At 69.7% G+C, this 54,942-nt stretch carries 55 protein-coding genes and 1 riboswitch (2 of these 56 running past the window's edge); of the genes, 35 read left to right on the top strand and 20 right to left on the bottom strand.

Features of this window, described 5'->3' with window-relative positions; translation table 11 throughout:
* Positions 1-336, top strand: partial view of a hypothetical protein gene (locus tag KOF26_RS04480; protein ID WP_216320772.1) — the 3' end only. It extends 588 nt beyond the left edge of the window; only the last 336 of its 924 coding nucleotides appear in the window; its start codon lies beyond the left edge, outside the window; the stop codon is at positions 334-336.
* On the opposite strand, the gene KOF26_RS17275 is transcribed toward KOF26_RS04480, so the two are convergent.
* Positions 293-2,314: an ATP-binding protein gene (locus tag KOF26_RS17275; RefSeq protein ID WP_216320768.1), complete on the bottom strand. Its 2,022-nt coding sequence runs from the start codon at positions 2,312-2,314 to the stop codon at positions 293-295. The genes KOF26_RS04480 and KOF26_RS17275 overlap by 44 nt on opposite strands.
* A gap of 155 nt (positions 2,315-2,469) precedes the next feature.
* Here KOF26_RS17275 and parC point away from each other — a divergent pair, with 155 nt between their 5' ends.
* Positions 2,470-4,716 (top strand): DNA topoisomerase IV subunit A, encoded by a 2,247-nt coding sequence (parC, locus tag KOF26_RS04470; protein WP_216320765.1) that lies wholly within the window; start codon positions 2,470-2,472, stop codon positions 4,714-4,716.
* 104 nt (positions 4,717-4,820) lie between these two features.
* A complete protein-coding gene (locus KOF26_RS04465; protein ID WP_363181798.1) occupies positions 4,821-6,551 on the top strand; it encodes a putative bifunctional diguanylate cyclase/phosphodiesterase in 1,731 nt (576 codons plus the stop codon).
* Positions 6,552-6,611: 60 nt separating this feature from the next.
* Here the strand turns inward: KOF26_RS04465 and KOF26_RS04460 are convergent, their stop codons facing one another.
* From KOF26_RS04460 to KOF26_RS04445, 4 genes are read right to left on the bottom strand one after another with little or no spacing between them, the layout of a single operon-like run.
* Positions 6,612-7,811 carry a CCA tRNA nucleotidyltransferase gene (locus tag KOF26_RS04460; RefSeq protein ID WP_216320762.1) on the bottom strand — a complete coding sequence of 400 codons (1,200 nt, stop codon included), beginning with the start codon at positions 7,809-7,811 and terminating at the stop codon, positions 6,612-6,614.
* Complete coding sequence (locus tag KOF26_RS04455; protein WP_216320759.1) at positions 7,804-8,391, bottom strand: CoA pyrophosphatase; 588 nt, start codon at positions 8,389-8,391, stop codon at positions 7,804-7,806. The genes KOF26_RS04460 and KOF26_RS04455 overlap by 8 nt, the downstream gene beginning before the upstream one ends.
* Positions 8,388-8,954, bottom strand: a complete 567-nt coding sequence (locus KOF26_RS04450; RefSeq protein WP_216320756.1) for a DUF1285 domain-containing protein — start codon at positions 8,952-8,954, stop codon at positions 8,388-8,390. Before KOF26_RS04450 ends, KOF26_RS04455 begins: the two co-directional genes overlap by 4 nt.
* Positions 8,955-8,968: 14 nt before the next feature.
* Positions 8,969-9,550, bottom strand: coding sequence for a GNAT family N-acetyltransferase (locus KOF26_RS04445; RefSeq protein ID WP_301183108.1), 582 nt, complete (start codon positions 9,548-9,550; stop codon positions 8,969-8,971).
* A gap of 55 nt (positions 9,551-9,605) precedes the next feature.
* Here KOF26_RS04445 and KOF26_RS04440 point away from each other — a divergent pair, with 55 nt between their 5' ends.
* From KOF26_RS04440 to KOF26_RS04425, 4 genes are read left to right on the top strand one after another with little or no spacing between them, the layout of a single operon-like run.
* A complete protein-coding gene (locus KOF26_RS04440) occupies positions 9,606-9,977 on the top strand; it encodes a dihydroneopterin aldolase (RefSeq protein ID WP_216320751.1) in 372 nt (123 codons plus the stop codon).
* Entirely contained in the window at positions 9,974-10,741 is a 768-nt protein-coding gene (locus tag KOF26_RS04435; RefSeq protein WP_216320747.1) for an SDR family oxidoreductase, read from the top strand. Before KOF26_RS04440 ends, KOF26_RS04435 begins: the two co-directional genes overlap by 4 nt.
* On the top strand, positions 10,738-11,772 hold the full coding sequence (gene tsaD / locus KOF26_RS04430) for a tRNA (adenosine(37)-N6)-threonylcarbamoyltransferase complex transferase subunit TsaD (RefSeq protein ID WP_216320744.1): 1,035 nt from the start codon (positions 10,738-10,740) through the stop codon (positions 11,770-11,772). The genes KOF26_RS04435 and tsaD overlap by 4 nt, the downstream gene beginning before the upstream one ends.
* Positions 11,769-12,740 (top strand): NAD(P)H-dependent glycerol-3-phosphate dehydrogenase, encoded by a 972-nt coding sequence (locus tag KOF26_RS04425; RefSeq protein WP_216320739.1) that lies wholly within the window; start codon positions 11,769-11,771, stop codon positions 12,738-12,740. Before tsaD ends, KOF26_RS04425 begins: the two co-directional genes overlap by 4 nt.
* On the opposite strand, the gene KOF26_RS16985 is transcribed toward KOF26_RS04425, so the two are convergent.
* The gene (locus tag KOF26_RS16985; protein ID WP_253201092.1) at positions 12,727-13,509 is read right to left on the bottom strand and encodes a PEPxxWA-CTERM sorting domain-containing protein; all 783 of its coding nucleotides are present in this window, start codon (positions 13,507-13,509) and stop codon (positions 12,727-12,729) included. The two genes, KOF26_RS04425 and KOF26_RS16985, sit on opposite strands and share 14 nt — an antisense overlap.
* A gap of 41 nt (positions 13,510-13,550) precedes the next feature.
* Complete coding sequence (locus KOF26_RS04415) at positions 13,551-13,727, bottom strand: DUF1674 domain-containing protein (RefSeq protein WP_216320736.1); 177 nt, start codon at positions 13,725-13,727, stop codon at positions 13,551-13,553.
* Between the two features lie 38 nt (positions 13,728-13,765).
* Here KOF26_RS04415 and KOF26_RS04410 point away from each other — a divergent pair, with 38 nt between their 5' ends.
* The 4 genes from KOF26_RS04410 (at position 13,766) to purH (ending at position 19,117) form a co-directional block, all read left to right on the top strand.
* Entirely contained in the window at positions 13,766-15,040 is a 1,275-nt protein-coding gene (locus KOF26_RS04410) for an RsmB/NOP family class I SAM-dependent RNA methyltransferase (protein ID WP_216320733.1), read from the top strand.
* A gap of 76 nt (positions 15,041-15,116) precedes the next feature.
* A complete protein-coding gene (gene rpe / locus KOF26_RS04405; RefSeq protein ID WP_216320730.1) occupies positions 15,117-15,776 on the top strand; it encodes a ribulose-phosphate 3-epimerase in 660 nt (219 codons plus the stop codon).
* A 1-nt stretch (position 15,777) separates the two neighbouring features.
* Positions 15,778-17,484 (top strand): heparinase II/III family protein, encoded by a 1,707-nt coding sequence (locus tag KOF26_RS04400; protein WP_253201091.1) that lies wholly within the window; start codon positions 15,778-15,780, stop codon positions 17,482-17,484.
* Positions 17,485-17,524: 40 nt separating this feature from the next.
* Entirely contained in the window at positions 17,525-19,117 is a 1,593-nt protein-coding gene (gene purH, locus KOF26_RS04395; protein ID WP_216320725.1) for a bifunctional phosphoribosylaminoimidazolecarboxamide formyltransferase/IMP cyclohydrolase, read from the top strand.
* A 55-nt stretch (positions 19,118-19,172) separates the two neighbouring features.
* Here the strand turns inward: purH and KOF26_RS04390 are convergent, their stop codons facing one another.
* Positions 19,173-20,675, bottom strand: coding sequence for a lipopolysaccharide biosynthesis protein (locus KOF26_RS04390; RefSeq protein ID WP_216320721.1), 1,503 nt, complete (start codon positions 20,673-20,675; stop codon positions 19,173-19,175).
* Positions 20,672-23,440, bottom strand: a complete 2,769-nt coding sequence (gene polA, locus KOF26_RS04385) for a DNA polymerase I (RefSeq protein ID WP_216320718.1) — start codon at positions 23,438-23,440, stop codon at positions 20,672-20,674. The genes KOF26_RS04390 and polA overlap by 4 nt, the downstream gene beginning before the upstream one ends.
* Before the next feature lie 116 nt (positions 23,441-23,556).
* On the opposite strand from polA, the gene KOF26_RS04380 reads away from it, so the two are divergent.
* Entirely contained in the window at positions 23,557-23,859 is a 303-nt protein-coding gene (locus KOF26_RS04380) for a DUF2946 family protein (protein WP_216320715.1), read from the top strand.
* 52 nt (positions 23,860-23,911) lie between these two features.
* Positions 23,912-25,225 (top strand): hypothetical protein, encoded by a 1,314-nt coding sequence (locus tag KOF26_RS04375; RefSeq protein ID WP_253201090.1) that lies wholly within the window; start codon positions 23,912-23,914, stop codon positions 25,223-25,225.
* A gap of 107 nt (positions 25,226-25,332) precedes the next feature.
* Here KOF26_RS04375 and nadB read toward each other — a convergent pair whose 3' ends face one another.
* A complete protein-coding gene (nadB, locus tag KOF26_RS04370) occupies positions 25,333-26,925 on the bottom strand; it encodes an L-aspartate oxidase (RefSeq protein WP_216320713.1) in 1,593 nt (530 codons plus the stop codon).
* Positions 26,925-27,845: an ABC transporter ATP-binding protein gene (locus tag KOF26_RS04365; protein ID WP_216320711.1), complete on the bottom strand. Its 921-nt coding sequence runs from the start codon at positions 27,843-27,845 to the stop codon at positions 26,925-26,927. The genes nadB and KOF26_RS04365 overlap by 1 nt, the downstream gene beginning before the upstream one ends.
* A gap of 104 nt (positions 27,846-27,949) precedes the next feature.
* On the opposite strand from KOF26_RS04365, the gene KOF26_RS04360 reads away from it, so the two are divergent.
* The 6 genes from KOF26_RS04360 to KOF26_RS04335 all read left to right on the top strand — a co-directional run bounded on the left by KOF26_RS04360 (position 27,950) and on the right by KOF26_RS04335 (position 32,257).
* On the top strand, positions 27,950-28,093 hold the full coding sequence (locus KOF26_RS04360) for a hypothetical protein (protein WP_216320709.1): 144 nt from the start codon (positions 27,950-27,952) through the stop codon (positions 28,091-28,093).
* A gap of 87 nt (positions 28,094-28,180) precedes the next feature.
* On the top strand, positions 28,181-28,681 hold the full coding sequence (locus KOF26_RS04355) for a hypothetical protein (protein ID WP_216320707.1): 501 nt from the start codon (positions 28,181-28,183) through the stop codon (positions 28,679-28,681).
* A 63-nt stretch (positions 28,682-28,744) separates the two neighbouring features.
* Positions 28,745-28,933 (top strand): zinc-finger domain-containing protein, encoded by a 189-nt coding sequence (locus KOF26_RS04350; RefSeq protein WP_216320706.1) that lies wholly within the window; start codon positions 28,745-28,747, stop codon positions 28,931-28,933.
* A gap of 32 nt (positions 28,934-28,965) precedes the next feature.
* Positions 28,966-30,384, top strand: a complete 1,419-nt coding sequence (tldD, locus tag KOF26_RS04345) for a metalloprotease TldD (RefSeq protein WP_216320704.1) — start codon at positions 28,966-28,968, stop codon at positions 30,382-30,384.
* Between the two features lie 187 nt (positions 30,385-30,571).
* Positions 30,572-30,910, top strand: a complete 339-nt coding sequence (locus tag KOF26_RS04340) for a P-II family nitrogen regulator (RefSeq protein WP_216320702.1) — start codon at positions 30,572-30,574, stop codon at positions 30,908-30,910.
* Positions 30,911-30,931: 21 nt separating this feature from the next.
* On the top strand, positions 30,932-32,257 hold the full coding sequence (locus KOF26_RS04335; protein ID WP_216320700.1) for an ammonium transporter: 1,326 nt from the start codon (positions 30,932-30,934) through the stop codon (positions 32,255-32,257).
* A gap of 281 nt (positions 32,258-32,538) precedes the next feature.
* Here the strand turns inward: KOF26_RS04335 and KOF26_RS04330 are convergent, their stop codons facing one another.
* The 3 genes from KOF26_RS04330 to KOF26_RS04320 form a co-directional block, all read right to left on the bottom strand.
* A complete protein-coding gene (locus tag KOF26_RS04330; RefSeq protein WP_216320697.1) occupies positions 32,539-32,958 on the bottom strand; it encodes a protein tyrosine phosphatase family protein in 420 nt (139 codons plus the stop codon).
* Positions 32,955-34,730: a DNA helicase RecQ gene (recQ, locus tag KOF26_RS04325; protein WP_363181788.1), complete on the bottom strand. Its 1,776-nt coding sequence runs from the start codon at positions 34,728-34,730 to the stop codon at positions 32,955-32,957. The genes KOF26_RS04330 and recQ overlap by 4 nt, the downstream gene beginning before the upstream one ends.
* Before the next feature lie 121 nt (positions 34,731-34,851).
* Positions 34,852-36,681 carry an ABCB family ABC transporter ATP-binding protein/permease gene (locus tag KOF26_RS04320; protein WP_216320690.1) on the bottom strand — a complete coding sequence of 610 codons (1,830 nt, stop codon included), beginning with the start codon at positions 36,679-36,681 and terminating at the stop codon, positions 34,852-34,854.
* A 141-nt stretch (positions 36,682-36,822) separates the two neighbouring features.
* On the opposite strand from KOF26_RS04320, the gene KOF26_RS04315 reads away from it, so the two are divergent.
* The 8 genes from KOF26_RS04315 (at position 36,823) to KOF26_RS04280 (ending at position 42,027) form a co-directional block, all read left to right on the top strand.
* Positions 36,823-37,056 carry a hypothetical protein gene (locus KOF26_RS04315; RefSeq protein ID WP_216320676.1) on the top strand — a complete coding sequence of 78 codons (234 nt, stop codon included), beginning with the start codon at positions 36,823-36,825 and terminating at the stop codon, positions 37,054-37,056.
* 63 nt (positions 37,057-37,119) lie between these two features.
* A complete protein-coding gene (locus tag KOF26_RS04310; protein ID WP_216320673.1) occupies positions 37,120-37,971 on the top strand; it encodes an SDR family oxidoreductase in 852 nt (283 codons plus the stop codon).
* A gap of 158 nt (positions 37,972-38,129) precedes the next feature.
* A complete protein-coding gene (locus KOF26_RS04305) occupies positions 38,130-38,267 on the top strand; it encodes a hypothetical protein (protein WP_216320660.1) in 138 nt (45 codons plus the stop codon).
* Between the two features lie 23 nt (positions 38,268-38,290).
* Positions 38,291-38,479, top strand: coding sequence for a PspC domain-containing protein (locus KOF26_RS04300; RefSeq protein ID WP_216320657.1), 189 nt, complete (start codon positions 38,291-38,293; stop codon positions 38,477-38,479).
* A gap of 56 nt (positions 38,480-38,535) precedes the next feature.
* Positions 38,536-38,964 (top strand): cupin domain-containing protein, encoded by a 429-nt coding sequence (locus KOF26_RS04295; protein ID WP_216320655.1) that lies wholly within the window; start codon positions 38,536-38,538, stop codon positions 38,962-38,964.
* Between the two features lie 43 nt (positions 38,965-39,007).
* Positions 39,008-40,729: a methyltransferase domain-containing protein gene (locus KOF26_RS04290; protein ID WP_216320653.1), complete on the top strand. Its 1,722-nt coding sequence runs from the start codon at positions 39,008-39,010 to the stop codon at positions 40,727-40,729.
* 6 nt (positions 40,730-40,735) lie between these two features.
* Positions 40,736-41,449, top strand: coding sequence for a uracil-DNA glycosylase (gene ung, locus KOF26_RS04285; protein WP_216320651.1), 714 nt, complete (start codon positions 40,736-40,738; stop codon positions 41,447-41,449).
* A 122-nt stretch (positions 41,450-41,571) separates the two neighbouring features.
* Positions 41,572-42,027, top strand: a complete 456-nt coding sequence (locus KOF26_RS04280) for a pyridoxamine 5'-phosphate oxidase family protein (protein WP_216320649.1) — start codon at positions 41,572-41,574, stop codon at positions 42,025-42,027.
* A gap of 25 nt (positions 42,028-42,052) precedes the next feature.
* Here KOF26_RS04280 and thiC read toward each other — a convergent pair whose 3' ends face one another.
* The 3 genes from thiC to KOF26_RS17270 all read right to left on the bottom strand — a co-directional run bounded on the left by thiC (position 42,053) and on the right by KOF26_RS17270 (position 45,187).
* Positions 42,053-43,891: a phosphomethylpyrimidine synthase ThiC gene (thiC, locus tag KOF26_RS04275; protein ID WP_216320646.1), complete on the bottom strand. Its 1,839-nt coding sequence runs from the start codon at positions 43,889-43,891 to the stop codon at positions 42,053-42,055.
* 33 nt (positions 43,892-43,924) lie between these two features.
* Positions 43,925-44,032: riboswitch (TPP riboswitch) on the bottom strand.
* Between the two features lie 36 nt (positions 44,033-44,068).
* The gene (locus KOF26_RS04270; RefSeq protein WP_216320642.1) at positions 44,069-44,974 is read right to left on the bottom strand and encodes a hypothetical protein; all 906 of its coding nucleotides are present in this window, start codon (positions 44,972-44,974) and stop codon (positions 44,069-44,071) included.
* Positions 44,975-45,061: 87 nt separating this feature from the next.
* Entirely contained in the window at positions 45,062-45,187 is a 126-nt protein-coding gene (locus KOF26_RS17270) for a hypothetical protein (RefSeq protein ID WP_301183107.1), read from the bottom strand.
* A gap of 239 nt (positions 45,188-45,426) precedes the next feature.
* Between KOF26_RS17270 and crtI the strand changes: the two genes are divergently transcribed.
* The 8 genes from crtI (at position 45,427) to KOF26_RS04230 (ending at position 53,005) form a co-directional block, all read left to right on the top strand.
* Positions 45,427-46,908 (top strand): phytoene desaturase family protein, encoded by a 1,482-nt coding sequence (crtI, locus tag KOF26_RS04265; RefSeq protein WP_435876838.1) that lies wholly within the window; start codon positions 45,427-45,429, stop codon positions 46,906-46,908.
* Positions 46,905-47,486: an LOG family protein gene (locus KOF26_RS04260; RefSeq protein WP_216320636.1), complete on the top strand. Its 582-nt coding sequence runs from the start codon at positions 46,905-46,907 to the stop codon at positions 47,484-47,486. The genes crtI and KOF26_RS04260 overlap by 4 nt, the downstream gene beginning before the upstream one ends.
* Positions 47,487-47,567: 81 nt before the next feature.
* A complete protein-coding gene (locus tag KOF26_RS04255) occupies positions 47,568-48,266 on the top strand; it encodes a DUF2490 domain-containing protein (protein WP_216320625.1) in 699 nt (232 codons plus the stop codon).
* 73 nt (positions 48,267-48,339) lie between these two features.
* Positions 48,340-49,539 (top strand): ADP-forming succinate--CoA ligase subunit beta, encoded by a 1,200-nt coding sequence (gene sucC / locus KOF26_RS04250; protein ID WP_216320622.1) that lies wholly within the window; start codon positions 48,340-48,342, stop codon positions 49,537-49,539.
* A gap of 127 nt (positions 49,540-49,666) precedes the next feature.
* Entirely contained in the window at positions 49,667-50,416 is a 750-nt protein-coding gene (locus KOF26_RS04245; protein ID WP_216320621.1) for an electron transfer flavoprotein subunit beta/FixA family protein, read from the top strand.
* A complete protein-coding gene (locus KOF26_RS04240) occupies positions 50,413-51,342 on the top strand; it encodes an electron transfer flavoprotein subunit alpha/FixB family protein (protein WP_216320619.1) in 930 nt (309 codons plus the stop codon). The genes KOF26_RS04245 and KOF26_RS04240 overlap by 4 nt, the downstream gene beginning before the upstream one ends.
* A gap of 116 nt (positions 51,343-51,458) precedes the next feature.
* On the top strand, positions 51,459-52,478 hold the full coding sequence (locus KOF26_RS04235; protein ID WP_216320617.1) for a GGDEF domain-containing protein: 1,020 nt from the start codon (positions 51,459-51,461) through the stop codon (positions 52,476-52,478).
* Positions 52,475-53,005, top strand: coding sequence for a GAF domain-containing protein (locus KOF26_RS04230; protein WP_216320615.1), 531 nt, complete (start codon positions 52,475-52,477; stop codon positions 53,003-53,005). Before KOF26_RS04235 ends, KOF26_RS04230 begins: the two co-directional genes overlap by 4 nt.
* A gap of 31 nt (positions 53,006-53,036) precedes the next feature.
* On the opposite strand, the gene nhaA is transcribed toward KOF26_RS04230, so the two are convergent.
* The 3 genes in view from nhaA to KOF26_RS04215 are tightly spaced (at most 32 nt apart) and all read right to left on the bottom strand, a layout consistent with a single transcriptional unit that may run on beyond the window.
* The gene (gene nhaA / locus KOF26_RS04225; protein WP_216320613.1) at positions 53,037-54,185 is read right to left on the bottom strand and encodes a Na+/H+ antiporter NhaA; all 1,149 of its coding nucleotides are present in this window, start codon (positions 54,183-54,185) and stop codon (positions 53,037-53,039) included.
* 32 nt (positions 54,186-54,217) lie between these two features.
* A complete protein-coding gene (locus KOF26_RS04220; protein ID WP_253201088.1) occupies positions 54,218-54,760 on the bottom strand; it encodes a YceD family protein in 543 nt (180 codons plus the stop codon).
* Positions 54,757-54,942: the 3' end of a ubiquinol-cytochrome C chaperone family protein gene (locus tag KOF26_RS04215; protein ID WP_253201087.1), read on the bottom strand. Its footprint extends 327 nt past the window's final position; only the last 186 of its 513 coding nucleotides appear in the window; its start codon lies off the right edge, out of view; the stop codon is at positions 54,757-54,759. The genes KOF26_RS04220 and KOF26_RS04215 overlap by 4 nt, the downstream gene beginning before the upstream one ends.

Genomic DNA, 54,942 nt, shown 5'->3' with positions numbered 1-54,942 from the left:
CGCTATCTGCGCTTCACCCTGCCGGCGCTCGCCGCCGCCGGTCTTGCTGGCGAAGTCGATGGCGAGGCGATCCGTTTCGCCCAGCCGGTGTCGCCGGCGGAACGCGCGGCGGCGCGGCGGCTATGGGCGCGGCGGCGGCGCGAGGGCAAGCTCCTCACCCTGGCGCGCCTCGCCAAGGCCAGCGCCACCTTCGCCGGCGGCATCGATTACCTTGCCTGGAAGATCAACCGCCACGCCGGCGCCAATGTCGTCATCCGCCCGTGGCAGCGGCGTCACCCGATCCTCGGCGCGATCACTCTGCTGCCGCGGCTGATCCGGGGAGGTGCGATACGCTGACCGGCGGCAGCGCGGCGGCGAGCGCGCGGTCCAGCCCGGCGATGGTGAAGGGCTTGCGCAATATCTCGTGCCCCGCAAGGTCCGCCGCCTCGCCGGCATCGCCGACATAGCCGGTGACGAACAGCACGCCGAGCTCCGGATAAAGCGCGCTCGCCCGGCGGACCAGCTCCGGCCCGGTCATGCCCGGCATCACCACATCGGTGATGAGCAGGCGGATGCCCGGCGTCTCCGCCAGCAACGCCAGCGCCTCGTCGCCGCTCGCGCAGGCGACGGCGCGATGGCCGAGCTCGCCCAGCCCGTCCATCGTCGAGCGCAGCACGCGCGGATCGTCCTCCACCACCAGGATCGCCGGATCGGGCATCGCCACCGCCTGGACCGGCGGCGCGTTGATGCCGCGCGCGGCGGGCGCCGCGGACAGCGGCTCGGCGGCAACCGCGCCGGTGTGGCGCGGCAGATAGAGCGAGACGATCGTGCCGGCGCGCTCCACCGAATCGATGGCGATCTCGCCTCCCGACTGGCGCACGAAGCCGAAGATCTGGGACAGGCCGAGGCCGGTCCCCTTGCCCACCGGCTTGGTGGTGAAGAAGGGCTCGAACACCCGGTCCATGACGTCGCGGCTCATGCCACAGCCATCGTCGACCACCGAGATGCAGACATAGTCGCCCGCCTTGGCCTCCCCGATCTCGCCGTCGCTCAACGAGACATTGGCCGCGGTGATCAGCAGCCGCCCCTCGCCGTCCATCGCGTCGCGGGCGTTGACGGCGAGGTTGAGGATCGCATTTTCCAGCTGGTGGCCGTCCACCCATACCCGCCACAGGCCGGCGAGCCCGCGCGAGACGACGGTGATCCGCTCGCCCAGCGTGCGATCCATGAGGTCGGACATGCCGGCGACGAGCTGGCCCGGGTCGACCGCCTGCGGCAGCAGCGGCTCGGCGCGCGCAAAGGACATCAGCCGCCGGGTCAGCGCGGCGGCGCGATTGGCGCCCTCCATGGCGTGATCGATATGGCGGGAGACCTCCTCCGCCTCCTGGCGCATGCGCCGACGGGCGAGGTCCAGCCCGCCGATCACCACCGCCAGCATATTGTTGAAATCATGTGCAATGCCGCCGGTAAGCTGGCCCACCGCCTCCATCTTCTGCACCTGCCGCAGCTGCAACTCGGCCGCCTCGCGCTCGGCCATCTCGGCCTGGAGGCGGAGATTGGCGGCGGAAAGCTCGGCGGTGCGCTCCGCCACCGCCACCTGCAGCCAGCCGGCGCGATCGGAGGCATTGTCGGCGTCGTCGCGGGCGCGGCGATGCTCGCCCCAGGCCGACACCGTCATCCAGCCGAGCGCCAGCGCCACCCCAACCACCGCCATGCCGAGCCCCGACAACACCCAGGCGAGCAGGTTGGCGCGGCCGGCAGTAAGGCGGGACTGGATCTGGCGTGACGCCAGCACCGCGCGCTCATTGGCCTCGATCCGGCCGAGGGTCAGCGCCAGATCGGAGACGGTCTGTTTCTTGCCGGCTTCGTTGAAGGTGGTCAGCGCGGGCAGATATTGCTTGTAGTTGGCGTGGCCGGCAGGCGCGTTGAGTTCCTTGCCGCGCTGGTCGAACAATTGCTGCAGCCGTTCCACTTCGGCGCGCTGGGCGGGATCGCGGGCGGTCACGCGGCGCAGCCGCTCGAGCTGGCGGCCGGCGGCGATCCACTCGTTGTAATAGACCGTGCCCACGCCCCTGTCGGCGGAGATGACGAAGCGGCCCAGCGCCGCCTCGGCGCGGCCGATCGAACCCGAAATGCCCGAGGTGAGCAGCATCACGTCATAGCTGTGCCGCTCGCGCACGACGGCGTGCTCGCGCTTGACGTTGGATTGGCCGACCAGCACGATGACGAGGATCAGCAGCGCAGCCAGCGCCACGCCTGCGACGCTGGCGACGACGCGAAGCCTGATTTCGCCCGCCGAGCCTTCCTCGACGGCGTCGATTTCGGACATGGCCATTAACGCCATTTTAGGATCATTTCGGAGGCGAGCAAAGGCTTTCGCGTCCGATCCACATCCTTCGCTCGCCCCTGTGGCCCCGAAACCCGCAAAAATCGGGGCCTCTTGAATCAACAGCGGTTCCTCAGACGCGAAATCCGCTCTACTCGCGTGCCATGTCCGATCCAGCCGCATCCACCGATCCGTTCGATCAGGTCGTCGAGGCGCCGTTCGACGACGCGCTGTCCAGCCGCTACCTGGTCTATGCGCTCTCCACGATCACCGCCCGCTCGCTGCCCGATGTCCGCGACGGGCTGAAGCCCGTGCATCGCCGGCTGCTCTGGGCGATGCGCCTGCTCAGGCTGGACCCGACGGCCGGCTACAAGAAATGCGCCCGCGTCGTCGGCGACGTCATCGGCAAATATCACCCGCACGGCGACCAGTCCGTCTACGACGCGATGGTCCGCCTCGCCCAGACCTTCTCGCTGCGCTACCCGCTGGTCGACGGGCAGGGTAATTTCGGCAATGTCGACGGCGATAACGCGGCCGCGATGCGGTACACGGAGGCGCGGCTGACGGCGGCGGCCGGCGAACTGATGGCCGGCCTCGACGAAGGCACCGTCGATTTCCGCCCGACCTATAATGGCGAGGAGGAAGAGCCGGAAGTTTTCCCCGGCCTGTTTCCCAACCTCCTTGCCAACGGCGCCGCCGGCATCGCCGTCGGCATGGCCACGTCGATCCCGCCGCACAATCTCGCCGAGCTGATCGACGCGGCCTCGGCATTGATCGACGACGCCGCCGCCGATCCCAGCCAATATGTCGCGGGGCCGGATTTCCCGACCGGCGGCATCCTCGCCGATTCCGCGACGTCGATCGCGGATGCCTATGCCACCGGGCGTGGCGCCTTCCGGGTGCGCGCGCGCCACGAGGTCGAGAAGCTCGCCCGCGGCGAATGGGCCATCGTCATCACCGAAATCCCGTTCGGGGTCGCCAAGGGCAAGCTGATCGAGCAGATCGCCAGCCTGGTCTCCGACCGCAAGCTGCCGATCCTCGCCGACATCCGCGACGAGAGCGACGAGCACATCCGCATCGTGCTCGAGCCGCGCGCCCGCACCGTCGATCCGCAGATGCTGATCGACAGCCTGTTCCGCCTCACCGACCTCGAAATCCGCGTGCCCCTCAACCTCAACGTGCTCGACAAGGATCGCACGCCAAGGGTGATGAGCCTGCGCGAGGCGCTGCTGGCGTGGCTGGAACACCAGATCGAAGTGCTGGTCCGCCGCTCGCAGCACCGGCTGCAGAAGATCGACGACCGCAGCGAGCTGCTCGACGGCTATCTCATCGCCTATCTCAATCTCGACCGCGTGATCGAGATCATCCGCACCGAGGACGAGCCGCGCCCGGTGCTGATGGCCGAGTTCGGCCTCACCGAGCGGCAGGCCGAGGCGATCCTCAACATGCGGCTGCGCTCGCTGCGCCGGCTGGAGGAGATGGAGATCAAGAACGAGCGCGCCAAGCTCGCCAGGGAGCGCGAGGGGCTCGCCGCCCTCATCGAAAGCCCGGCCAGGCAGCGCACCCGGCTGAAGAAGGATCTCGCCGCGCTGCGCGCCCGCTACGGCCCCGACACCGAACTCGGCCGCAGGCGGACCCTCGTCGAGGAGGCCGGGCCGGCGCGCGACATCCCGCTCGAGGCGATGATCGAGCGCGAGCCGATCACCGTGATCCTCTCCCAGCGCGGCTGGATCCGGGCGATGAGCGGCCATCGCGAGCTCGGCGCCGCGGACACGCTGAAGTTCAAGGAAGGCGACGGCCCGCTGTTCGCCTTCCACGCCCAGACGACCGACAAGCTGCTGCTCGCCACCGCCAATGGCCGCTTCTACACGCTGGCCGCCGACAAGCTGCCCGGCGGGCGCGGCTTCGGAGACCCGGTGCGGCTGATGGTCGAGATCGAGGGCGAGCAGCCGATCGTCGCCCTGATGCCGGTATCGCGCGCCGAGCGGCTGCTGCTCGCCGGATCGGACGGGCGCGGCTTCGTCGCCCGCTCCGCCGAACTGGTCGCCGAGACGCGGAAAGGGCGGCAGGTGGTCAATCTCCGGCCCGGCGCCCGGCTGCAGGTGGTGCGGCCGATCCCGGCCAATGCCGATTATCTGGCGGCGATCGGCGACAACCGGAAGCTCGTCGTCTTCCCGCTCGACGAACTGCCCGAGATGACGCGCGGCGCCGGTGTGCAGCTCCAGCGCTATCGCGATGGCGGGCTTTCCGACGCCGTCGCCTTCCGCTTCGAGGAGGGGTTGAGCTGGCCGATGGGCGGCGAGAGCGGCCGCATGCGCACCGAGACCGACCTCAGCCAGTGGCGCACCGCGCGGGGCGCCGGCGGGCGCATGCCGCCGGTGGGCTTCCCCCGCGACAACCGCTTCGCCTAGGGCCCGTTCACCGCGAATCCGGCTCCGGGCAAGCAAAGAATTAACCCTCCCCGCTTAATCCGGGCAGCATGCAGAGGGTGTCGGCGAGACGGAAAACCGAGCGCGTGTCGGCGGGCGCCATCCTCGGCGCGCCCGCGGCCCGCCAGCCCGAGCCGGTCCAGCCGGGCATGGAGATCGTGCTGCGCGCCCGCCAGACCTATCTGGACGCGCTGCCCATCGCCGCCGCCGTCGTCGTGCAGGATGATCTCGGCCGGCTGCGCGTCGTCGCCGCCAACGCCGCCTTCGATCGCATCGAGGCGCTCACCGGCAAGCCGGGCAAGCTGTTGCATCGCGCCCCGTTCGACAATGCCTTCGCCGACTTCCTCGACGGCGATCAGGCGGCGATCCAGTTCAACTGGACGACCGACAGCACCGCCAGCGCCCGCCATTTCATCGTTCGCCTCGCCACGCTGGAGCCGCTGCCGGGCATGCCGTGGCGGTGCATGGTGTCGCTGGTCGATCGCACCGCCGAGGTCGAGTCGGAGCGTTCGCTGCGTGCCGAGATGCTGCATGACAGCCTCACCGGCCTGCCCAATCGCGTCGCCTTCGACGAGGCGCTGGAGGAAGCGGCCGCGTGCGATCGCGCCGGCGGCGCGACGTCCCACCACGCCGTTCTGGTCGTCGATCTCGCCCGCTTCAGCCGGGTTAACGAGTGTATGGGCTCGATGGCCGGCGATGAGCTGATCATCACCGTCGCGCGCCGCCTGCTGTTCACGCTGCGCGCCGGCGACGTGCTGGCGCGCATCGGCGGCGACGAGTTCGGCATCCTCATGCGCATCAATGCCAGCGTCGAGGAGGCGCGCGAGGCCGCCCGACGCATCGTCACCACCTTGTCCACGCCGTTCCGCCTGTCCGATCTCGAAATCCGCATCGATTGCGCGGTCGGCTGCGCGATGACCCGCGAGGGCGCCGGCTTCGCCGAGGATGTGGTGCGCAACGCCCAGTTTGCCTGCAAGCGCGCCAAGTCCACCGGCAGCGTCGAAATCTATCAGTCCGGCGAGGCGACCGCCGTGCGCCGCCGCTTCTCGATCGAGACGGAGCTGCGCCGCGCGCTGGAGAATGCCCGGCTGGAGCTGGCCTATCAGCCGCTCGTCGATCTCGCTTCGAACCGCGTCACCGGCTTCGAGGCGCTGGCCCGCTGGTCCCATCCCGAAGAAGGGATGATCAGCCCGGCCGAGTTCATCCCCGTCGCCGAGGAAAGCGGCCTGATCGTGCCGCTCGGCCGCTGGGCGATGGAGACGGCGGTCCGCCAGCTCGCCGAATGGGACGAAGCGGCCGGCTCCGCGCTGCCGCTCTCTATGGCGGTCAATCTGTCGGCGATCCAGCTCACCCGCGACGATGTCCCGACGATGGTCGCCGAGACGCTCGCCCGCCATGGCGTCGCCGGGCGGCGGCTGGTGGTGGAGCTGACGGAAAGCGCCATCGTCCACGACCCGGAGCGCGCGGCGCGCGTGCTCGGCCAGCTGAAGGCGCTCGATTGCGCCATCGCCATGGACGATTTCGGCACCGGCCACTCCAACCTCGCCTATCTGCAAAAGCTGCCGATCGACGTGCTCAAGATCGACCGCAGCTTCATCACCGGCATGCTCACCGATCGCGACAAGGTGGCGATCGTGCGCGCCGTGCTCGGCCTCGCCAATGCGCTGGGCATGCGCACCACTGCCGAGGGCATCGAGGCGGTGGAGCTCGCCCACACCCTCTCGGCGCTCGGCTGCAGCCACGGCCAGGGCTATTATTTCGGCAGGCCGATGTCGGCCGACGAGGCGATGGCCTGCTTCCGCGCCTTCAACGGCTGAGCGCGCGCCAGACGCCGGACGGGCTCTTCGCGACCCCGCCCTGTCCGCCCGGTCGCGGTTTCAGGAGGCGTCGGACAAAAGCCGCCCCGCCTCCTCTGCCGCCAGCACCCGCACGCGAGCCGCATCGGGAAAGCCCTCGGCGATCCAGCGCCGCTCCACCGCCTGCAGCGCCGTCGCCACCACCGGGCCGGCGCGCAGGCCGAGCGCGATGAGGTCGCCGCCGCTGACCGGCAGGCGCGGGCGCTGCCAGCCGGCGAGCCGGGCAAGATCCGCGGCACCGCCCTCGTCGAGAAGCAACCGGTCGATCGCCCCCTCCAGTCCGCGGCGATAGGCGAGCGCATCCGGCGTCATCGGCTCGGCCACGGTTGCCGCTGTCACCAGCCGATCGCGCTGGGCCCGCGACAGGCGCAGCCGCCCGGCCACCTCCGCCGCCACCGCCGGATCGGGCGGCAACAGCGCCGCCAGCCGGCGCAGGGCAGCTGCCGCCACCCCCAGCGCCCGTTCGCGCGCCGCCAGCCGGGTGAGCCGCGCCACGCCTTCGGGCCCGATCTCGGGCAGCACCGGCGCCCAGATGCCGCGCCCCTGCATCAGCGCCACCGTCGGCGTTGGATCGGGAAGGCCGAGCAGTTTCAGCGTCTCGTCCGCGATGCGCTCGCGAGACAACGCCATCAGGTCGTTGGCGCGCAACGTGCATGCTTCGAGCGCGGCCGCATCGGGCTCGCCGCCGAAGCGGGCATGGAAGCGGAAGAAGCGCAGGATGCGCAGATGATCCTCGGCGATGCGCGCCAGCGGGTCACCGATGAAGCGCACCCGCCGCGCCGCCAGATCGCCGAGCCCGCCGAAATGATCATGAACGGAAACGTCCGCCCCGCGCGCGAACCCCGCCCCCGCCGACAGGGCGTTGATCGTGAAATCGCGCCGCGCGGCATCCTCCCGCCAATCATCGGTAAAGGCGATGGTCGCGCGCCGCCCGTCGGTGGTGAGGTCGCGGCGAAGCGTCGTCACCTCCACCGGCCCGCCCGGCAGCACCGCCGTCACCGTGCCATGGGCGATGCCGGTCGGCACCGGCTTGAGGCCGGCCGCGGCGATGCGCCGCTCCACCTCCGCGGGCGGCAGCTGGGTGGCGAGATCGATGTCGGTGACGGGCAGGCCGAGCAAGGTGTCGCGCACCACCCCGCCGACGAAGCGCGTGACGTCGCGCCCGGCATCGAGCGCGTCGAGCAGGCGATCGAGCCCATCCCGTTCCCGCCACTCAGCCATGACCGAGCCTGCGCCCGAGATTGACGATCATCGCCGCCGTCGCCCCCCAGATCCGCCAATCGCCCCACATGATCTCGTAATAGCGCCGCTCCCGCCCGCGAAACTCCCCGGCGCGCTCCACCTGATTGGCGATGTCGAGCACGAAATCGAGCGGCACCTCGAACACCGCTGCCACCTCGGCGTCGTGCGGCACCAGCGGCAGGTCCGGCGGGACGATGCCGACTACCGGCGTCACCGAGAAACCGGTGACGGTGCGATAGGCGTCCGCCGTCCCGATGACGTCGACCAGCCGCCGCGGCAGGCCGATCTCCTCCTCTGCCTCGCGCAGGGCAGCGTCCACCGGCCCGCTGTCGCCGGGATCGAGCCGTCCGCCGGGAAAGGCGACCTGCCCGGGATGGCGGCGCAACGTCTCGGTGCGACGGGTGAGGATCAGCGTCGGCGCCGGCCGGTCGACCACCGGGACCAGCACCGCTGCCGGCGTCGCGGCGATGCCGTCATGCTCGTCGTCAAAAAGATCGCCCGGCAGCAACCCGGGCGCGTCGGCGGCCAGCGCCTCTGCGATCCGCTCGCGCAAGGTCATGCCGGCACCAGCGGGAAGCAGGCGCCGTCGCTCCACAGGGCGGGTGGCTCGCCGCCCTCGGCCAGCGCCAGCGCCGCCAGCTCGTAATAGACCGGCCGCGCGACCAGCGCGTCGAGACGATCGCGAACATGGAGATAGGGATGGGGGCCGTCCTGCCGCTCCTCGACGCGCAAGCGGTGGTCCGGCCCGGCCACCACCAGATCGCCGGTGTTGAGCCGGAAGGCGAGGCGGCGGGCCGCGCCCTCCCCCTCGCTCTTCAGCTCGACGGCGAGGAACGGCGCGTCGGCGACGTCGATGTCGAGCTTCTCGACCGGCGTCACCAGCACATAGCCGCCCTCGGGCTCGCGGCGCAGGATGGTCGAGAACAGCCGGACCATCGCCGGCCGGCCGATCGGCGATCCCTCGTGAAACCATGTGCCGTCCGCGGCGATCGCCATGCCGCTATGCCCGCAATGCGCGGGCTGCCACTGGGCGACCGGCGGCAGGCGCCGCTCCTCGGCGAGCCGCGCGATCTCCGCGAGCGACAGGCCGGCAAGGTCGGGTGGGGGCATGGGGCCTGGCATGCCCCCTCCCTAGGTCACCGCGAGCGCGGGCGCAAAAGTCCCGAGACGGGCAGCGCCGGGCCGCCGGTGAGACGCGCCAGCAGGCGGCGCTGCTCGACCGGGCCGGGCACGCGCCACTGGCCGGTGACGGCGTCGGAATAGCCGAAGAATCGGCCATAATATTCCGGATCGCCGATCAGCACCGTGGCCTCGACGCCGGCGGCGTCGATCGCCGCCAGCGCGTGCCGGGTCAGCGCGCGGCCGAGCCCGCCCTGCTGGCGATCGGGCTGGATGGCGATCGGGCCGACCAGCACCAGCGGCACCACCCGCCCGTCATCGCCGGCCAGCTCCACCGGCCAGCTCTGGAAGGAGCCGACCAGCTGCCCGTAATCGTCGACCGCCGCGAACGACAGGCCGGGAATCGCCGACACGCCTTCGCGCAGCCGATAGGCTGTCCGCCCTCGTCGATCCGTGCCGAACGCGGCGTCGAGCAAAGCCTCGACCTCGGTTTCGGGGAAGTCGGCGAGCGGCGTGAAGTCGAGCGTGTCGATGATGATCGTCGTCCTGATTCGCGTTTCGGAAGCGCGCGCATCTAGTGCGATTGGCGCCGCGTGCAAGATTAATGGCCCGGATTCTTGCGCTGTCGCGTGCCGACGCGCTAGGCGCGAGGCCATGGAAGATCTTCTCCGGCTCGAAGTTGCGGACGTGGAGATGTCGGTGCTGACCGGCATCTATTCGGAGGAGACGCACCTCCCTCAGCCATTGCGCATCTCGATCGCCGTCGATCTCGACTGTCCGGATCATTTCGCGCCGGGCACCCCGCTGTCGGCATCGAAAAATTATCTCGACCTCAAGCGCGCCGCGACCAGCGCGCTGCCGGGCGACGTCCATTTCACGCTCGTCGAGGCGGTGGCGGATCATATCTGCGACACGTTGTTCTCCGGCGATGCGCGAGTGCGGCGCGTCGAGGTGAAGATCGTCAAGCTGGCGATTTCCGAGCGCGGCGAATCGATCGGCATCACGATGGTGCGGCACCGCAAATGAGCCTGGCGCTGGTCACGGGCGGCTGCCGGCGCATCGGCGCCGCGATCGCTGCCCGTCTGGCACAGGACGGCCACGCGCTGGCGCTGCACAGCGCCGGTGACTCGGCGCCGGACCCGGGCCTCGCCCGCGCGCTGGACGAGGCCGATGTCGACTGGGCGGTGTTCTCCGCCGATTTCGAGGACGAGGACGCGGTCGAGGGGCTGGTCGCCGAGGTCGCGGCGCGATTCGGCCGCGTGCCCGAGCTGCTCGTCAACAACGCCGCCCGTTTCGCCTTCGACACGCCGGACACGGTGACGATGCCGGCGATGCTGGCCCATCACGCCGTGAATGTCGCCGCCCCCGCCATCCTCGCCCGCACCCTCGCCGCCGCCCTCGGGCCGGAGGGCAGGGGCGTCATCGTCAACATCCTCGACCAGCGCATCGCCGAGCCCAATGGCGACCAGCTGAGCTACACCCTCTCCAAGCTGGCGCTGGCCGAGCTCACCCACATCCTCGCCCGTCATCATGCGCCGCGGCTGCGCGTGGTCGGCGTGGCACCGGGGCTGACCCTGCCGACCGGGGATTATGCGCCCGGCCAGATGCAGCGGCTCGCCGCCGCCATGCCGCTCCGGCGCCTGTCCCGGCCGGAGGACATCGCCGACGCCGTGGCGTGGCTGGCCGGCGCATCGGCGGTGACCGGACAGGTGCTGTTCGTCGACGGCGGCGCCCACCTCAACCGCTACGAGCGTGACTTCCTGTTCCTCGGCCGAGAGGAGGAGGCATGAGCATCATCCTCGGCCTCGAATCCTCGTGCGACGAGACGGCGGCCGCGCTCGTCACCAGCGATCGCGGCATCCTCGCCCACCGCCTCGCCGGGCAGGAGGCGGCGCACCGGCCCTATGGCGGCGTCGTGCCGGAGATCGCCGCCCGCGCTCATGTCGAGGCGCTGGGCCCGCTCATCGAGGCGGCGCTCGCCGAGGCCGGGCTGACGCTCGGCCAGGTCGACGCGATCGCCGCGACCGCCGGGCCGGGGCTGATCGGCGGCGTGATGGTCGGGCTCGTCACGGCCAAGGCGCTGGCGCTGGCGGCGGACAAGCCGCTGATCGCGGTCAATCATCTCGAGGGCCACGCGCTGTCGCCGCGGCTCGCCGATCCGGACCTCGCCTTTCCCTATCTGCTGCTGCTCGTCTCGGGCGGCCATTGCCAGCTGCTCGCCGTCGAGGGCGTCGGCCGCTATCGCCGGCTGGCCACGACCATCGACGATGCCGCCGGCGAGGCGTTCGACAAGACTGCGAAGCTGCTCGGCCTCGGCTTTCCCGGCGGGCCGGCGGTTGAGCGGGCGGCGGCGGCCGGCGACCCCGCAGCGGTGCCGCTGCCGCGCCCGCTGGTCGGCACGGCCGAGCCGCATTTCTCCTTCGCCGGCCTCAAGAGCGCAGTGCTGCGCGCCCGCGATACGGGGAGCTGGTCGGTGCCCGATCTCGCCGCCTCGTTCCAGCAGGCGGTGGTCGACTGCCTGGTCGATCGTACCCGCCGCGCCATCGCACAGGTTCCACAGGCGACCGCTCTGGTGGTCGCCGGCGGCGTCGCCGCCAACGGCGCCGTCCGCGCCGCGTTGACCGCGCTCGCCCATCAACATGACCTGCCCTTCTCCGCGCCGCCGCTATGGCTGTGCACGGACAATGCCGCGATGATCGGCTGGGCCGGCGCCGAGCGCTTCGCCGCCGGTCTGACCGATCCGCTCGACGTGCCGGCCCGCGCCCGCTGGCCGCTCGATCCCCATGCGGAGAAGGCGCGCGGCGCAGGAGTGAAGGCATGAGGCTTGGCGTCATCGGGGCGGGCGCGTGGGGCACGGCGCTGGCGCAGGTCGCAGCCGGTGGCGGCGACGACGTGCTGATCTGGGCATATGAGCCGGAGGTGGTCGACGCGATCAACGCAGCCCACGTCAACACGCCCTATCTGCCCGAGGTGCCGCTGTCGCCGGGGATCCGGGCAACCGGCGATCTTGCCGCGCTGGCCGATCGCGAGGCGCTGCTGGTGGTGACGCCGGCCCAGCATCTCGGCCGCATCCTTGCCACGCTGGATACCGACGCGCCGCTGATCCTCTGCGCCAAGGGCATCGAGGCCGGCACCAGGCGGCTGATGTCGGATGTCGCCGCCGCCGCGCGGCCGGGGAGCCCGATCGCCGTCCTTTCCGGCCCGACCTTCGCCAGGGAGGTGGCAGCGGGGCTGCCCACCGCGGTCACGCTCGCCTGCGCCGACGAGGCGCTCGGCCAGCGGCTCGCCCACCGCCTCGCCCGGCCGACCTTCCGCCCCTATTTCTCGGACGATGTCGTCGGCGCCGAGATTGGCGGGGCGGTGAAGAACGTCATGGCCATCGCCTGCGGCGTCGTCGAGGGCGCCGGGCTCGGCCAGAACGCACGCGCCGCGCTGATCTCGCGCGGTTTCGCGGAGATGACGCGCTTCGGCCTCGCGCTGGGCGCGCGGGCGGAGACGCTGGCGGGCCTGTCGGGGCTGGGCGACCTGGTGCTCACCTGTTCGTCCGCCAGCAGCCGCAATTTCTCGCTGGGGATGGGGCTGGGCCAGGGCAAGCCGGCCACGGAGCTGTTGGCCGACCGCCGCACCGTGGCCGAGGGCGCCTTCACCGCGCCCGTGCTGGTCGAGGCCGCCCGCGAGGCCGGCGCCGACATGCCGATCGCGGACGCCGTGGCGGACCTGCTGGCCGGCAAGGCCGATGTCCGCGCCGTGATCGACCGCCTGATGAGCCGGCCGCTCAAGCGGGAATAGCCGCCCGCCGCCTACCGCGCAGGCCCGCGCCCACGAGGCCGAAGCCGGCCAGCATCGTCAGCCATGTCGCCGGCTCGGGCACCGCGGCGGCGAGCGGGGTCGCCGTCATCGTCAGCTCCACATTCCGGGTGGAGAAGTAATTGAAGGGGCCGACGATGCTGTAGAGGAAACCCTGAAGGTCGGGGCGACCGCCGTCGTCGCTCGCCACATGGAGTGCGGGCGAGGTCCAGGGATTGGCGATTCCCAGTCTGAAATCATCAAACAGGCCAACGAATGCCATCCCGGCGGGATCGTTCCCCCGCGCGCGCTCATCGTCGGAGTCCGCCGGCGAGGAGCCGCCAATCCAGAGAACGGGGCCGTCATCGGAGTAGAGACTAAATTGCAGCCCGACCGGGAAGCTGACCGGAATATTCAGGTAATTGACCGTGACATCGCCGATTTCACCCACGACGATCCGCTCCGGATCAATGGTGAAGGTGAAGGAGCCGCTCACCGGATCGACCGGCACCCCGCCGGCATAGCCATTGCCGACGAAGAAATCCGTCGCGCTGAACTCGACGGTATAGACGGTGACGGCGGCGCTGGCCGCCCCGGACAGCACGGTCCCCGTCGCGAGCAGGACGGAAGCCAGGAATTTCGTCATCTGATTGTCCCCAAGGATAAGGGTCGAGCCTGTCGGATGATCGCAACGCAACACATGCCTGGCCCGGCAATCAGAATAAAAAGGTCTTATCCCAGGATCATAGGTATCGCGCGGGGGAAGCGTCAACCGCGCCTGATCGCTAGGGTCTGGACCTATAGGTCCAGACCCTAGAAATCGATCGCGATGCCCTTGCTTTCCCAGTCGCCATAGCGGACCGGGTCCGGGCCGTCCCGGGCGGGTTCGGGCGCCAGCGTCACCGCCTCTGGCGCGGGCACCGGCTCGCTCGGGCCCCAATGGGCAGGCGCCTTCACATGGGGCGGGCGTTGAGTGGCGCGATTGGTCATGGCTGGTCTTTCCGTTCCGAACTCGCCACATCGGCGCGATGTCCACGCCTGACAAGCCCGAACCTGCCGGCACCGAGACGCGCCGCGCCGCCATGCGCCTCATCGACGCGGTGCTCCGCCGCGGCCTGCCGCTGGAGGCGACGTTCGATGTCGCCACCCAGCATCTGACGCTGGCGGTCGATCGCGCCCATGCCCAGGCGATCGCCGCCGAGACGCTGCGCCGCCTGCCCGATCTCGACGCGCTGATTGACGCCCATACCGAAAAGCCGATCCCCGCCGACGCCAAGGCGCGCACCGCGTTGCGCCTCGCGCTCGTCCAGGCGCTGGCGCTGGGCACGCCGCCGCACGCCGCCATCGCCACGGTGCTGCCGCTCGTCGATGGTGGCCCTCGCCGGCTGGTCCACGGCGTGTTCGGGGCAGTGATGGCGGCCGAGGCCAAGCTGCCCGACCCGCCTTCGCTGCCGGCGGCGGTCACCAAGCGCTGGCGCAAACGCTATGGCGGCCCCGCGGTGCGCGCGGCGCAGGCTGCCATCGCCGCCCCGCCGCCGCTCGACCTCACGCTGCGCGATCCGGCCACCACCGGGGACTGGGCCGCCCGGCTTGGCGCCGAAAGCCTGATGCCCGGCCATCTCCGCCTGCCGCGTGCCAGCGTCACCGAGCTTGCCGGCTATGACGACGGCGCCTGGTGGGTGCAGGATCTCGCCGCCGCGATCCCCGCGCGCCTGCTGGGGGCCGGGCCTGGCACCGCCCTCGATCTCTGCGCGGCCCCCGGCGGCAAGGCGCTGCAGCTCGCCGCCGCCGGCTGGCAGGTCACTGCGCTCGACATCTCCGCGGCGCGGCTGGGGCGCCTGCGCGACAATCTCACCCGCACCGGCCTCGCCGCCGCGATCGTCGAGGCGGACGTGATGACGTGGGCACCGCCCGCGCCGGTCGACGTGATCCTTCTCGACGCGCCCTGCTCGGCGACCGGCATCTTCCGCCGTCATCCGGACGTGCTTCACCGCACCAGCCCGCGCGCCATCGCCAATCTGGCCGAGCAGCAGGCGGCGATGCTCGCCCGTGCCGCCCGGTGGCTGAAGCCCGGCGGGCGCATCGTCTATGCCGTCTGCTCCGCAGAGCCTTCCGAAGGCGAGGCGGTGGCAGATGCCTTCCTCGCCCAGCATGCCGACTTCGCCGCCGACCCGGTGACGGCGGGGGAATTGCCAGCGCTGATCCCGCCCGTTGCCGGCCGGCTGCGCGTCGCCCCCGGGGCGATCGTCGAGCATGGCGGGGCGGACGCCTTCTTCGCCACCCGCTTCCAGCGCCTTGGTTAGAGGGCGGGGGCCTGCCCCTGATCCGCATTCGCAAACAGGTTGAAAGGGGCGACTCGCAGGTTTAGTCCGCTTTTTCATGCAACAGCCGGTCCGCATCGCCCCTTCGATCCTCTCCGCCGACTTCTCCCGGCTGGGCGAGGAGGTGCGCGCGATCGATGCGGCAGGCGCAGACTGGATCCATGTCGATGTCATGGACGGCCATTTCGTGCCGAACATCACCATCGGGCCGGCGGTGGTCAAGGCGCTGCGGCCGCATACGTCCAAGCTGTTCGACGTCCACCTGATGATCTCGCCGGTGGACCTTTATCTGGAGGCCTTCGCCGAGGCCGGCGCCGATACCATCACCGTCCATCCCGAGGCCGGCCCGCACCTCCATCGCACCATCCAGCGCATCAAGTCGCTCGGCAAGCGCGCCGGCGTGGTGCTCAATCCCGCGACGCCTGCCGATGCGCTCGATTATGTGCTGGAGGATATCGACCTGGTGCTGGTGATGAGCGTCAATCCCGGCTTCGGCGGGCAGAGCTTCATCACCTCGCAGCTGCGCAAGATCAGCGCCATCCGCGAGCGGATCGAGCGGCTCGGCAAGGCCATCGACCTCGAGGTCGATGGCGGCATTGACGTCGACACCGCCCGGCAGGCGATCGCCGCCGGCGCCGATGCGCTGGTCGCCGGCACCGCCACCTTCCGCGGCGGGCCATCGGCCTATGCCGCCAATATCAGGGCCCTGCGCGGCTGAGATGGGCGGGGGCCAGACCGACAAGGACGGCCCCGATACGATCCGCGCGGGCAACCGCCCTCGCGAGGGGCTTGCCGCCCGCTTCGTCCACAGCCTCCATCGCGCCAGCTGGCGCACGCCCTTCCATGCGCTGCGCCTGCGCGGCCACCAGCCGCTGAAGCTGCGCGCCATCCCGGCCGATCCGGTGCCGGGCGATGCGGCCGCGGGGCAGGCGATGCTCAGCGGGACCATCCGCCATGGAGGCGAGGAGGCGACGATCGCCGGCTTCACCTTCGCCATCGACGGCCGATCGCCGGCCTTTGCCGATCATATGCAAAGCTTCGCCTGGCTGCCCGATCTGGCCGCCGCCGGCCCGCGCAGCAAGGCGGCGACGCCGGCCGAGCTGCTGCTGCGGCGCTGGCTGGCGCACGAGGGCGGCAATGTCGGCCCCGGCTGGAGGCCCGAGCTGTGCGGCCAGCGCATTCTTCACTGGGCGGCGCACGCCCCGCTGCTGCTCGCGTCCGGCGATCCGGTGCATCGCTCGGCGATGCTCAACGCGCTCGCCCGCATGGCCCGCCATCTCGACGGCACCGCCGACAAGGCCCCCGCCGGCCTGCCGCGCGTCGCCGCCTGCGCCGGGCTGGTGACGGCGGCCTTGCTGATCCCGGGCCGCGAGCCGCGGCTGGCCCGCGGCATGGCCGCGCTCGACCGGGCGCTGGTCGCCGCCTGCTGGCCGGATGGCGGACTGATCGGGCGCGCGCCGGTCGATCTGGTGGCGCTCGTCACCCTGCTCGCCCGGCTCGGCGCCGTATTCGAAGCAGCGGACAAGCCGGTCACCGGCGAACTCGTGCCGACGCTGGCGCGCGCCGTACCCGCGCTGCTCGGCGTGACGATGGGCGACGGCGCGCTGGGCAGCTGGCAGGGCGGCTGCCCGCTCCCGGCCGAGCGTATCGCTGCCGTCATCGAGGCTTCCGGCATCCGCACGCGTCCGCTCAGGCGGGCACGGGAATGGGGCTATCAGCGGCTCGTCGCCGGCCCTGTGGTGGTCGTCGCCGATTGCGCGCCGCCGCCCGCCGCCGCGTCCGCCACCGGCTCCGCCTCGACGCTCGCCTTCGAAATGTCGGACGGGCCGCGTCGGCTGATCGTCAATTGCGGCGGCGGGCGGCCGGTGACGATGCTGGACGGCGGGCTGGCCGAGGCGCTGCGCACCACCGCCGCCCATTCGACCGTCACGCTCGACGACACCAATTCCACCGCCATCCTGCCGGACGGCACGCTGGGCCGCGGTGTCGGCGAGGTCGAGCTGGATCGGCGCGAGGACGAAGGCGGCTCGAGCCTGGAGGCCAGCCATGACGGCTATGTCCGCCGCTACGGCCTCGCCCATCGCCGCCGGCTGGCGCTATCCGCAGACGGCAAGGCCCTGGTCGGCGCCGACATCATGACGCCGGCCGGGCGCGGCCCGCGCCACGCCGCCGGCTTCGCGGTGCGTTTCCATCTCGGCCCGGGCGTCGAGGCCAGCGCCACCGCCGACGGCCAGGGCGCGCTGCTCCGCCTGCCCGGCGGCGGCGCCTGGCAGTTCCGCGCCAAGGGGGGCGCGGCCGTGACGCTCGACGCCTCGCTCTGGGTCAATGGCGAGGGTCGCACCCGCCCGACGACGCAGATCGTCGTCACCGGCGAGGCGGGCGCGAGCGGCGCCACCATCGACTGGTCGTTACGGCGGGTGGGCTAGGGGCTGTCATCCCGCGCCCAAGGCGCTAAAGGCGCGGTCCATGACCGATCATGTGAAAGCCGCCCGTGCCCTCCTCTCCGTCTCGGACAAGGACGGGCTCCTCGATCTCGGCCGGGCACTCGCCCGCCATGGCGTGGAGCTGGTCTCGACCGGCGGCACCGCCAGGGCGCTGCGCGACGCCGGTCTCGACGTCCGCGATATTTCCGACCTGACCGGCTTTCCCGAGATGATGGACGGCCGGGTCAAGACGCTCCACCCCAAGGTGCATGGCGGCCTGCTCGCGGTGCGCGACGATGCCGGCCACCGCGCGTCGATGGACGAGCATGGCATCGGCGCGATCGATATCGTCGTCGTCAACCTCTATCCGTTCGCCGCCACCGTCGCGAAGGGGGCCGAACGGCCGGAGATCATCGAGAATATCGACATCGGCGGCCCGGCGATGATCCGCTCGGCCGCGAAGAACCACGAGTCGGTCGCCGTCATCACCGAGCCGGGCGACTATGCCGCGCTCATCGCCGAGCTCGACGCCAATGGCGGCGCCACCACGCTGGCGCTGCGCCGCCGGCTCGCCGCCACCGCCTATGCCGCCACCGCCGCCTATGACGCGGCGATCGCCAGCTGGTTCGCCTTCGCCGACCAGAAAGAGCAATGGCCCGAGACCCTGCCTTTCGCGCTGAAACGCAAGTCGGTGCTGCGCTATGGCGAGAATCCGCATCAGGCCGCCGCCTTCTACGATTATGCCGGCGGCCACGGGCGCGGCATCGGCCAGGCCGAGCAGGTGCAGGGCAAGGAGCTCAGCTACAATAATTACAACGACGCGGACGCGGCCCTCGGCCTCGTTGCCGAGTTCCGCGACGCCGAGCCGACCTGCGTCATCGTCAAGCACGCCAATCCCTGCGGCGTCGCCACCGCCGGCACCCTGGTCGATGCCTATGAGGCGGCGCTCGCCTGCGACAGCGTCTCGGCGTTCGGCGGCATCATCGCCGTCAACCGGCCGCTCGACGGCGCGACCGCGCGCGCCATCTCCTCGATCTTCACCGAGGTGGTGGTGGCGCCCGACGCCGACGAGGAGGCGCGCGCCATCTTCGCCACCAAGAAGAATCTCCGCCTGCTGCTCTCCGGCAGCCTGCCCGGCCCGGAAAGCCTGTTCATGACCGCCAAATCGATCATCGGCGGCTGGCTGGTGCAGACCGGCGACACCGGCGTCATCGGCGAGGATGAGCTCAAGCTCGTCACCCGCCGCGCCCCGACGCCGCAGGAGCTGGCCGACTGCCTGTTCGCATGGAAGGTGGCCAAGCACGTCAAGTCCAACGCCATCGTCTATGCCAGGGACGGCGCCACCGCCGGCATCGGCGCCGGCCAGATGAACAGGCTGGAGAGCGCGCGCATCGCCGCATGGAAGGCCCGCGACGCGGCCGACAAGGCCGGCTGGCCCGAGCCGCGCACGATCGGCTCGTCGGTCGCCTCCGACGCCTTCTTCCCCTTTGCCGACGGCCTGCTGGCGGCGGTCGAGGCGGGCGCCACGGCGGTGATCCAGCCGGGCGGCTCGATCCGCGACGAGGAGGTGATCGCCGCTGCCGACAAGGCCGGGCTGGCGATGGTGTTCACCGGGATGCGCCACTTCCGCCATTGAGCTCTGGGTAAAAGCGCAAAGCCCTCTCCTTTCCCGGGAGGGGGCTTCACAGCGTTCACACCTCCGCCGCCGTGCCCTTCATCCGGAACAGCTCGCGGTCCTCGTGGCCGAAGCCCCTGTACCAGATCACTGCGCCATAGGCGGCGAGGATCGCCGGGATGCCGATCAGCAGCTCCAGCCATTCCGGCAGCAGCGTGGCCAGATAGCCGACCGCCACCGCCGGCGCCGTCGCCCACACCAGGGCCCAGCGCCAGCCGGACACCCGCGCGCCGAGCAGCCGCGACAGGAGCCGCGCCTTCATCACCGACGCCAGGCCGAGCGCGCAGGTCATCGCGATCGCCGGGCCGGCGGCCTGCACCAGCACCGGCCATTGCATCACGCGCATCGCGTGGACGACGGCAAAGCTCAGCGCCACCTGTACGACGATCATCAGCAGCGAGATGACGAGGTTGCGCTTGCGCGCCACATAGATCAGCGCCGCCTCGGAGACGACCGCCGTCGCCGCCACCACTTCGGCGAGAAGCAGGAAGGCGAGCGCGCCGACACCGCCGACGAAGTTCGGCCCGACCAGCCCCATCACCGCCTCGCCGGGAATGCCCAGCGCCAGCGCGATCGCGGCCTGCGCGGCGATGATCCAGAAGCCGACCTGGCGCACCTGCCGCGCCACCGCCGGCTTGTCGCCCTCCTCCAGCTTCTGGGTGATGACCGGGCCGAGAATCGGATCGAAGCTGGTCTTCAGCTTCTGCGGCAGGGACGCGACCTGCTGCGCGACATAATAGATGCCGACGATCGCCGGCGAGAAGAGCAGGCCGAGAATGGCGATGTCGATGCGCCGCGATCCCCATTCGATGGCGTCGGCGGCGGCGAGCGGCAGGTTGCGGCGGGTAAGGGCGGCGAGCCGTTGCGGCTCCGGCTTCCAATAGCCCGGCGGGCCGTAGCTCCTCAGCAGCGGCACGATCGATGCGACGAAGGCGGCGATGATCGACAGCACATAGGACAGGATCAGCCCGTCGCGCAGCGAGTAATATTGCAGGCCGAATGCGGCGAGCGAGATCGTCCACGGCTCGATGATCGAACGGGCCTTGACGGTGGCGCCGATGTCCAGCCGATAGGCCAGCGCGGCGAGCGAGATGTCCGACCACACCAGCCCGAACACGGTCAGCGGCAGCAGCCAGTCCAGCCCGTTGAGCGCGGAATTGGGGAACATGATCTGCGGCAGCAGGCAGAGGAACGCCGCCGTCACCGTCGAGGAAAGGCCGCCGAGCAGCATCGCGTCCCAGACGCTGTGCGCCTGCGGCCGGCTGGTGCGCGCCAGTTGCTGGGCGAGGCCGCGCTTGAGGCCGAGCGTGGCGAGCTGGGCGGCGAACTCGACGACGATCACCGCATAGGCGAAGCGCCCCAGCGCCTCGGCGCCGTAGACCCGGCCGGCGATGAAGAGGAAGGGCAGGCGTGCCGCGAGGCGGAGCAGGAAGCCGAAGAAGTTGGTTCGGCCGCCCTTGGCGAGCTGGGAGATGTCCGCGTTCGGCGGGCCGGGCGCGCCGGCGACGGCGCCGGTCAATGCGCGGCGCCCCAGCTCGGGCCGGTGCCGATCTCGACGCCCAGCGGCACGCTGAGCCGGACATAGGGCTCGGCGGCGCTTTCCATGACGCGGCGGATCACGGTGCTGGCTGCCGCGGCATCCGCCTCCGGCACTTCGAACACCAGCTCGTCATGGACCTGGAGCAGCATCTTCACCGAAGTCAAACCTTCGGCGGCGAGCGCCGGGCCCATGCGGACCATGGCGCGCTTGATGATATCGGCGCTGGTGCCCTGGATCGGCGCGTTGATCGCCTGCCGCTCGGCCGCCTGTCGCTCGGACACCGTCTTGCCCTTGATGCCGGGCAGGTGGGTCTTGCGGCCGAACAGGGTGGTGACGAAGCCCTGCTCGCGGACCTGACCGACGGTCAGCGCGATATAGTTGCGCACGCCCGGGAAGCGATCGAAATAGCGATCGATGATCGCCTGCGCCTCGCCGCGATCGACGCCCAGCCGCCCGGCCAGGCCGAAGGCGGAGATGCCGTAGAGGATGGCGAAGTTGATCGTCTTGGCGCGCCCGCGGGTGTCGCGGTCGACGGTGCCGAACAGTTCCTGCGCGGTCAGGTTATGGATGTCCTGCCCCTCGGCGAAGGCGGTGCGCAGCTGCGGCACGTCGGCCATGTGCGCGGCGAGCCTGAGCTCGATCTGCGAATAATCCGCCGACAGCAGGACATGGCCCGGCGCCGCCACGAAGGCGTCGCGGATGCGGCGGCCGAGCTCGGTGCGGATCGGGATGTTCTGGAGGTTGGGATCGGTCGAGGATAGCCGCCCGGTCTGCGCCACCGCCATCGAGAAGCTGGTGTGGACGCGCCCCGTCACCGGATTGATCTGCTGTTGCAGCGCGTCGGTGTAGGTCGACTTGAGCTTGGTCAGCTGCCGCCATTCGAGCACCAGCCGCGCCACCTCGATGCCTTCGGCGGCCAGGCGCTCCATCTCGTTGACGTCGGTGGAATAGACGCCGGACTTGCCCTTGCGCCCGCCCTTCAGCCCCATGCGCTCGAACAGCACTTCGCCCAGCTGCTTGGGGCTGCCGATGGTGAAGGGGCCGCCCGCCGCCTGATGGATGACGCCCTCCAGCCGGGCGATCTCCACTGCATAATCAGCCGACAGTCGCGACAATTCGGCGCGATCGACCGAGATGCCCGCCATCTCCATCTCGGCGACGACGGCCAGCAGCGGCCGGTCGACCAGCTCATAGACGCGCGTCGCCGCCTCGCGCGATAGCCGCGGCTTCAGCCGCTGCCACAGGCGCAGCGTGACGTCGGCATCCTCGCCGGCATATTCGGTGGCCTGGGCGAGCGACACCTTGTCGAAGGTGATCTGGCTCTTGCCGGTTCCGCACACCGATTTGAAGCTGATCGTGTCGTGCGAGAAATGCTTCTTGCACAGATCGTCCATGCCATGCCCGCCCAGCCCCGCGTCGAGGTCGTAGGACAGCAGCATCGTGTCGTCATAGGCGATGATGTCGATGCCGGCCCGGCGGAACAGGATCAGATCATATTTGAGGTTCTGCCCGATCTTGAGGACGGACGGGTTTTCCAGCAGCGGCTTGAGCTTCGCCAGCACCAGCTCGCGCGGCAATTGCTGCGGCGTCTCGGATAGCAGCCCGTCGCCGACATGGCCGAAGGGGATGTAGCAGGCCCGCCCGCTGGCAGTGGCGAGGCTGACCCCGACCAGCTCGGCGCGGATCGCATCGAGATGAGTGGTTTCGGTGTCGACCGCGACACGTCCCTCGGCGGTCGCCTCGGTGATCCACAGGTCGAGCGTCGCCTCGCTGGTGACGCACTCGTAGCTCTTGTGATCGAAGGCCGGCTCTTCCGGAATCTCCACCGGAGCCGCCGCCACCGCCGGCTCGGCGAGCACCGATCGGCCCGGCTGCCCCTCGCCGCCGACGCGCAGCAGCAGCGACTTGAAGCCCTGCTCGGCCAGGAACTCGCGCAGCGGCTCCGGCGGCAGGCCCTTCAGCTTGAGCGCGTCGAGCGGCTCGGGCAGCGGCCGGTCGCACACCAGCCGCACCAGCTCGCGCGACAGGCGGGCATTGTCGGCATGGGCGAGGAGCGATTCGCGCAGCTTCGGTTTCTTGATCGTCTCGGCGTTCTGCAACACCGCATCCAGCGAGCCGAACTCGTTGATCAGCTGGCTCGCCGTCTTCGGCCCGACGCCCGGGACGCCCGGCACGTTGTCGACGCTGTCGCCCATCAGGGCCAGCACGTCGCCGAGCAGCTCCGGCGGCACCCCGAACTTCTCGATGACGTGATCGCGGCCGAGCCGGCGGTTGTTCATCGTGTCGAGCATGTCGAGGCCCGGCTCGATGAGCTGCATCAGATCCTTGTCGGAGCTGACGATCGTCACCTGCCAGCCCTCGGCCAGCGCCGCCCTGGCGTAGCAGGCGATGATGTCGTCGGCTTCCAGCCCCTCTTCCTCGATGCAGGGCACGGAGAAGGCGCGCGTGGCGGTGCGGATCAGCGGGAACTGGGGGACGAGATCCTCGGGCGGCGGCGGCCGATGCGCCTTGTAGGCGCCGTACATGTCGTTGCGGAAGGTACGACTGGAGGCGTCGAGGATCACGGCGAGGTGGGTCGGCCCATCCGCCTTGTGGAGATCGTCGACCAGCTTCCACAACATGGTGGTGAAGCCATAGACCGCGCCCGCCGGCATCCCGTGCCGGTTGGTGAGCGGCGGCAGGCGGTGATAGGCGCGGAAAATATAACCCGAGCCATCGACGAGATAGAGATGATTGCTGCTCACGACGGCCGCGATGTAGCAACTGCCGGGCCGCTTGGCGATTGCCTGCGGGCAACAAACGGATGCAAAGCTGTGGACGGCTTGCCGGGCCCGGCGCGTCCGCCTAGCTTCGGTCGGTCGTGACCCGCCTGATCGCCCTCATCGCCCTTCTGCTCGCCGCCTATGCGCCAGCCGCCGCGCGGGCGATGCCGGCCATGGCGTGCTGCCCGCAGGCAATGGCGAAGGCGATGCATCATGGCGAGCATCGCCCCGCTCTGCCCGGTGACGCGGCCGATTGCGCAGTGCCCGCCGCGATGCCGGCCACGCCGCTCGCCCAGCTCGCCGCGCCGCCGGCCCTTTTCGCTATCATCGCGGCAGCGCCGGTGCGTGCGCTGTCGGGGCGCCTGCCGCCGGCCGAGCTGCGCCCTCCGCGCCGAACCTGATCGCGCCGCGGGTCCGCCCGGATCCGCGCCGACACGGTTCACGGAGACACTGATGAGACACAAGCTTTGCGCGACCGCGGCCCTTGCCGCGGCGGTGGCGGCGATGCCGGCCGCTGCCCAGACCGACGCCCATGCCGGGCATGACATGGCCGGCATGATGGACATGCCCGGCATGGCCCAGCCCGATCAGGCCATGCCCGATAGGCCCGGCATGGCGGCGCTGATGCATGACGGCGTATCCGGCACCAGTCGCCTGCCCGCCGCCGGGCCGCCGATGGCCGGGCTGCATGTGATGGCCGGCGACTGGATGCTGATGGCCCACGGCTATGGCTGGGGCGTCTACACCGATCAGGGTGGCCCGCGTGGGCGCGACGAGGGATTCGTCGAATCGATGGCGATGCTGATGGCGGCGCGGCCGGTCGGCGACGGCGGCAAGCTGCAGCTGCGTGCCATGTTCTCGGCCGAGCCGCTGATGGGCGATCGCGGCTATCCCAATCTGTTCGCCACCGGCGAGACGGCCGGCGGCCGCGCGCTGATCGACCGCCAGCACCCCCACGACCTGTTCATGGAGCTGTCCGCCCGGCTCGACCTGCCGGTGGCGCCGGGCCTCACCGGCTTCCTCTATGTCGCTCCGGTCGGCGAGCCGGCGCTGGGGCCGAGCGCGTTCATGCACCGGCCGTCCGCCCGGCTGAACCCCGATGCCCCGATCACCCACCATTGGTTCGATTCGACGCACATCGCCTTCGGCGTAATGACGGCGGGCCTGTCCGGGCGCCATTGGCAAGCCGAAGCCTCCGTCTTCACCGGCCGCGAGCCGGACGAGGATCGCTGGGACATCGAGCGTCCGCGCTTCGATTCGTGGAGCCTGCGCGCGACATGGCTGCCCGACGAACATTGGTCCGCCTCGCTCTCCTATGGGCGGATCGAGAGCCCGGAGGTGCTGCACGTGGGCGAGGACGAGGGGCGGCTGGTGGCGAGCATCGCCTATGCCGCGCCGGGCTTCACCGCCACCGCCGGCTGGTCGCGCAAGCAGCGCATTCCCGGCCGCGCCCTGCAGGCGGGCTTCGTCGAGGGCAATTGGGCGATTCGCCCGCGCCATAACCTGTTCGGCCGCGTCGAGCTGGTCGACAATGACGAGCTGTTCCCGGAAGGCGATCCGCTCCACGGCCGGCCCTTCACGGTCGGCAAGGCGACGCTCGGCTATGCCTATGAACTGCCGCTCGGCCGGGCGGCGGCGCTGGCGCTGGGCGGCGCCGGCAGCGCTTATGCCAAGCCGGATCGCCTCGACGCCGCCTATGGCCGCACGCCGCTGAGCTTCAGCCTGTTCGCCAAGCTGACGCTGGGGCAACCGGCCGGACTCAGGTGACATAGAAGCGTTCGGTTCGGGCCTGTCGAGGATCGCCGCGACGATGGTGGCTGCTTCCCGACAGGCTCGGAGCGAACGGGGGGGCGGGGCTGATCCGTCCCCGCGGCTCAGGGCGCGACGATCGTATCCCGCGCCTCGGCAAGCGTCTCCGGATAATCGAGCGTATAATGCAAGCCCCGGCTCTCCTTGCGGGCGAGCGCGCATTGCACGATCAGACCGGCCACCTCGACGAGGTTGCGCAGCTCGATCAGATCGGGCGTCACGCGGAAATTGCCGTAATAATCGGCAACCTCGCGGCGGAGCAGGTCGATGCGATGCTGGGCGCGCTCCAGTCGCTTGGTGGTGCGCACGATGCCGACATAATCCCACATGAAGCGGCGGATCTCGCGCCAGTTATGCTGGACGATCACCTCCTCGTCGGAATCCGAAACGCGGCTCTCATCCCAGGGATTGAGCGCAGGCGGCTCGGGCAGATCGGCCCAATTGCTGCGAATATGCTCTGCTGCGGCCGCGCCATAGACGAAGCATTCCAATAACGAGTTGGATGCCAGACGGTTCGCGCCATGCAGACCCGATTGCGACACCTCGCCGGCGGCATAGAGGCCGGGCAGGTCAGTGCGTCCGTGTCGATCCACCACCACGCCGCCGCAGGTATAATGGGCTGCCGGCACCACCGGGATCGGCTGCGTCGTCATGTCGATGCCGAGCTCGGCGAGCCGCGCGCGGATCGTCGGGAAATGCTGTTCGACGAACTCCGGCGGCATGTGGCTGATGTCGAGATGGACGTAATCCAGCCCCAGCCGCTTGATCTCATGATCGATGGCGCGAGCCACCACGTCGCGCGGAGCAAGCTCGGCGCGCGGATCGAAATCCGGCATGAAGCGATGGCCGGACCCGGGCAATCTCAGCCGCCCGCCCTCGCCGCGCACGGCCTCGGTGATCAGGAAATTCTTGACCTCGGGGTGGAACAGGCACGTCGGGTGGAATTGCATGAACTCCATGTTGGAGATGCGGCAGCCCGCCCGCCACGCCATGCCGATGCCGTCGCCGGTGGCGCCGCGTGGAGATGTCGAGAAGACATAGGCGCGGCTCGCCCCGCCCGTTGCGAGCACGGTGGCGCGACCGGAGAACAGGCTGACCTCGCCCGTCGCGCGGCTGACGGCGTAGACCCCCCAGACATGGCCGTCGCCCGAATAGCGCGCCGCATGCCGGCCGGTGACGAGGTCGATCGCGGCGTGATCGGGGATCAGCGTGATGTTGGGATGGGCGGCGGCAGCGCGCTCGAGTGCCTGCTGCACGGCGAAGCCGGTGGCGTCGTCGACATGGACGATGCGGCGATGGCTGTGCCCCCCCTCGCGGGTGAGATGCCAGCGCTCCGCGTGGCCGGCCTCGCCCGGGTTGAACGGCACGCCCAGCGCCGCCAGCCGCTCGATCGCGGCCGGCGCATTCTCGACCACGAACTCGACGGTGCGCCGGTCGTTGAGGCCGGCGCCGGCGATCATCGTGTCCTCGATATGGCTTTCGAACGTATCGCCCGGCTCCAGCACGGCGGCGATGCCGCCCTGCGCATAGCGGGTCGAGCCGTCCGAAATGTCGCCCTTGGCGAGCACGCCCACCTTGTAATGCGGCGCGAGGTTGAGCGCCGCCGTCAGCCCGGCGGCACCCGAGCCGATCACCACCACGTCGAAACGCCGCTCCATCAGGCCGCTTCGTTGGTCAGGTTCAGGAACACGTCCTCGAGGTCGGCTTCCTTGGTGGAGACATCGACGATGCCGAGGCCGGCGGCGGTCAGCGCGCCGAGCACCTCGCCGGCATTCACCTTGTCCTTGTGATAGGTGATCTCGACGGTGCGCGCGCTCTTCAGCACGATCTTCTCGAAGCAGGCGGCGGCCGGCGCCTCGGTGAGATCGCGGTCGACCGTCACTTCCACGGCCTTTTCCTGCGCCTTGTTGACGAGGGTACGGGTCGGCTCATTGGCGATGAGCTGGCCATGGTTGATGATCGCGATGCGATCGCACAGCTCCTCGGCCTCCTCCAGATAATGGGTGGTGAGGACGACGGTGACGCCCTGCTCGTTGAGCGTGCGCACATAGGCCCAGAGCTGCTGGCGGAGCTGGATGTCGACGCCGGCGGTCGGCTCGTCCAGCACCAGGATCGGCGGCGAATGAACCATCGCCTTGGCGACCAGCAATCGCCGCTTCATGCCGCCGGAGAGGGTGCGGGCATAGGCGCCCGCCTTGTCCTCGAGGTGGACGGCGCGCAGCAGCTCCATCGTCCGCCGCCGCGCCTTGGGCACGCCATAGAGGCCGGCCTGATTCTCCAGCGTCTCGGCGGGCGTGAAGAACGGATCGAACAGGATCTCCTGCGGCACGATGCCGATCGAGGCCTTGGCGTTGCGCGGATGCTCGTCGATGTCGAAGCCCCAGACGCGCGCCGTGCCGCCCGATTTGTTGACCATCCCCGACAGGATGTTGATCAGGGTGGACTTGCCCGCCCCGTTCGGCCCGAGCAGGCCGAAGATCTGGCCGCGCGGCACGTCGAAGCTTACGCCCCGCAGTGCTTCCTTGCCGCCCTGATAGACCTTGCGCAGGTCGCGTATCTCGATCGCCGCATCACTCATGCCCGTCAGATAGAGCGAAGCCGGCGTCGTTGCGAGCCCGCAATCGCCGTCATTAACCCTGTCCGCCAAGACAATGTTAGGGATCGCTCCGGCATGCTCGGGTCATGATCCGGTTCGCTCCTTTCCGCTCCGCCCGCCTCGCCGCCGTCACGGCGCTCGCCGCCGCGGTGCTGGCGACGGTCGCGCCGTTCCTGCATCCGCCGGTGGCGGTGCATGCGCCGGCGATCGAGGGATCCGGCATCGCCTGAAATTCCTGTCGCCAGGGCTTGGCTAAGCCGCGTCGCTTTTGCATGGGGGGAAGCGCGAACGGCCGGGGACGATCGCAGGAGACAGGTTTGAACAAGGCGATGGCCGCGGCCTTGCTGCTCGCGCTGCCGGCCCAGGGCGTGGCTGCGCAGACCTGCCTCACCCGCGCCGAGGCGACCGACCTCGTCGTTTATCTGATGCCGGTGGTGGTCAGGGGGATCGCCGACAAATGCGCCGCTACCCTGCCTGACACAGCGTTCCTGAACAGCGGCTCGGCAGCCTTTGTCGAGCGGCTTGGCGGCGAGTCGGATCGGCGCTGGCCGGGCGCGCGCGCCGCGTTCATGAAGATGGCGGGCCGCGACCTGCCCGTCGATGCCGGCGACGACATGCTGCGCCCGCTGCTCACCGGCGCGGTATCTAACGCGCTTCTCAACAAGATCGGGACGCGCGGCTGCGTCTCGGCCGACGAGTTGCTCGGCGCCATCGCCCCGCTGCCGGCGCAGAATATCGGCACGCTGCTGACGGGCTTCCTTCGCCTCGCCACCGAATCCGGCCGCACCGCCAATCTGGCGATCTGCCCTGATGATTGAGCGCCGCCATCCGCCCTTCCAGCCGATTGCGATGCGCCGCGCGCTTCGCTAATGGCCGATGCCGTGACCCAGCCGCCCGAAACCCTCCGCGTCAAAACCAGCCGCGTCGCCTGCGATGGCGCGTCCGACATTCCCGGCGGCGCCGCGCTCGGCCATCCGCGTGTCTTTCTCGAGATCGACGAGAGCGGCTATGTCGAATGCGGCTATTGCGATCGCCGCTTCGTGCTGGAAGGCGGCCCCGCCGATCATTGAGCCGCGGCGGCAGCGCGCCTATATCGACGCGCATGACCGATCCCCGCAGCTTCATCTATCGCGACGCCCTCGACCCGGACGCGGCGCAGCGCCTCACCGCCGAAGCCCTGAAAAGCTGCGATGACGGGGAGCTTTATCTCCAATATCTCGCCTCCGAGAGCTTCGGCTTCGACGATGGCCGGCTGAAGACCGCGGATTTCAACACCCAGGCAGGCTTCGGCCTGCGCGGCGTCTCCGGCGAGACCACCGGCTTCGCCCATGCCAACGAGATCAGCGAAGCGGCGATCCGCCGCGCCGCCGAGACGCTGACCCTGCTCGATCCCGCTACGGGCGCCAAGGCGCCGCCGCCGCGCCGCACCAACACCCGCCTCTACACCGACGCCGATCCGCTCAGCCTCGTCCCCTTCGCGCGCAAGGTCGAGCTTTGCCAGCGCATCGACGCCGCCGCCCGCGCGCGCGATCCCCGCGTCGCGCAGGTCACGGTGGGCCTGTCCGGCTCGTGGAGCGTGGTCGAGATCGTCCGCGCCGACGGCCATGTCGCCCATGACGTGCGCCCGCTCGTCCGCCTCAACGTGTCGATCGTGGTCGAACAGAATGGCCGGCGCGAGAACGGCTTTCACGGTCTTGGCGGCCGCTATCTCTACGACCGGCTGTTCGACGAGACGATATGGCAGGGCGCGGTCGACACCGCGCTGGCGCAGGCGCTGGTCAATCTCGAATCGGTGGCGGCGCCCGCCGGCGAGATGACGGTGGTGTGCGGCCCCGGCTGGCCCGGCGTGTTGCTGCACGAGGCGGTCGGCCATGGGCTGGAGGGCGATTTCAATCGCAAGGGCTCGTCTGCATTCTCCGGCCGCATCGGTGAGCGCGTCGCCGCGCCCGGCGTCACCGTCATCGACGACGGCTCGCTCGAGGGACGGCGCGGCTCGCTGACCATCGACGACGAGGGCACGCCGACCCAGTCGAACGTGCTGATCGAGGACGGCATCCTCAAGGGCTATATCCAGGATCGCCTCAACGCCCGGCTGATGGGCGTCGCGCCTACCGGCAACGGCCGCCGCGAGAGCTTCGCCCACGCGCCGATGCCACGCATGACCAACACCTTCATGCTCGGCGGCGGCGAGGATCCGGCCGCGATCCTCGCCGGCGTCAAGACCGGCATCTACGCCAAGTCCTTCGGCGGTGGGCAGGTCGACATCACCTCGGGCAAGTTCGTCTTCTCCTGCACCGAAGCCTATCGCATCGAAAATGGCCGGCTCGGCGCGCCGATCAAGGGCGCGACGCTGATCGGCGACGGCCCCTCGGTGCTGACGCGCGTCAAGGCGATCGGCAACGACATGGCGCTCGATGAGGGCATCGGCATCTGCGGCAAGGGCGGCCAGTCCGTGCCTGCCGGCGTCGGCCAGCCGACCCTGCTGATCGAGGGCCTGACGGTGGGCGGCACCGCGGCCTAACCCATCCGCGACAATCTCGGGAGCGAGTGCCTAAAATCTAGGCACTCGCTCTACTCTGCCTAAAGCCTGTGCGCCTGCGAAATGACTCCGCGGCCTCCTCCTGCAAAATAGTCCGCGATTCCGCTGCACTGCGGAATTGGCACGCTGCTTGCGATGCTTCTCCTGCTGCAAAGCGAGGGAGGCGAAATTGAAGTTCGTCATCGCGATTATCAAACCGTTCAAGCTGGACGAAGTCCGCGAGGCGCTGTCCGCGCTCGGCGTCCAGGGCATGACCGTCACCGAGGTCAAGGGATTCGGCCGACAGAAGGGCCAGACCGAGATCTATCGGGGCGCCGAATACAGCACCAACATGGTTCCGAAGATCAAGATCGAGGTCGCCGCTTCGGCCGATCTCGCGCCGCGGGTCGTCGAGACGATCCAGCAGACCGCCAATACCGGCGCAATCGGCGACGGCAAGATCTTCGTCCTCGATCTCGCCCAGGCGGTACGCATCCGCACCGGCGAGACCAACGATACCGCGCTCTAACGGGGAAAGGGGGGGAACGCGATGCGTCTTTCTACCAAATTGACGGCGGCGGGCCTCGCCATGCTGGCGGCGACGCCGGCCTGGGCCCAGGATGCGGCGGCCGCCGCCGCGCCCACGGTCAACAAGGGCGACACCGCCTGGATGATGACCTCCACCCTGCTGGTGCTGGCGATGATCGTGCCGGGCCTGGCGCTATTTTACGGCGGCCTCACCCGCGCGAAGAACATGCTGTCGACGATGACGCAGATCGGCGCCGTCGCGGCGCTGGCGATGCTGGTGTGGGTGTGCTGGGGCTATACCATGGCCTTCGGCGACGGCGGCAACGCCTTCGTCGCCGGCTTCGGCAAGCTGTTCCTCCACGGCATCACCCCGGACAGCGTGGCGCCGACCTTCACGCCCGGCGTCGCCATTCCGGAATATGTGTTCGTCTGCTTCCAGATGACGTTCGCCGCGATCACGGTCGCGCTGGTGCTCGGCTCGACGGTGGAGCGGATGAAGTTCGCCGCCGTGATGGTCTTTGCGCTGGTCTGGCTGACCATCGTCTATTTCCCGGTGGCGCACATGGTCTGGGCCTCGAATGGCCTGTTCTTCGCCAAGGGCGCGCTGGATTTCGCCGGCGGCACGGTGGTCCATATCAACGCCGGCGTCTCGGCGCTGGTCGCCGCGATCATCCTCGGCAAGCGCCACGGCTATCCGCATGAGCGCATGGCGCCGCACTCGCTGACGCTGACCGGCGTCGGCACCGGCCTGCTGTGGGTGGGCTGGTTCGGCTTCAACGCCGGCTCCGCGCTGGAGGCGAACGGCTCGGCCGCGCTGGCCATGATCAACACCTTCGTCGCCACGGCGTCCGCGGGCCTCGTCTGGATGCTGGCGGAGCGCGCCGCCGGTCACAAGGGCTCGGCCCTGGGCTTCTGCTCGGGCATCGTCGCCGGCCTCGTGGCGGTGACGCCGGCAGCGGGCAATTCCGGCCCGTTCGGCGCGATCGTCCTCGGCGCGGTGGCGAGCGTGGTCTGCTTCTTCGCGGTGACGGTGATGAAGCCGAAGCTCGGCTATGACGATGCGCTGGATGCGTTCGGCGTCCACGGCATCGGCGGGATGATCGGCGCGATCGGCACGGGCATCGTCTACGCCCCGTCGCTCGGCGGCCCGGGCAAGCCGGATTTCGCCATCGGCCACCAGCTGGTCGTGCAGATCGAGGCGGTGCTGACGACGGTCGTCTGGGCGGCGATCGGTACCGTCATCGCCATCTACATCGCCAAGCTGGTCACCGGGCTCCGGGTCAGCCGCGAGGTCGAACTCGAAGGCCTCGACCTCGGCGAGCATGGCGAGCGCGCCTATAATTCCTGACAGGTTCCTCCTGCGAGAGAGACTGGGCCGGCGGCAAAACCGCCGGCCTTTTTTTGCGTCGGCGAGAGTGGCTAACGTCCCGAAATGTTACCGATCCCATCCTCGTAAAACGGCCATTTTCTTGATTGCAGTCTTTGCAACCGTGTAGCGCTATTACGCACTTGCACAATGACCGATTCGTTGCGAAAAAGGACCTGCCTTTCAGGCATCCTCTCCTAAAACTTAAGGGCCGGCCCCTCGGGACCGGCCCTTTTTTTGTCTGCCTTCCGGCGACGGGCGGGTCAGCGGGTCAAGGCGCCGCTGATTGAGGAGAGATCATAGCCGGCGTTGCGCGCGCTCGACATCAGCGCCGCGCCGTCCGCACCCTTGCCACGCTGCGACAGCGCCCACAGCGCCGTAGAGCGCATGCCGGATCGGCAGAAGGCGAGCACGGGGCCACTGGCACCGTCCAGCGCCTCGCCCATCGCCGCCACCTGCTCGGGGCGAAAGCCGGAATGATCGACCGGCACGGTGCGATAATCGATGCCCGCGGCCTTCGCGGCGGCGCCGATCTCGGCGGCGGTGGGCTGGCCCGGCTCCTCGCCGTCCGGACGATTGTTGATGATCAGCGTCACTCCCAGACGCTTGGCCTCTTCGACATCGGCGACGGTGATCTGCCGCGAGACGAAGACCTGGTCGCTCAGCTTCTTGAACTCGCTCATTCTTCCCTCCATTCGCGCATGACGTTCAGGAACGCGTCTCCATAGGCCTCGCGCTTGGCCTGGCCTACTCCGGTGATCTGGCCGAGCGCGTGGATGTCGCGCGGCCGGAACGCCGCCATCTCCCGCAATGTCGAATCGTGGAAGATGACATAGGGCGGCACGCCGCGCTCGCGGGCGATGTCGCGGCGGCACGCGCGCAGCGCCTCGAACAGCGGATCATGCGGATGATCCTCGGCGGCCTTGCCCCTGGCGCCCCGCGTCCGCAGCCGCGCCGGAGGGAGGACCAGTGGCACGCTCTCCTCGCCCTTGAGGATCGGCCGCGCCGCCGGCCCGAAGGACAGGCCGCCAAACTCGTCGGCGCGCAGGGCATCCCGCGCGATCAGGGCGCGCGCCACCGGCTTGACCAGCCTGATCTCGTCGGCGTCGGCGATGCCGAACACCGACAGGCGATGATGGCCGAAACTTCGCACCTTCTCATTGTCGTTGCCGGCCAGCACCTCGGCGAGATGATTGACGCCGAAGCGCATCTCGGTGCGGAAGGCGGCGGAGAGCAGCTTGCGGGCGATCTCGGTGGCGTCGACCGTGGCCGGCGGGGCGAGGCAATTGTCGCAATTGCCGCAGGTCTCGGGCGGGGTCTCGCCGAAATGACGGAGCAGGATGGCGCGGCGGCAGCCGGGCGACTCGACCAGCGCGGCGAGCGCATTCAGCCGGGTACGCTCGCCGGGCCGGCGCGCCTCCTCCACCTCGGCCTCGACACGGCGGCGGGCGCGGGCGAAATCCTCCGCTCCCCAGAACAGGTGCGCCTCGGCCGGCTCTCCGTCGCGGCCGGCGCGGCCGGTCTCCTGATAATAGCCCTCGATCGATTTCGGCAGGCCGGCATGGGCGACGAAGCGCACGTCCGGCTTGTCGATGCCCATGCCGAAGGCGATGGTGGCGACCATCACCATCTCCTCGGAGGCGACGAAATCCGCCTGGTTGCGCTGGCGCACGGCGGGATCGAGGCCGGCGTGATAGGCGCGCACCGCGCGACCGCCAGCGCCGAGCTGGGCGGCCAGCTTCTCGGTCATGTCGCGCGTGGCGGCATAGACGATGCCGGGGCCGGGAATGCGCTGGACGAGCTGGCCGAGCTGCTTGCCGATGCCGTCGCGCGGGGTGACGGTGTAGCGGATGTTCGGCCGGTCGAAGCCGGCGACGATCAGCCCGTCCTCGGGGATGCCGAGCTGGGCGAGTATGTCGGCGCGGGTATGCGCGTCGGCGGTGGCGGTGAGCGCGAGGCGGGGAACCTCGGGAAATGCATCGAGCAACGGCCGCAGCAGTCGATAGTCCGGCCGGAAATCATGGCCCCATTCGGATACGCAATGCGCCTCGTCGATGGCGATCAGCGACAGCGGCACGCGCGCCACGAGGTCGCGGAAGCCCGCCTGGCTGGCGCGTTCCGGCGCGGCATAGAGCAGGTCGAGCGCGCCGTCGCGGAAGCGGGCGATCGTCTCGGCGCGGTTATCGTCGGCGGAGGTCAGCGTGGCGGCGCGGATACCGAGCGCGGTGGCGGCGCGCACCTGATCGTGCATCAGCGCGATCAGCGGCGAGATGACCAGCCCGGTGCCGGGCCGCGCCAGCGCCGGCAGCTGATAGCAGAGCGACTTGCCGGCGCCGGTCGGCATGATCGCGGCGGTATGCCGCCCGGCCATGACGCGGCCGACCACCTGCTCCTGCACGCCGCGAAAGCCGGGAAAGCCGAAGACCTGGTGGAGGATGGTGGCGGGATCGGTCACAGACGTGTCTCTAGCGGGTTTCACGCCATCGTCATGCTGAACTTGCTTCGGCATCCACCCGGCCGCACTCTCCGAAGCCTGTGGAGGAGCGGCCCCCGAAACGAATTCCGGGTGACGGGGGTTACTCCGCCGCCAGCGCCTCGGCCGCCTCGCGCTCGGCGGCCTGCCGGTTCCACATCTCGGCATATAGCCCGCCCATGCGCAGCAGCGCCGCATGGGTGCCGCGCTCCGCCACCTGCCCGGCCTCCAGCACCACGATCTCGTCGGCGTCGACCACGGTCGAGAGGCGATGCGCGATGACGATCGTCGTCCGCCGCGCCGACACCCGCGCCAGCGTCTCCTGGATATCGGCTTCGGTACGGCTGTCGAGCGCGCTGGTCGCCTCGTCGAGGATCAGCACCGGCGGGTCCTTGAGGAGCGTGCGGGCGATGGCGACGCGCTGCTTCTCGCCGCCGGACAGCTTCAGCCCGCGTTCGCCGACGCGGGTGGCATAGCCCTCGGGCAGGCTGGCGATGAAATCATGGATCGCCGCCCCGCGCGCGGCCTCTTCGATCTCGGCCTGCGAGGCGCCGTCGCGCCCATAGCCGATATTGTAGCCGATGGTGTCGTTGAACAGCACCGTGTCCTGCGGCACGATGCCGATCGCCGCGCGCAGCGATGCCTGGCTGACCTCGCGGATGTCCTGCCCGTCGATGAGGATGCGACCGCCCGTCACCTCGTAGAAACGATAGAGCAGCCGGGCGAGCGTCGACTTGCCGGCGCCCGACGGCCCGACCACTGCCAGCGTGCGTCCGGCCGGCACGTCGATGTCGATGCCGTTCAGGATCGGCCGCTCCGGATCATAGGCGAAGCGCACATTTTCGAGGCGCACCGCGCCGCCGGCAACGGCAAGCGCCGCCGCGCCGGGCTTGTCGACGACCTCGGCCGGCGTGTCGACGAGGCCAAACATGGCCTCCATGTCGATCAGCCCCTGGCGGATCTCGCGATAGACCATGCCGAGCATGTCGAGAGGCCGGAACAGCTGGGCGAGCAGGGTATTGACGAGCACCACGTCGCCGGTGGTGAACTGGCCCTTGCTCCAGCCCCACACCGTATAGCCCATGGCGCCGGCCATCATCAGGTTGGTGATCAGCGACTGGCCGATGTTGAGCGCGGCGAGCGAGCCCTCGACCTTCACCGTCGCGTCGGTGAGCTGGCGGACGGCGCTTTCGTAGCGGCGCGCCTCGACCTGCTCGGCACCGAAATATTTGACGGTCTCGTAATTGAGCAGCGAATCCACCGCACGCTGCGTGGTGCGGGCGTCGAACTCCGCCCATTCGCGGCGCACGCCGATGCGCCATTCCGTCACCCGGCGCGTGAACACCACATAAGCGATGACCATCGCCACCGTCGCCCCCACCATCCCCCAGCCGAACTTGCCGAGGAAGATGATGCACACTGCGACCAGTTCGAGGATCGTCGGCCCGATCGAGAAGATCAGGAAGTAGAGCATCGAATCGATGCTCTTGGTGCCGCGCTCGATAATGCGGGTGAGGGCACCGGTGCGCCGCTCGAGATGATAGCGCAGCGAGAGCTGGTGGAGATGCTCGAACACCTGCACGGCGAGCCGCCGCGCCGCATCCTGGCCGACCCGCTCGAAGATCGCGTTGCGCAGATTGTCGAACAACACGCCGCCAAAGCGCGCGCCGGCATAGGCGGCGACCAGCGCCACGGCGAGCCCCACCCCCGGCTCCAGACCCGGCGCCATGCGGTCGATCGCCGCCTTGTAGGCGAACGGCATCAGCAGGGTGATCGCCTTCGCCCCGATCACCAGCATCAGCGCGATGACGACGCGGGCGCGCAGCGCCGGCGCATCGGCCGGCCACAGATAGGGGAGGAAACGGCGGAGCGCGGCAAAGCCGGCGCGCGGGCGCGGCGCGGGCGCCGGCGTGGTCGAATGGGCAGGTGGCATGTCGGCGCCCAAGATAGGGCGTCCGCGCCGCCACGCCAGTCGCGCGGTGGAACGGCTCCGTCGACGAAGCGTTTTGTCGCAGCGCCCTGTCGTGAAATCTGCAGGAAGCGCGGACGGGCCGCGGATCGGGGGCATCGGACGATGGGGCCGACCTTGTTCATCATGGCGATACTGGGCTGCGGCGATGCCGAGGCGTTATGCCGCGAGGTGCGCATCGCCAGCACGCCCTACCCTTCCGCCGAGGCCTGCCAGGCGGCGATGGGCCATGTCCTCGGCCGCAACCTCGACCTCGATTTCCCCACCGTCCTCGCCCGCTGCCGCCCGGAAAGCGCCGAGAGCGCGCGGCGCACCCTCGCCAGCCTGCCGCACGGCTGAACCGTTCGCGGCCGCGGCCGTTCTCTCCACGGGGTACAGCCCGTGTGGAAGAGAGAGACGATGATGGCCGACACCGAACCGATGATCCATGAGGATGGCCTGCCGGGCCACGAGAGCGCGCTCGATCGCCAGCCGGAGTGGCAGCCGCTCTATCCGGGTTCCGGGCGGATGGCCGGCAAGGCGGCGCTGATCACCGGGGCGGACAGCGGCATCGGCCGCGCCGTGGCGGCGCTGTTCGCGCGCGAGGGCGCGGACGTCGCCATCGTCTATCTTTGCGAGCATGACGACGCCGCCGAAACCAGGCGCGCGGTCGAGGCCGAGGGCCGCCGCGCCATCACCCTCGCCGGCGACGTCGGCGACAAGGCATTCTGCGATCGCGCCGTCGCCGAGACGGTAGCCGCGTTCGGCCGGCTCGACATCCTCGTCAACAATGCCGGGGAGCAGCATCCCGACCAGGACATCCGGGATATCACCGAGGAGCAGCTGCGCCGCACCTTCCAGACCAACATCTTCGGCATGTTCTTCATGACCCAGGCCGCCCGCCCGCACCTGAAACGTGGCGCGGCGATCGTGAACTGTACCTCGGTCACCAATTATCAGGGCTCGAAGGAGCTGCTCGACTATTCCTCCACCAAGGGCGCGATCACCGCCTTCACCCGCTCGCTGTCCGAAAACCTCGTCGGCGAGGGGATCCGCGTCAACGCGGTGGCGCCGGGGCCGATCTGGACGCCGCTCAATCCCTGCGGCGGGGCGAGCCCCGAAAAGCTCAAGGATTTCGGCAAGGACACGCCGATGGGCCGCCCCGGCGAGCCCAATGAGGTGGCGCCGTCCTTCCTGTTCCTCGCCTGTGAGGATGCCCGCTACATGTCCGGGCAGGTGCTACACCCCAATGGCGGGACGATCGTCAACGGCTAGCGGTGACAATTGCGAAATCTTGGCGCAGTTCGCCATGAGTTGGAACGGCAAACTGCGCCTGGTTCGCGATAATCATTAGATTATCGTATGTTAGCATTTGGCACGACCCGTGCAATCTCCCCAGCATGACGGCGCTTCCGCAGCTGAGGAGAATGATCATGTTCAAGTCCGAGCTTTCCCGCACCATGCTCTCCGTCGCCAGCGCGCTGGTGATGAGCGCCACGCTGATCACCGCCGCCGTCGGTCCGGCCCGCGCCGCCGAGCGCCAGGCCGTCGCCCGCGCCATCTCCGCCTGATCCGCCGCCTGAGGAGACCGACGATGACGACCGGGATTTTCCGACTCGATCGCAGTAATGGCCGGCTGATGGGCGTGTGCGCCGGGATCGCGCAGCGCACCGGGCTCGACGTGACGCTGGTGCGCGTCGCCGTGGCGCTGCTCACCCTGTTCAGTTTCGGCGTGGTCGGCGTCGCCGCCTATCTGCTCGCCGGCTGGCTGGCGCCGCGCTGAGCCCGGCCGATCAGCCAGCTTGCACGGCCCGGCGAGGCGGCACACAGTCCGTCGCGATGCAGAAGCTTCGCCAGATCATCGCTGCGCTGGGCCTGACCCAACATCCGGAGGGCGGCTGGTTTCGCGAGACGTGGCGCGCGCCGCTGACCGACGAGGGCCGCTCGGCGGGCACCGCCATCCATTTGCTGCTGGAAGCGGGCGAGACTTCGCATTGGCATCGCATGGATGCCGGCGAATTGTGGCTGTGGCACGCCGGCGCGCCCGTCGCCCTCTCCGCCGCCGCCGGGGACCGCGGGCCGACCACGACGATGATGCTCGGTCCCGAAATCCTCGCCGGCCAGCGGCCGCAGCATTTCGTCGCCGCCGGCGACTGGCGTTCCGCCCATGCCGGATCGGGCTGGGCGCTGCTGAGCTGCGTGGTGGTGCCGGGCTTCGCCTTCTCCGGCTTCACCCGCGCCCCGGCCGGCTGGGCGCCAGGATCCTAGGGTCCGGCTTGCCGCCCGCGATCATTTCGCGCATCGCTCGGCGATGACCTATTTTGGCAACGTCAATCCGGAGCTGCTCCGCTGGGTGCCGCTTGCAGCCGGCCGGGTGCTGGAGCTCGGCTGCGGCGAGGGGGCGCTCGCCGCGGCGTACAAGGCGCGCAATCCGCTCGGCCATTACACCGCCGTCGAAATGCACGGGCCCTCCGCGGATCATGCCGAAACGGTGGTCGATCGGCTGCTGCGCGGCGATTTCGAGGCGATGAGCGACGCCGAGATCACCGGCGGCGAGCCGTTCGACGCGATCGTGCTCGGCGACGTGCTGGAGCATTTCCGCGATGCCGACGCGGTGCTCGCCCGGCTCTACCGGTTGCTTGGCGATGACGGCCATCTCGTGCTCAGCGTGCCGAATGTCGGCCACTGGTCAGCGCTTTACCACCTCATCAACGGGCGCTGGCCGAGCGACGACTCGGGCCTGTTCGACCGCACCCATTTGCGCTTCTTCACGCTGGCGTCGCTCGAGGACGCGCTGGTGCGCGCCGGCTATCGCACGCGCAAGGTGCGCCCGCGCCAGTTTCTGCTCGATCGCGATACCGCGCAGCAGTGGATCGGCCCGCTTGCCGACGTCGCCCGGCATATGGGGCTGGATCGCCAGGCGTTCATTCAGCGCGCCTCGACGCTGCAATATGTCGTCGTCGCGGAGAAGACGGCGCGGCCCGCCGCCCCGCTCGTCCATGTCGAGATCGCCGCCCTCGCCCCGCGCCTGATGGACGTGCGCACCCGCCTGCCGGCCGAACAGCTCCAGTCGGTGCCCGATCTCACCGTCGGCTATCAGGAATCGGAGGCGCGGCTGCCGCACCTCCCGGTGGACGCGCCCAAGGTCCTCGTCATCCAGCGCGCCGCGCCGCGGGACCCGGTGGCCTGGACGGGCACCATCGCCCATGCCGTGCGCCATGGCTGGATCGTCGTCGCCGAGCTGGACGACCACCCCGACCTCATGGCGCGCGTCCACCATCAGCCGGACAGTCCGCTCAAATGGCTGGCGACGGCCGCTGCCCATGCCGTGCAGACCTCGACGCTGCCGCTCGCCCACGCCATCCGCGCGCACAACCACGAGGTCGCCGTCTTTCCCAACACCGCCTTCGCGCTGCCGCCGTTTCCGGAACGTGGCGCGGGACCGGCGCGGGTGTTCTACGGCGCTCTGAATCGCGAGGGGTTCAGCGGCCCCGTCGCCGCCTCGCTGGCGGCGGCGATCGCCGCTCACCCGGACACGGAATTCACCGTCGTCCATGATCGGCGCTTCTTCGAGATGCTGCCCACCGAGCGGAAGCGCTTCCTGCCGGCCCAGCCCTATGACGCCTATCTGGAGGCGATGGCGGCGTGCGACATCGTGCTGATGCCGCTCGAGGGTCTGGAGGCGGAGACGTTCAAGAGCGACATCAAATATGTCGAGGCCGCGTCGCAGGGCGTTGCCGCCATCGCCTCCCCGGCGGTCTATGCCGAGAGCATCCGTGACGGCGAGACCGGCCTTATCGCACAAACGCTGGCCGACTGGGCGCCTCTGCTCACCGGCCTGCTCGACGATCCGGCCCGCCGCCGCGCGCTGGCCCGCGCCGCGTGGGAGGGCGTCCGCGACGCCCGCATGTTCGCCGATCAGGCGCAGGCGCGGGCGGACTGGTATGCCCGGCTGTGGGAGCGGCGCGAGGAGCTGCACGCCGCCCTCGTCGCCCGCCTGCCGGCCCTGCCTCACCGCTTCGGGGAGGGCTAGGCGGCGATGGCCGAGGTCAAACTCCATCCCGGCTGGCTGGAGCCGCTGCGCGCCGAGTTCGACAGCCCCTATATGGCGGCGTTGCGTGCTTTCCTCGTCGCCGAGAAACAGGCCGGCAAGCGCATCTTCCCCCGGGCCAATGAGTGGTTCCGCGCGCTCGACCTGACGCCGCTCGATCAGGTGCGCGTCGTCATCCTCGGCCAGGATCCCTATCACGGCCCCGGCCAGGCGCATGGCCTGTGCTTCTCGGTACGGCCGGATGTCCGCGTGCCGCCGAGCCTGGTCAACATCTACAAGGAGATGGAGGCCGATCTCGGCATCCCGCCGGCCCGTCACGGCTTCCTCGAGCACTGGGCGCGGCAGGGCGTGCTGCTGCTCAACGCGGTGCTGACGGTGCAGATGAGCATGGCCGCATCCCATCAGGGCCGTGGCTGGGAGAAATTCACCGACGCCGTCATCCGCCTCGTCAACGCGCGCGCCGAACCGGTGGTGTTCATGCTGTGGGGCAGCCACGCCCAGAAAAAAGCGGCGTTCGTCGACAGTGTCGAGCGCGGCGGCCGCCATCTGGTGCTGAAGGCGCCGCACCCCTCGCCGCTTTCCGCCCATACCGGCTTCTTCGGCAGCCGCCATTTCTCCAGGGCCAACGCCTTCCTTGAAAGCCTCGGCCAGAAGCCGATCGACTGGCGCCTGCCGGCCGATCCGGGTCCGGCGGCGGGATAGGGTTCGACGCCGATAACGGCAATGGCCGGGATCGCCCCCTGAGGGTTCACACCCTCGGCAGGGCACCCTTCCGCCCGCCCGGCGTTCAAACACTCCCGCTGATGATGGAGAGGAGCCCGAACATGCCGGACCGCAGCCTTGGCGAGATCGCCGAAAAGATGCGCGACATCGACTTCGCGATGCTCTCCACCCGGGCCGAAAACGACGCCATCGCCGCCCGGCCGATGAGCACCAATCGCGACGTCGCCTATGATGGCGACAGCTATTTCTTTACCTGGGCCGGCTCGCATATGGTCGCCGACATCACCCGCGACGCCCGCGTCGGGTTGAGCTTCCAGGGCAAGGCCGGCATCTTCGGCCAGCGACCGTTCTTCGTATCGGTGGAAGGGGACGCCGAGATCATCCGCGACAAGGCGCGCTTCGCCGAGCATTGGACCAAGGACCTCGATCGCTGGTTCGAGCAGGGCCCCGACACGCCCGGCATCGCGATGATCAAAGTCCACGCCACTCGCATCCATTACTGGGACGGCGAGGACGAGGGCGAGGTGCTGCTGACCGCGGCGGGCGCGGCGGCCTGACCGGCCGCCAGCGCCCGCCCGCGCCTCACTCCGCGGCCGGCAGGTAGATCTCGCTGCCCTTTTCGCGGAACTTCTCGCTCATCTCGGCCATGCCGGCCTCGGCGGCGAGGAAGCTGTCGGCGGGCGCGTTCTGCTTCGCGGCGAAGTCACGAACCTCCTGCGTGATCTTCATCGAGCAGAATTTCGGCCCGCACATCGAGCAGAAGTGCGCCGTCTTGGCGCCTTCCGCCGGCAGCGTCTGGTCGTGATATTGCTCGGCCGTCTCGGGGTCGAGCGACAGGTTGAACTGATCGCGCCAGCGGAACTCGAAGCGCGCGAGGCTGAGCGCGTCGTCGCGCACCTTGGCGGCGGGATGGCCCTTGGCGAGATCGGCGGCATGGGCGGCGAGCTTGTAGGTGACGACCCCCACCTTCACGTCGTCGCGATCCGGCAGGCCGAGATGCTCCTTCGGCGTCACGTAGCAGAGCATCGCCGTGCCGAACCAGCCGATCATCGCCGCCCCGATCGCCGAGGTGATATGGTCGTAGCCCGGCGCGATGTCGGTGGTCAGCGGCCCGAGCGTGTAGAAGGGCGCCTCGCCGCACGCCTCGAGCTGCTTGTCCATATTGGCCTTGATCTTGTGCATCGGCACATGGCCGGGGCCTTCGATCATCACCTGGCAATCATGCTTCCACGCGATCTGGGTAAGCTCGCCCAGCGTCACCAGCTCGGAGAATTGCGCCTCGTCATTGGCGTCGGCGATCGAGCCGGGGCGGAGGCCATCGCCCAGCGAGAAGGCCACGTCATAGGCCTTCATGATCTCGCAGATCTCCTCGAAGCGCTCGTAGAGGAAGCTCTCCTTGTGGTGCGCGAGGCACCATTTGGCCATGATCGAGCCGCCGCGGCTGACGATGCCGGTCACCCGCTTCGCCGTCATCGGGATGAACGGCAGGCGCACGCCGGCATGGATGGTAAAATAATCCACGCCCTGCTCGGCCTGCTCGATCAGCGTGTCGCGGAATATCTCCCAGCTGAGGTCCTCGGCGATGCCGCCGACCTTCTCCAGCGCCTGGTAGATCGGCACGGTGCCGATCGGAACGGGCGAGTTGCGCAGGATCCATTCGCGCGTGTCGTGGATGTTGCGGCCGGTCGAGAGGTCCATCACCGTGTCCGCGCCCCAGCGGATCGCCCACACCATCTTGTCGACTTCGTTGGCGACATCCGAGGCGACGGCGGAATTGCCGATATTGGCATTGATCTTGACGAGGAAATTGCGGCCGATCGCCATCGGCTCGCTTTCCGGGTGATTGATGTTGGCAGGGATGATGGCGCGGCCGCGCGCCACTTCGTCGCGGACGAATTCGGGCGTCACGAAATCCGGGATCGCGGCGCCGAAATCCTGCCCGTCGCGGACATGATCGGCGAGCCGCGCGCGGCCGAGATTCTCGCGCTCCGCGACATATTCCATTTCGGGGGTGATGATGCCGCGCCGCGCATAATGCATCTGGGTGACATTGCCGCCGGCCACCGCGCGCAACGGCCGCGGGCGGACGCGGGGAAAGGGCGGGACGCCGCCGGAACGGTCCGGCCCGAGCTGGCCATTATCCTCCGGCTTCACGGCGCGGGCGGGATATTCCTCGACGTCGCCGCGGCCGCGAATCCAGTCGCGGCGAAGCTCCGGCAGGCCGGCCATGATGTCGATCTGGGCAGCAGGATCGCTATAGGGGCCTGAGGTGTCGTAGACGCGCACCGGCGCCTCGCCGGAGCCCGGCTCCAGCGAAATCTCGCGCATCGCGACGCGATACGGGCCGACATGGATCTTGGCCGAGCCGCGGATCGGCCCGGTGGTGACGCGCATCTCGGTACGGGCGGGGATATCGGCCATCGCGCAAGCTCTCCAAATGACGGGATGGAGAGCGGGCGGCCCGATCTCCCTCCCTACGCCGGTGTCAACCGGATCAGGTTCGACGGGTCGCGGCCGGATCGCCGCCTCTCAACCGCGCGCGCGGTCCCCCGGGGATGGCATGATTGTAGGCCCACCGGGCCGGCCTGCCAAGCGCCGTTACCTGGCGGTGCCCCGTGCGGCGCGAACCACCGCCCACACCGCGCCGAACAGCGCGGCGAGCCCGGTCAGCGCGGCGGTCGCCAGCTTCAGCCAGCCCGGCACCGCGTCCAGCCAGTCGTGCAGCTTGTCGGCGGTGCTGAGCTTGACGTCGATCACCTGGTTGCGGGTGGTGCTGCGCAGCGGATAATGGCGGCCATCGGCGGTGACCCCCTCGACCACGGTCTTGAGGGTGAGGACGTGGCGCTCGCCCTTCTCCGCGGTGACATCCCATTCCCAGGTCGTCTGGTCGCCGATGAACAGCTCCTGCTGCTCGGCGGAGCGGGCCTTGATCGCGAAGCCCTCGCCGGTCAGCGTCGCGCGCATATAGCGGCCGACCACCGGCTGGTAGCTGACCACTTTGCCGGGAAGCTGGCCGACCGTGTCGGACGGAGACACCGGCCGCACCGGCCGCACGCGCGCCGGCTCGGGCCGGTTGTGGCCGGCAGCGGCGTTGGAGATCGCCTCGCCAACGTCGGGAGTGCCGATCGCGGCGATGTCGTTGGAGCCGGCAGCGACATTGTCCGGCGTCATCTCCCCGGGCTCGGCCGGTGGCGGCGCGAAGCCGATGGCCAGTTGCAGCGTCACCGTCTTGCCGCGATACATGGGCTCGGGCGCGTTGAAGGCGGCGACGCCCTGCCGCGCCTGATCGGCGACGGCGGTGAGGTCGTCGCAATCCTGCTGGCTGATGCGGCGCCCGACCTCCGGGCAGAAAACCAGCGCGCCCGGAGGCGGCGGCGGCGGAGGCGGCGGCACTGCGTCCGCACTGTCCTCGGCAGACACGTTCTCGACAGCGCCGTTCGATTCGGAATTGCAGCCTGCGACGAGCAGCAGCATCAGGACAGGCACCAACCCGCGCATCTTCATGATGCACCCCCTCAGCGACCCCGCGCCCTTATAGCATGACGGCCGGCCCCGCCAAAATGGAGCCGGCCGTGGGCCGTCGCCGCCCCATCAGGCGACGAGCGTGGACGTGCTGCGATAGCTATAGGCCATCTCCACCGGAGCGGCCGAGAAGAGGACGGTCATGGTGGTGGCGGCGAGCGCGACGAGGCCGGCCGCGAGCGAACGGAAGAACATGGCTGATTTCCTTGATCTGCGATGAAACGGCCGTTCTCCGCCGGCCGTCGATTGCGGCCGTTTAGGCGGTGTGCCGGCCGCGGCACCCATTGCTCGACGAAGCCGGGCAATCCGTCGCCCAAGGCGCGACCCTGCCGCCTCGTTGCGCGTTCGTCGTGCGTTGGCGCATGCGCGTCCCTTGTGGGCAGCCCGCCTGATCCGCTAGTCCCGGGCAGGCGCGGGGTGATGGAATGGACCGGATGAAGAGGGCTGCCGTCATCGGTGCGGGCTTCGGTGGCCTGGCGCTGGCCATCCGCCTCCAGGCGGCGGGCATCGCCACCACCGTGATCGAGGCGCGCGACCGGCCCGGCGGCATGGTCCGCGGCAGCGCCCGGCAGGGCTTCAGCTTCGACGACGGGCCTGCCACGCTCACCGACCCGCAGGCGATACACGCGCTATGGGCGCTGAGCGGCCATGATCTCGCCCGCGACGTCGAGCTGCTGCCGGTCACGCCCTTCTCCCGGCTGATGTGGCCGGATGGCACCCGTTTCGACCTCTCCGACGACGACCCGGCGATGATCCGCGAGATCGGCGCGCTCCGCCCGGAAGATGCCGGCGGCTATCGCCGCTTCCTCGGCTATGCCGCCGCCGTGTCGCGCGATGTCCGCGACGGGCTAGGGCCGCATGCCTTCGACGATCGCGCCGGGCTGGCCCGGGCGGCGGCGCTGCTCGCGCGGCATCAGGCATGGCGGCCGCTCCACGCGCTCGCCTCGCGCTTCGTCAGGGACGAGCATCTGCGCGAGGCGCTCAGCATCCAGGCGCTGCAGGCCGGCGGCAACCCGATGACGGCGAGCGCGCTCTACGCCTGGCTCCACAAGCTGGAGCGCGACGGCGGCGTCTGGTTTCCGCGCGGCGGCATGCAGGCGCTGGCCCTGGCGATGGCCCGCCTGTTCGAGCGGCTCGGCGGCACGCTGATGCTCGGCGATGCGGCCGTCGAGATCGAGACCCGCGGCGATTGCGCCACCGGCGTGCGCACGGCGAGCGGCTGGCAGGCCGATTTCGACGCGGTCGCCTCCAACGCCGATGTCGTGGCGAGCTATGCGCGCCTGCTCGGCCACACCCATCGCGGCCGCAAGGCGGCCGACCGGCTGGCCCGGCGGCGCTTCGCCCCGTCCGCCTTCGTGGTGCATTTCGGCATCGAGGGAATCTGGCCCGGCATCCCCCACCACAGCATCCTGTTCGGCCCGCGCTATGCCGGGCTGTTCCGCGACATCTACGAGCATGGGGTGCTGTCGGCAGATGCCCTCATCCATCTCTATCATCCAAGTGTCACCGATCCCGGCCTCGCACTCGAGGGCATGTCGAGCTTCACCGCGCTGGTGCCGGTGCCGCATCTCGGCAAGCTCCCGATCGACTGGGATGGCGAGGGCGAGGCCTACGCGACCCGCATTCTCGATCATGTCGAGAGCCGGCTGATCCATGGCCTCCGCGACCGGCTGGTCACCCGCGCCCATGTCACGCCTGCCGATCTCGGCCGCGACGTCTCGGCGCATCTCGGCTCGGCGTGGAGCCTGGAGCCGCGGCTCAGCCAGTCCGGCTGGCTGCGCGTCCATCATCGCGACGACGCCATCCCCAATCTCTATTTCGTCGGCGCGGGAACCCATCCCGGCGCCGGCATCCCCGCCGTGATCGCGTCCGCGCAGGCGACGGCGCAGCTGATGCTGGAGGAATCGCACCCGTGAAGCGCATCGCAGTCTATTGCGGGTCGGCGACGCCCGCCGATCCGGTGTACATCGACAGCGCCCGCGCGGTCGGCCGGTCGCTCGCCGAGCGCGGCATCGGCATCGTCTATGGCGGCGGCCGGCTCGGCCTGATGGGCGCCGTGGCGGACGCGGCGCTGGCGGCGGGGGGCGAGGTGATCGGCGTCATCCCCGAGGCGCTGGTCAACGGCGAGGTGGCGCATACCGGCCTCACCCGGCTCGACATCGTCGCGACCATGCACGCCCGCAAACAGGCGTTCACCGATCTTTGCGACGGCTTCATCACCCTCCCCGGCGGCACCGGCACGATGGACGAATTGTGGGAGGCGATGAGCTGGGCGCAGCTCGGCTATCATGCCAAGCCGGTCGGCCTGCTCAACGTCGCCGGCTTTTATGACGGGCTGATCGCCTTCGCGGCGACCATGGCCGGGACCGGGTTCGTCCGCCCGCAGCATCGCGGCATCCTGATCGCCGCCGACACGCTCGACGAACTGCTCCAGCGCATGACGGCCTATGAGCCGCACGAGACGATCTTCGCGATGCGCCGCGACCAACTTTGAAACATTATTCGGTGCGCTTCGCCGCTAGGAGGACGCATCGCTTCTGCCCGGGCGATTGGTTCATGCCCAAGCGGAGCGCCCATGTCCTCGACCCTGCCGGTTTTTTCCCTCACCCGCGCGACGGCGGCGGCGTTCGCCTGCCTCGCCGCGCCGGCCTTGGCCGGCACCAGTGAAGACGCCCAGCTCTGGGCCAACGCGACGCTGATGGGGTCGCTCAAGGGCCGGCTCTCCTACTTCGCCGAAATCCAGGGGCGGATGGGCGACGATGCCGGCCGGCTGCATCAATTGCTGCTCAGGCCGGCGATCGGCTGGAAATTCTCGGACGCGCTGACCGTCTATGGCGGCTATGCGCATATCATGCTGCCCGGCCGCCACGGGCAGGACCGCAACGAGGAACGGCTGTTCACCCAGATCAGCTGGACGCTCGGCAATATCGCCGGGGGCACCCTCTCCTCGCGCACCCGGCTCGAGCATCGCCGCCTGTCCAATGGCGGCGACACCGGCTGGCGGGCGCGCGAGATGATCCGCTATGTCCATCCGGTGGCCGGCCCGAAGGCACCGCGCGCGCTGGTCTGGTCGGAGCCGTTCGTCGCCCTCAACGACACCGATTGGGGCGCCCGCGGCGGCTTCGACCAGATCCGCACCTTCGCCGGCGTCGAGCTGCCCCTGGCCGGCCGCTCGACGATCGAGCTCGGCTATCTGAACCAGCTGATCAACGATCCCGGCGGACGCAAGCGGATGAACCACGTCGCCTCCGTCACCCTGTTCGCGCGGCCTTGAGCCTTTGCCTGCGGGCAGAATCATGCTTTAGGCCCCCGCGAACCCTCCTTTTGCCAATCGGAGTCCGCCGGACATGAACATCCACGAATATCAGGCCAAGGAACTGCTCGCGAAGTTCGGCGCTCCGATCCCGGCCGGCCATGCGGCGCTCACCGTTGAAGAGGCGGTGAAGGCGGCCGAATCGCTGCCCGGCCCGCTTTACGTGGTGAAGGCGCAGATTCACGCCGGCGGCCGCGGCAAGGGCAAGTTCAAGGGCGCCGCCGCGGACGCCAAGGGCGGCGTCCGCCTCGCCAGGACGATCGAGGACGTGCGCAAGAACGCCGGCGAAATGCTCGGCCAGACGCTGGTCACGATCCAGACCGGCGAGGCCGGCAAGGAAGTGAACCGCCTCTACGTCACCGACGGCGCCGACATCGCCAGGGAATATTATCTCTCGATGCTGGTCGATCGCGCCACCGGCCGCATCGCCGTCGTCGCCTCGACCGAGGGCGGCATGGACATCGAGACCGTCGCGCACGACACGCCGGAGAAGATCACCACCATCACCATCGATCCGGCCGAGGGCTTCCAGCCGCATCACGGCCGCGCCGTCGCCTTCGCGCTGAAGCTGAAGGGCGACCTCAACAAGCAGGCGGTCAAGGTCACCGAGCAGCTCTACAACGCCTTCGTCGCCACCGACATGTCGATGCTGGAGGTGAACCCGCTGGTCGAGACCACGGACGGCAAGCTGCTCGTCCTCGACGCCAAGGTGTCGTTCGATTCCAACGCGCTCTATCGCCACCCCGACGTGCTGGCGCTGCGCGACCTGACCGAGGAAGACCCGATGGAGGTCGAGGCGTCGAAGTACGACCTCGCCTATATCAAGCTGGACGGCAATATCGGCTGCATGGTCAACGGCGCCGGCCTCGCCATGGCGACGATGGACATCATCAAGCTCAATGGCGCCTTCCCGGCCAACTTCCTCGATGTCGGCGGTGGCGCCAGCAAGGAGAAGGTGACGGCGGCGTTCAAGATCATCCTCAGCGATCCCGCGGTCGAGGGCATCCTCGTCAATATCTTCGGCGGCATCATGCGCTGCGACATCATCGCCGAGGGCATCATCGCCGCGGCGAAGGAAGTGAACCTGTCGGTGCCGCTGGTCGTGCGGCTGGAAGGCACCAACGTCCAGCAGGGCAAGGACATCCTCGCCGCCTCCGGCCTGCCGATCGTCTCGGCGGACGATCTAGGCGATGCCGCCCGCAAGATCGTCGCGCAGGTGAAGAAGGCCGCCTGATCCAGAGACATGGCGTGCCCCGGACTTCGCAAGTCCGGGGTTCGCAGTTTCGCAAGTCCACAATTGCCATGGGCGCCCCGGCGGGGGAATGCGGCGTCGGACTGGCTGAATATAGGAACCGGCTGCGATGAAGCTCCTGGTGCCCGTGAAGCGGGTGATCGACTATAATGTGAAGCCGCGGGTCAAGGCGGACGGGTCGGGCGTGGAACTGGCCAACGTCAAGATGTCGATGAACCCGTTCGACGAGATCGCCGTCGAAGAGGCGATCCGCCTTAAGGAGAAGGGCGCCGCCACCGAGGTGGTGGTGGTCTCGATCGGCCCGGCCAAGGCGCAGGAGACGCTGCGCACCGCGCTCGCCATGGGTGCCGATCGCGCCATCCTCGTCCAGACCGACGATGCGGTCGAGCCGCTCGCCGTCGCCAAGATACTGAAGGCGGTCGCCGAGGGGGAACAGCCCGGCCTCATCATCCTCGGCAAGCAGGCGATCGACGACGATTCCAACCAGACCGGGCAGATGCTCGCCGCCCTGATGGGCCGCCCGCAGGGCACGTTCGCGAGCAAGGTCGAGCTAGCGGGCGACGCCGTGACGGTGACGCGCGAAGTCGATGGCGGGCTCGAGACGGTCAGCCTCAGGACGCCGGCGATCGTCACCACCGATCTGCGTCTCAACGAGCCGCGCTACGCCTCGCTGCCCAACATCATGAAGGCCAAGTCCAAGCCCTTGGCCACCAGGGCGCCGGCTGATTACGGCGTCGACACCACGCCCCGCCTGCAGACGCTGACTGTCGCCGAGCCGCCCCGGAGGCAGGCCGGCGAGAAGGTCGCAGATGTGGACGCGCTGGTCGCGAAGCTCAAGGCGCTGGGAGTAACGCCGTGAAGTCTCTGGTTCTGGTCGAGCACGACAATGCGGTCGTGAAGGACGCCACGCTCGCCGCGGTGACCGCCGCGGGCAAGCTGGGCGAGGTCCATCTGCTGGTCGCCGGCCAAGGCTGCGGCGCGGTGGCCGAAGCGGCGGCGAGGATCGCCGGTGTCGCCAAGGTCCATGTCGCCGATGACGCCGCCTATGGCCATCAGCTGGCCGAGAATGTCGCGCCGCTGGTCGTCGCGCTGATGGCCGATCACGATGCGCTGGTGGCGCCGGCCACCTCCTCCGGCAAGAACATCGCGCCGCGCGTCGCCGCCCTGCTCGACGTCGCGATGGTCTCGGAGATCCTGTCGGTCGAGAGCGCCGACACGTTCACGCGGCCGATCTATGCCGGCAACGCCATCGCCACCGTCAAGGCGCCTGCCGGCAAGCTCGTGCTGACGGTGCGCGGCACGGCCTTCGCGAAGGCCGCCGCCGAAGGGGGCAGCGCCGCCGTCGAGGCGGTGTCGGGTCCGGGCGATGCCGGCCTGTCGAGCTTCGTCGGCCAGGAGGTCTCCGCCTCCGAGCGGCCGGAGCTGACGTCGGCCAAGATCATCGTTTCGGGCGGCCGCGCGCTCGGCTCGTCCGAGCAGTTCGAGCAGGTGATCGAGCCGCTGGCCGACAAGCTCGGCGCGGCGGTCGGCGCGAGCCGGGCCGCGGTCGACGCCGGCTATGTGCCGAACGACTATCAGGTCGGCCAGACCGGCAAGATCGTCGCCCCCGAGCTCTACATCGCCGTCGGTATTTCCGGCGCGATCCAGCATCTCGCCGGCATGAAGGATTCCAAGACGATCGTCGCCATCAACAAGGACGAGGACGCGCCGATCTTCCAGATCGCCGATATCGGCCTGGTCGGCGATCTTTTCCAGATCGTGCCGGAGCTGACCGCGAAGCTGTGAACCGCGCAAATTCCGCGGTTTTGCGACGAATGGAGGGGGCCTGGCGCCAAGCGGGAACTGGCCGTTAACTTTATCAGGTCATGAATAAGCCGACCTTGAGTGTCGGAGTTCGACCATTGGCGCCTGTCCCTCCCAATCCCGCGCCGGTGGTGCGTTATTTCGTTCGCCTCGTCGGCCTGATGACGGCGTTGTCGGGTCCGGCGGCGACCGCGATCACGCTTACCAGCTTTCTGGCGACGATCGCGCTCGATCTGTCGACGGGGCCGGTGATGAGCCTGACCTTGCCCTATACGCTGATCGTGTGCTTCGCCGCCTGGACGCTGGGCGAGCGGATCGGGGTGGTCACCGCGGTCGCCACCTCGCTGATCACCGTCACCGTCCATTATGTCCAGCTGCGCGCCAGCATGCCGCAACTCGGCGCGCTTGGCCCGGTGGCGGTGTTGAGCTGGCTGAACAGGCTGGGCACCGCCTGCCTGATGGTGCTGATCGTCAGCGGCCTGCGCTCGACCCTCGAGATGGAGCGCTGGCGCGCCGCCACCGACGCGCTCACCGGCGCGCTCAACAAGGGCGCGTTCGAACAGGCGATGGGCCGCGCCGTCGCCGCAGCCCAGCGCCGTGGCCACGCCCTGGTCCTCGCCTATATGGACCTGGACGGGTTCAAGGGCGTCAACGACAGCTATGGCCACTCCGCTGGCGACGAGGTGCTGCGCGCCTTCTCCGAAGCCGCCGCCGCCACGATCCGCCACACCGATCTCTTCGCCCGCATCGGTGGCGACGAATTCGTGGCGCTGCTCACCGTGCCGGATTGCGATGCCGGCGACGCCACCGCCGAGATGCTCCACGCCCGCCTGTCGCGCATCCTGTTCCAGACCGGCATGCCGGTGACGTGCAGCATGGGCGCGATCGTGCTCCACGGCTGTCAGGTCGGCCGCGAGGACGATCTCATCGCCCTGGCCGATACGCTGATGTACGAGGTCAAGCGCAGCGGCAAGAATGCGCTGCGCATCGGTCGCGGCGATCTCAGCGAAGCGGCGATGCGCGCCGCCATGCCGCCGCGCACCACCGACGATTTCCAGAAGCTGCTCGCCCAGATCGACCGCGCCGACCCCACCTACTTGACGAAGGCGGTGGCGTGACCTCGCTCCTCTCCTTCTATTCGCCGCCGACGCGGCCGACCGACGAAGCGCGCCGTCAGGCGGCCGTGGAGCATTCCGGCATCCTCGGCCGCGCCGACGAGCCGGCGCTGCAGGATATCGTGGCGCGCGCCGCCGCCCTGTTCGGCGTGACCACGGCGGCATTGTCGATCATCGACCGGCATCGCCAATGGTTCGCCGCGCGCATCGGCCTCGGCGTGTGCGAGACCAATCGCGCGATCTCCTTCTGCGGCCATGCGATCCTGACGCCGGAACGGGTGCTGATCGTCCCCGATGCCAGCCGGGATCGCCGCTTCGCCGGCAATCCGCTGGTCATCGGCGAATTCGGACTGCGCTTCTATGCCGGCGCGCCGCTGCGCACCGAAGCCGGCGACACGCTCGGCGCGCTGTGCGTGATCGGCACGCGGCCGCAAATGCCGACACCCGACCAGGTCGAGGCGCTGACCGCGCTCAGCCACGAGGCTGCCGGGATCATCGCCGCCCTCGCCCGGGAATGCCCGGCCACCTGAGCGCACGGAGGCGGGTGACGGCCAGCAGCCGCTAACGCGCGAACCGCAGCACGGCGTAGCCGCTCAGCGCGGAGAGCAGCGAGCCGGCGAGCACCCCGAGCTTCACCGCCGCCATGTGCGCCGGATCGGCGAAGGCGAGGCCGCCGATGAACAGGCTCATCGTGAAGCCGATGCCGCACAGGATCGCGACGCCGTGGACCTGGCGCCAGCGCGCGCCCCTCGGCGGCGGCGCCAGTCCCGTCGCCGCGGCGATCCACACCGCCGCGAGCACGCCGGCCTGCTTGCCGACGAACAGGCCGAGCGCGATGCCGAGGGTCAGCGGATCGGCGAGCGCCTGCCAGCCCATGCCGGCGAAGGACAGGCCGGCATTGGCAAAGCCGAACAGCGGCACGATGCCGAACCCGACCCACGGCGCCAGCCGGTGTTCGAGCCGGTGGAGAGGCGATAGCGCATCGTCAGGGCGCGCATGGCTGCGGCGGAGCGGCACCGCGAAGGCGGTGAGCACCCCGGCCACCGTCGCATGCACGCCTGACAGGTGGATCGCCACCCACAGCGCCGCGCCCAGCGCGAGATAGACGGACAGCGAGGCCACGCCGCGCCGGCCGAGCAGCAGCATCACCGCGAAGATCGCCGCCGCCGCCATCAGCGCGACGAGGTTCAGCCCGCCCGAATAGAATAGCGCGATGATCGCCACCGCGCCCATATCGTCGACGATCGCCACCGTCGTCAGGAACAGCTTGAGCGATGCCGGCACGCGCCTGCCGAGCAGCGCCAGCACGCCGACCGCGAAGGCGATGTCGGTCGCTGCCGGGATCGCCCAGCCGCGCGCCAGCCCGGGGACATGGCCGGCAAGGATCAGATAGACCATCGCCGGCGCCGCCATCCCGGCCAGCGCCGCAACCCCGGGCAGGACGCGATCCGGCCAGGTGGCGAGGTGGCCGTCCCGGAACTCCCGCTTGATCTCCAGCCCGACGAGCAGGAAGAACAAGGCCATCAGCGCGTCGTTGATCCAGTGCGCGACGGAAAGCGGCCCCAATTGCACATGCAGCAGCGCCGCATAGCCGGGGCCGAGCCGGCTGTTGGCGACGATCAGCGCCGCCGCCGCCGCCGCCATCAGCAGCACGCCGCCCGCCGCCTCGGTGGCGAGGAACGCGCGCAATGCGGAGAAGGGGCGAGCCATGCCGGCTTGCTACGCCATGCCGGCCACCCGCGCTACTCGCCGTCGCCCAGCTTGTCCTTCAGCGCCTTCAACGCCGCGAACGGCCCGGCCTCGCCCTCGTCCAGCACGCCCGCCTCGCGCAGCCGGTCGTCGGCGTCGGGCGCGCGCGGGAAGGGATCGAGCGCCAGGCTCAGCGTCTCGGCCACCGCCTCGCCAAGATCGATGGTGCCCCCGGAATAGGTGACGATGTCGAGGTCCGCCTCGGCCAGCTCCACCTCCTCGACGACATCGCCGGCCCCCGCCACGGTCGTCGGCTCGAAGCGCAGTGCGAACGGCTCGTCCAGCGTCGCGGGCAGCGGATCGCCCGTCGCCACGCAGGATTGGGTGACCGCCGCCGCCAGTCGTCCCTCGACGAACACCCGCTCGCCCTCCCGGCGGAGCGCGGCGGTCGCCTCCAGCCGCTCGATCGAGAGGAGGTGAAAGCGTTTGGCGAGCGCCGCGCGCTCGTCCGCCTCGGCGGCGATGGTCACCTCGCGCGCGCCTTCGCCCAGCGTGTCGAGGCGGATCGGGCGGGCGAATTCATTGGCCAGCATCATGACAGCCGTCCCTCCAGAAGCTGGCCGAGAGACAGCCCCGCCAGCCGGTCGGCGAGCGCCCGCATGCCGGCGGCGATAATCCCCGCCCCGATCGCCGGCGGCTGGCCGCGCCACAGATTGCGCACCAGCGCCCCCTCCAGGTCGCCGCCGGCGAGCCCGTCGCGATAGGCCGCGATCCGCCC

It is taken from the genome of Sphingomonas quercus (assembly GCF_018863195.1).
GTDB classification, from domain to species: Bacteria; Pseudomonadota; Alphaproteobacteria; order Sphingomonadales; family Sphingomonadaceae; genus Solisphingomonas; species Solisphingomonas quercus.
Note: the sequence above shows the minus strand (reverse complement) of the source record. Positions and strands in the feature narration are given on the sequence as shown.

What these genes read in the sequence shown, in the direction of transcription:
- KOF26_RS04410 (WP_216320733.1), top strand. Translation starts at nt 13,766, where the DNA reads ATGTCCACGCCTGACAAGCCCGAACCTGCCGGCACCGAGACGCGCCGC.
- KOF26_RS04300 (WP_216320657.1), top strand. Translation starts at nt 38,291, where the DNA reads ATGACGACCGGGATTTTCCGACTCGATCGCAGTAATGGCCGGCTGATG.
- crtI (WP_435876838.1), top strand. Translation starts at nt 45,427, where the DNA reads ATGAAGAGGGCTGCCGTCATCGGTGCGGGCTTCGGTGGCCTGGCGCTG.
- sucC (WP_216320622.1), top strand. Translation starts at nt 48,340, where the DNA reads ATGAACATCCACGAATATCAGGCCAAGGAACTGCTCGCGAAGTTCGGC.
- KOF26_RS04315 (WP_216320676.1), top strand. Translation starts at nt 36,823, where the DNA reads ATGGGGCCGACCTTGTTCATCATGGCGATACTGGGCTGCGGCGATGCC.
- purH (WP_216320725.1), top strand. Translation starts at nt 17,525, where the DNA reads ATGACCGATCATGTGAAAGCCGCCCGTGCCCTCCTCTCCGTCTCGGAC.
- KOF26_RS04335 (WP_216320700.1), top strand. Translation starts at nt 30,932, where the DNA reads ATGCGTCTTTCTACCAAATTGACGGCGGCGGGCCTCGCCATGCTGGCG.
- KOF26_RS04425 (WP_216320739.1), top strand. Translation starts at nt 11,769, where the DNA reads ATGAGGCTTGGCGTCATCGGGGCGGGCGCGTGGGGCACGGCGCTGGCG.
- KOF26_RS04360 (WP_216320709.1), top strand. Translation starts at nt 27,950, where the DNA reads ATGATCCGGTTCGCTCCTTTCCGCTCCGCCCGCCTCGCCGCCGTCACG.
- nhaA (WP_216320613.1), bottom strand. Translation starts at nt 54,185, where the DNA reads ATGGCTCGCCCCTTCTCCGCATTGCGCGCGTTCCTCGCCACCGAGGCG.
- KOF26_RS04290 (WP_216320653.1), top strand. Translation starts at nt 39,008, where the DNA reads ATGACCTATTTTGGCAACGTCAATCCGGAGCTGCTCCGCTGGGTGCCG.
- KOF26_RS17270 (WP_301183107.1), bottom strand. Translation starts at nt 45,187, where the DNA reads ATGTTCTTCCGTTCGCTCGCGGCCGGCCTCGTCGCGCTCGCCGCCACC.
- KOF26_RS04460 (WP_216320762.1), bottom strand. Translation starts at nt 7,811, where the DNA reads ATGGCTGAGTGGCGGGAACGGGATGGGCTCGATCGCCTGCTCGACGCG.
- KOF26_RS04455 (WP_216320759.1), bottom strand. Translation starts at nt 8,391, where the DNA reads ATGACCTTGCGCGAGCGGATCGCAGAGGCGCTGGCCGCCGACGCGCCC.
- tsaD (WP_216320744.1), top strand. Translation starts at nt 10,738, where the DNA reads ATGAGCATCATCCTCGGCCTCGAATCCTCGTGCGACGAGACGGCGGCC.
- KOF26_RS04365 (WP_216320711.1), bottom strand. Translation starts at nt 27,845, where the DNA reads ATGAGTGATGCGGCGATCGAGATACGCGACCTGCGCAAGGTCTATCAG.
- KOF26_RS04320 (WP_216320690.1), bottom strand. Translation starts at nt 36,681, where the DNA reads ATGCCACCTGCCCATTCGACCACGCCGGCGCCCGCGCCGCGCCCGCGC.
- KOF26_RS04330 (WP_216320697.1), bottom strand. Translation starts at nt 32,958, where the DNA reads ATGAGCGAGTTCAAGAAGCTGAGCGACCAGGTCTTCGTCTCGCGGCAG.
- tldD (WP_216320704.1), top strand. Translation starts at nt 28,966, where the DNA reads ATGACCGATCCCCGCAGCTTCATCTATCGCGACGCCCTCGACCCGGAC.
- KOF26_RS17275 (WP_216320768.1), bottom strand. Translation starts at nt 2,314, where the DNA reads ATGGCCATGTCCGAAATCGACGCCGTCGAGGAAGGCTCGGCGGGCGAA.
- KOF26_RS04270 (WP_216320642.1), bottom strand. Translation starts at nt 44,974, where the DNA reads ATGAAGATGCGCGGGTTGGTGCCTGTCCTGATGCTGCTGCTCGTCGCA.
- KOF26_RS04450 (WP_216320756.1), bottom strand. Translation starts at nt 8,954, where the DNA reads ATGCCAGGCCCCATGCCCCCACCCGACCTTGCCGGCCTGTCGCTCGCG.
- KOF26_RS04310 (WP_216320673.1), top strand. Translation starts at nt 37,120, where the DNA reads ATGGCCGACACCGAACCGATGATCCATGAGGATGGCCTGCCGGGCCAC.
- KOF26_RS04245 (WP_216320621.1), top strand. Translation starts at nt 49,667, where the DNA reads ATGAAGCTCCTGGTGCCCGTGAAGCGGGTGATCGACTATAATGTGAAG.
- KOF26_RS04415 (WP_216320736.1), bottom strand. Translation starts at nt 13,727, where the DNA reads ATGACCAATCGCGCCACTCAACGCCCGCCCCATGTGAAGGCGCCTGCC.
- ung (WP_216320651.1), top strand. Translation starts at nt 40,736, where the DNA reads ATGGCCGAGGTCAAACTCCATCCCGGCTGGCTGGAGCCGCTGCGCGCC.
- KOF26_RS04305 (WP_216320660.1), top strand. Translation starts at nt 38,130, where the DNA reads ATGTTCAAGTCCGAGCTTTCCCGCACCATGCTCTCCGTCGCCAGCGCG.
- KOF26_RS04255 (WP_216320625.1), top strand. Translation starts at nt 47,568, where the DNA reads ATGTCCTCGACCCTGCCGGTTTTTTCCCTCACCCGCGCGACGGCGGCG.
- KOF26_RS04440 (WP_216320751.1), top strand. Translation starts at nt 9,606, where the DNA reads ATGGAAGATCTTCTCCGGCTCGAAGTTGCGGACGTGGAGATGTCGGTG.
- thiC (WP_216320646.1), bottom strand. Translation starts at nt 43,891, where the DNA reads ATGGCCGATATCCCCGCCCGTACCGAGATGCGCGTCACCACCGGGCCG.
- KOF26_RS04375 (WP_253201090.1), top strand. Translation starts at nt 23,912, where the DNA reads ATGAGACACAAGCTTTGCGCGACCGCGGCCCTTGCCGCGGCGGTGGCG.
- KOF26_RS04435 (WP_216320747.1), top strand. Translation starts at nt 9,974, where the DNA reads ATGAGCCTGGCGCTGGTCACGGGCGGCTGCCGGCGCATCGGCGCCGCG.
- KOF26_RS04295 (WP_216320655.1), top strand. Translation starts at nt 38,536, where the DNA reads ATGCAGAAGCTTCGCCAGATCATCGCTGCGCTGGGCCTGACCCAACAT.
- KOF26_RS04400 (WP_253201091.1), top strand. Translation starts at nt 15,778, where the DNA reads ATGGGCGGGGGCCAGACCGACAAGGACGGCCCCGATACGATCCGCGCG.
- KOF26_RS04280 (WP_216320649.1), top strand. Translation starts at nt 41,572, where the DNA reads ATGCCGGACCGCAGCCTTGGCGAGATCGCCGAAAAGATGCGCGACATC.
- KOF26_RS04220 (WP_253201088.1), bottom strand. Translation starts at nt 54,760, where the DNA reads ATGATGCTGGCCAATGAATTCGCCCGCCCGATCCGCCTCGACACGCTG.
- rpe (WP_216320730.1), top strand. Translation starts at nt 15,117, where the DNA reads ATGCAACAGCCGGTCCGCATCGCCCCTTCGATCCTCTCCGCCGACTTC.
- parC (WP_216320765.1), top strand. Translation starts at nt 2,470, where the DNA reads ATGTCCGATCCAGCCGCATCCACCGATCCGTTCGATCAGGTCGTCGAG.
- nadB (WP_216320713.1), bottom strand. Translation starts at nt 26,925, where the DNA reads ATGGAGCGGCGTTTCGACGTGGTGGTGATCGGCTCGGGTGCCGCCGGG.